The 57,671-nt window shown below is 44.5% G+C and carries 44 protein-coding genes and 2 pseudogenes (1 of these 46 only partly in view); 11 read left to right on the plus strand and 35 right to left on the minus strand.

The window, feature by feature from the left end; all coding sequences use genetic code 11:
* Positions 1-294: 294 nt before the first annotated feature.
* The 4 genes from ACJJIW_RS00525 (at position 295) to ACJJIW_RS00540 (ending at position 5,271) form a co-directional block, all read left to right on the plus strand.
* Positions 295-831: a hemerythrin domain-containing protein gene (locus tag ACJJIW_RS00525; protein ID WP_444936455.1), complete on the plus strand. Its 537-nt coding sequence runs from the start codon at positions 295-297 to the stop codon at positions 829-831.
* A gap of 499 nt (positions 832-1,330) precedes the next feature.
* A complete protein-coding gene (locus ACJJIW_RS00530) occupies positions 1,331-3,358 on the plus strand; it encodes an FAD-dependent oxidoreductase (RefSeq protein ID WP_444936456.1) in 2,028 nt (675 codons plus the stop codon).
* Positions 3,359-4,711 (plus strand): cytochrome c3 family protein, encoded by a 1,353-nt coding sequence (locus ACJJIW_RS00535; RefSeq protein ID WP_444936457.1) that lies wholly within the window; start codon positions 3,359-3,361, stop codon positions 4,709-4,711.
* Positions 4,712-4,722: 11 nt separating this feature from the next.
* Positions 4,723-5,271 (plus strand): Tll0287-like domain-containing protein, encoded by a 549-nt coding sequence (locus tag ACJJIW_RS00540; RefSeq protein WP_282933830.1) that lies wholly within the window; start codon positions 4,723-4,725, stop codon positions 5,269-5,271.
* A 368-nt stretch (positions 5,272-5,639) separates the two neighbouring features.
* Here the strand turns inward: ACJJIW_RS00540 and ACJJIW_RS00545 are convergent, their stop codons facing one another.
* Entirely contained in the window at positions 5,640-5,849 is a 210-nt protein-coding gene (locus ACJJIW_RS00545) for a DUF3820 family protein (RefSeq protein ID WP_282933831.1), read from the minus strand.
* Between the two features lie 148 nt (positions 5,850-5,997).
* Between ACJJIW_RS00545 and ACJJIW_RS00550 the strand changes: the two genes are divergently transcribed.
* Positions 5,998-6,267 (plus strand): YMGG-like glycine zipper-containing protein, encoded by a 270-nt coding sequence (locus tag ACJJIW_RS00550; protein WP_108734168.1) that lies wholly within the window; start codon positions 5,998-6,000, stop codon positions 6,265-6,267.
* A 122-nt stretch (positions 6,268-6,389) separates the two neighbouring features.
* Here the strand turns inward: ACJJIW_RS00550 and ACJJIW_RS00555 are convergent, their stop codons facing one another.
* The 19 genes from ACJJIW_RS00555 to ACJJIW_RS00645 form a co-directional block, all read right to left on the minus strand.
* The gene (locus tag ACJJIW_RS00555; RefSeq protein ID WP_282933832.1) at positions 6,390-6,575 is read right to left on the minus strand and encodes a hypothetical protein; all 186 of its coding nucleotides are present in this window, start codon (positions 6,573-6,575) and stop codon (positions 6,390-6,392) included.
* Between the two features lie 438 nt (positions 6,576-7,013).
* On the minus strand, positions 7,014-7,859 hold the full coding sequence (locus tag ACJJIW_RS00560; protein ID WP_282933833.1) for an IS3 family transposase: 846 nt from the start codon (positions 7,857-7,859) through the stop codon (positions 7,014-7,016).
* 8 nt (positions 7,860-7,867) lie between these two features.
* Positions 7,868-8,176 (minus strand): transposase, encoded by a 309-nt coding sequence (locus ACJJIW_RS00565; RefSeq protein WP_282933834.1) that lies wholly within the window; start codon positions 8,174-8,176, stop codon positions 7,868-7,870.
* A gap of 322 nt (positions 8,177-8,498) precedes the next feature.
* Entirely contained in the window at positions 8,499-9,191 is a 693-nt protein-coding gene (locus ACJJIW_RS00570) for a MaoC family dehydratase (protein WP_282933835.1), read from the minus strand.
* 67 nt (positions 9,192-9,258) lie between these two features.
* A complete protein-coding gene (locus tag ACJJIW_RS00575) occupies positions 9,259-9,972 on the minus strand; it encodes a 4'-phosphopantetheinyl transferase family protein (protein WP_172975418.1) in 714 nt (237 codons plus the stop codon).
* Between the two features lie 54 nt (positions 9,973-10,026).
* Entirely contained in the window at positions 10,027-11,214 is a 1,188-nt protein-coding gene (locus ACJJIW_RS00580; protein ID WP_152454482.1) for a hypothetical protein, read from the minus strand.
* Positions 11,215-11,218: 4 nt separating this feature from the next.
* Positions 11,219-12,016, minus strand: coding sequence for an outer membrane lipoprotein-sorting protein (locus ACJJIW_RS00585; RefSeq protein WP_152454483.1), 798 nt, complete (start codon positions 12,014-12,016; stop codon positions 11,219-11,221).
* A complete protein-coding gene (locus ACJJIW_RS00590) occupies positions 12,006-14,351 on the minus strand; it encodes an efflux RND transporter permease subunit (protein ID WP_152454484.1) in 2,346 nt (781 codons plus the stop codon). The genes ACJJIW_RS00585 and ACJJIW_RS00590 overlap by 11 nt, the downstream gene beginning before the upstream one ends.
* On the minus strand, positions 14,348-15,415 hold the full coding sequence (locus ACJJIW_RS00595) for a flavin-containing monooxygenase (protein ID WP_152454485.1): 1,068 nt from the start codon (positions 15,413-15,415) through the stop codon (positions 14,348-14,350). Before ACJJIW_RS00595 ends, ACJJIW_RS00590 begins: the two co-directional genes overlap by 4 nt.
* Positions 15,415-15,687 (minus strand): acyl carrier protein, encoded by a 273-nt coding sequence (locus ACJJIW_RS00600; RefSeq protein WP_216646255.1) that lies wholly within the window; start codon positions 15,685-15,687, stop codon positions 15,415-15,417. Before ACJJIW_RS00600 ends, ACJJIW_RS00595 begins: the two co-directional genes overlap by 1 nt.
* A gap of 21 nt (positions 15,688-15,708) precedes the next feature.
* Positions 15,709-17,418, minus strand: coding sequence for a fatty acyl-AMP ligase (locus ACJJIW_RS00605; protein WP_152454486.1), 1,710 nt, complete (start codon positions 17,416-17,418; stop codon positions 15,709-15,711).
* 12 nt (positions 17,419-17,430) lie between these two features.
* Positions 17,431-18,612, minus strand: a complete 1,182-nt coding sequence (locus ACJJIW_RS00610) for a cysteine desulfurase family protein (RefSeq protein ID WP_152454487.1) — start codon at positions 18,610-18,612, stop codon at positions 17,431-17,433.
* Positions 18,609-18,989 carry an iron-sulfur cluster assembly scaffold protein gene (locus ACJJIW_RS00615; RefSeq protein ID WP_152454488.1) on the minus strand — a complete coding sequence of 127 codons (381 nt, stop codon included), beginning with the start codon at positions 18,987-18,989 and terminating at the stop codon, positions 18,609-18,611. The genes ACJJIW_RS00610 and ACJJIW_RS00615 overlap by 4 nt, the downstream gene beginning before the upstream one ends.
* Before the next feature lie 28 nt (positions 18,990-19,017).
* A complete protein-coding gene (locus tag ACJJIW_RS00620; RefSeq protein WP_152454489.1) occupies positions 19,018-20,205 on the minus strand; it encodes a LuxE/PaaK family acyltransferase in 1,188 nt (395 codons plus the stop codon).
* 2,400 nt (positions 20,206-22,605) lie between these two features.
* Positions 22,606-23,223, minus strand: coding sequence for a cation efflux transmembrane domain-containing protein (locus tag ACJJIW_RS00625; protein WP_253868658.1), 618 nt, complete (start codon positions 23,221-23,223; stop codon positions 22,606-22,608).
* Positions 23,224-23,680: 457 nt separating this feature from the next.
* Positions 23,681-26,812 (minus strand): efflux RND transporter permease subunit, encoded by a 3,132-nt coding sequence (locus ACJJIW_RS00630; RefSeq protein WP_152454490.1) that lies wholly within the window; start codon positions 26,810-26,812, stop codon positions 23,681-23,683.
* A 13-nt stretch (positions 26,813-26,825) separates the two neighbouring features.
* A complete protein-coding gene (locus ACJJIW_RS00635) occupies positions 26,826-28,175 on the minus strand; it encodes an efflux RND transporter periplasmic adaptor subunit (RefSeq protein WP_152456399.1) in 1,350 nt (449 codons plus the stop codon).
* Positions 28,176-28,189: 14 nt separating this feature from the next.
* Entirely contained in the window at positions 28,190-29,521 is a 1,332-nt protein-coding gene (locus ACJJIW_RS00640) for a TolC family protein (protein ID WP_152454491.1), read from the minus strand.
* A gap of 75 nt (positions 29,522-29,596) precedes the next feature.
* Entirely contained in the window at positions 29,597-29,998 is a 402-nt protein-coding gene (locus ACJJIW_RS00645; protein WP_282933837.1) for a hypothetical protein, read from the minus strand.
* A 516-nt stretch (positions 29,999-30,514) separates the two neighbouring features.
* Here ACJJIW_RS00645 and ACJJIW_RS00650 point away from each other — a divergent pair.
* The gene (locus ACJJIW_RS00650) at positions 30,515-31,258 is read left to right on the plus strand and encodes a transglutaminase-like domain-containing protein (protein ID WP_152454492.1); all 744 of its coding nucleotides are present in this window, start codon (positions 30,515-30,517) and stop codon (positions 31,256-31,258) included.
* 57 nt (positions 31,259-31,315) lie between these two features.
* On the opposite strand, the pseudogene ACJJIW_RS00655 reads toward ACJJIW_RS00650, so the two are convergent.
* From ACJJIW_RS00655 to ACJJIW_RS00665, 3 genes and pseudogenes are all read right to left on the minus strand, one after another.
* A pseudogene (locus tag ACJJIW_RS00655) lies at positions 31,316-32,256 on the minus strand (IS1595 family transposase).
* A 102-nt stretch (positions 32,257-32,358) separates the two neighbouring features.
* A pseudogene (locus ACJJIW_RS00660) lies at positions 32,359-33,564 on the minus strand (IS256 family transposase).
* A gap of 447 nt (positions 33,565-34,011) precedes the next feature.
* Complete coding sequence (locus tag ACJJIW_RS00665) at positions 34,012-34,617, minus strand: 3'-5' exonuclease (RefSeq protein WP_216646256.1); 606 nt, start codon at positions 34,615-34,617, stop codon at positions 34,012-34,014.
* A 327-nt stretch (positions 34,618-34,944) separates the two neighbouring features.
* Between ACJJIW_RS00665 and ACJJIW_RS00670 the strand changes: the two genes are divergently transcribed.
* Positions 34,945-36,060 (plus strand): hypothetical protein, encoded by a 1,116-nt coding sequence (locus ACJJIW_RS00670; protein ID WP_152454493.1) that lies wholly within the window; start codon positions 34,945-34,947, stop codon positions 36,058-36,060.
* 9 nt (positions 36,061-36,069) lie between these two features.
* Here ACJJIW_RS00670 and ACJJIW_RS00675 read toward each other — a convergent pair whose 3' ends face one another.
* The 6 genes from ACJJIW_RS00675 to dcd form a co-directional block, all read right to left on the minus strand.
* Positions 36,070-37,485, minus strand: coding sequence for a TnsD family Tn7-like transposition protein (locus tag ACJJIW_RS00675; protein WP_152454494.1), 1,416 nt, complete (start codon positions 37,483-37,485; stop codon positions 36,070-36,072).
* Positions 37,486-37,507: 22 nt separating this feature from the next.
* Positions 37,508-38,902, minus strand: a complete 1,395-nt coding sequence (locus ACJJIW_RS00680) for an ATP-binding protein (protein WP_216646257.1) — start codon at positions 38,900-38,902, stop codon at positions 37,508-37,510.
* A 59-nt stretch (positions 38,903-38,961) separates the two neighbouring features.
* A complete protein-coding gene (locus ACJJIW_RS00685) occupies positions 38,962-41,046 on the minus strand; it encodes a TnsB C-terminal domain-containing protein (protein WP_216646258.1) in 2,085 nt (694 codons plus the stop codon).
* A gap of 62 nt (positions 41,047-41,108) precedes the next feature.
* Positions 41,109-41,915 (minus strand): TnsA endonuclease N-terminal domain-containing protein, encoded by an 807-nt coding sequence (locus ACJJIW_RS00690; RefSeq protein WP_152454496.1) that lies wholly within the window; start codon positions 41,913-41,915, stop codon positions 41,109-41,111.
* Positions 41,916-42,628: 713 nt separating this feature from the next.
* On the minus strand, positions 42,629-43,837 hold the full coding sequence (locus tag ACJJIW_RS00695; protein WP_444893054.1) for a BaiN/RdsA family NAD(P)/FAD-dependent oxidoreductase: 1,209 nt from the start codon (positions 43,835-43,837) through the stop codon (positions 42,629-42,631).
* 33 nt (positions 43,838-43,870) lie between these two features.
* Complete coding sequence (gene dcd / locus ACJJIW_RS00700) at positions 43,871-44,440, minus strand: dCTP deaminase (RefSeq protein WP_282933840.1); 570 nt, start codon at positions 44,438-44,440, stop codon at positions 43,871-43,873.
* Positions 44,441-44,646: 206 nt separating this feature from the next.
* On the opposite strand from dcd, the gene imuA reads away from it, so the two are divergent.
* From imuA to ACJJIW_RS00715, 3 genes are all read left to right on the plus strand, one after another.
* The gene (gene imuA, locus ACJJIW_RS00705) at positions 44,647-45,354 is read left to right on the plus strand and encodes a translesion DNA synthesis-associated protein ImuA (protein WP_444936458.1); all 708 of its coding nucleotides are present in this window, start codon (positions 44,647-44,649) and stop codon (positions 45,352-45,354) included.
* 21 nt (positions 45,355-45,375) lie between these two features.
* On the plus strand, positions 45,376-46,881 hold the full coding sequence (locus tag ACJJIW_RS00710) for a Y-family DNA polymerase (protein WP_444936459.1): 1,506 nt from the start codon (positions 45,376-45,378) through the stop codon (positions 46,879-46,881).
* A gap of 82 nt (positions 46,882-46,963) precedes the next feature.
* Positions 46,964-50,065: an error-prone DNA polymerase gene (locus tag ACJJIW_RS00715; protein WP_444936460.1), complete on the plus strand. Its 3,102-nt coding sequence runs from the start codon at positions 46,964-46,966 to the stop codon at positions 50,063-50,065.
* Between the two features lie 172 nt (positions 50,066-50,237).
* Here ACJJIW_RS00715 and ACJJIW_RS00720 read toward each other — a convergent pair whose 3' ends face one another.
* The 6 genes from ACJJIW_RS00720 to ACJJIW_RS00745 form a co-directional block, all read right to left on the minus strand.
* Positions 50,238-51,398 carry an MBOAT family O-acyltransferase gene (locus ACJJIW_RS00720; protein ID WP_282933845.1) on the minus strand — a complete coding sequence of 387 codons (1,161 nt, stop codon included), beginning with the start codon at positions 51,396-51,398 and terminating at the stop codon, positions 50,238-50,240.
* 2 nt (positions 51,399-51,400) lie between these two features.
* A complete protein-coding gene (locus ACJJIW_RS00725; protein WP_282933846.1) occupies positions 51,401-52,309 on the minus strand; it encodes a sulfotransferase family protein in 909 nt (302 codons plus the stop codon).
* The gene (locus tag ACJJIW_RS00730; RefSeq protein WP_444936461.1) at positions 52,309-54,180 is read right to left on the minus strand and encodes an AMP-binding protein; all 1,872 of its coding nucleotides are present in this window, start codon (positions 54,178-54,180) and stop codon (positions 52,309-52,311) included. The genes ACJJIW_RS00725 and ACJJIW_RS00730 overlap by 1 nt, the downstream gene beginning before the upstream one ends.
* Before the next feature lie 3 nt (positions 54,181-54,183).
* Positions 54,184-55,044 carry a hypothetical protein gene (locus ACJJIW_RS00735; protein WP_444936462.1) on the minus strand — a complete coding sequence of 287 codons (861 nt, stop codon included), beginning with the start codon at positions 55,042-55,044 and terminating at the stop codon, positions 54,184-54,186.
* A gap of 153 nt (positions 55,045-55,197) precedes the next feature.
* The gene (locus ACJJIW_RS00740) at positions 55,198-56,193 is read right to left on the minus strand and encodes a serine hydrolase domain-containing protein (RefSeq protein WP_444936463.1); all 996 of its coding nucleotides are present in this window, start codon (positions 56,191-56,193) and stop codon (positions 55,198-55,200) included.
* 265 nt (positions 56,194-56,458) lie between these two features.
* Complete coding sequence (locus tag ACJJIW_RS00745; RefSeq protein WP_444936464.1) at positions 56,459-56,956, minus strand: pilin; 498 nt, start codon at positions 56,954-56,956, stop codon at positions 56,459-56,461.
* 416 nt (positions 56,957-57,372) lie between these two features.
* On the opposite strand from ACJJIW_RS00745, the gene pilB reads away from it, so the two are divergent.
* On the plus strand, positions 57,373-57,671 hold the 5' portion of the coding sequence (pilB, locus tag ACJJIW_RS00750; protein ID WP_282933852.1) for a type IV-A pilus assembly ATPase PilB. It continues 1,414 nt past the right edge of the window; only the first 299 of its 1,713 coding nucleotides appear in the window; the start codon lies at positions 57,373-57,375; its stop codon lies off the right edge, out of view.

Genomic DNA, 57,671 nt, shown 5'->3' on the forward strand with positions numbered 1-57,671 from the left:
GCTACGCCGGGTTTTTTATTAGGCTGGCAGTAAAATTCCACCCAATTATTCTCAAGTTAATCAACTGCATTCCGGTAAAATTACAAAAGCAAATAGCTTAAGCGTGACACAAGTCTCACTTTGCAAATTTTACCCGCCTTTAACCCCCCATTGCGGTCAAACCCATTGTCATCCAATGTAAAATCCGCCACGCCCGCTGGGACCCAAATAGCTTTGCTTTCTTTAAGTTACCCCCAACTTCGCGGAGCGATCAGACCTCATAACAAACCTTTAAAAATTACTGGGACTAAATTCATGCTTAGTTTTATTTCTGGAATGTTCCGGAGTAACAAAACAGAAGATGCGGCGGATCTCGAAGAAAAATACACTCGCAGCTCCTATGCAGGAACTAAAGGTACCCGCACCATCTCTTATGACCCCAACTTAATCAAAGCACTCGAAGATGATCACCGTACCCTGATCAGTATTTTTCAGCGTATGTGGTCAGAAGGTTACGAGAAACAAAACTATCGCCAGCTATCGCAGCTGTTGACCCAATTTAAGTCTGGCTTTCAAGCTCACCTGATCAAGGAAAATGTACGCTTTTATGTTTATCTAGAGCAGGCCCTGGCTGGCGACGCCCACACCCTGCAGGTAGCTAAAGATTTCCGTACTGATATGAACGAGATTGCAAATGCTGTTGTGCAATTTTGTAAGCGCTACAACCATGAAGCCTTCACCTCGGAAATGGTTCGCGATTTCAAAATGGATTACCAGAAAATTGGGGAAGCTTTGACCCGTCGCACAGCCCTTGAAGAAAAAGAACTCTACGTCCTTTATCAACCCTCCTAAAAGCAACTATTAGTTTTTTTATCAGGAGTGGTGAGATATTTAACCTAGAAATGCCAGTAAGAAACAGTTCTTTACAATAGGCATACTATTTTTAAGTCCGCAGCCCACAAGGACGGGGCCGCATGCTTTTGAACTCCGAGCACCTAACCTTAGACCAAAGAGTCTCTCCTACCATCCCGCAATTTTTGCAGCTAAATAAAACTTAAAGCACCGCATTGGGGCAAAAGGCTTTCGGCCACCCCGAAAGGAAACCAAAGCTGCGCACTCAAGTTAAGTCCATTCAAATTTTCCGAACTAACCTCGCTTTACGTCCAATTCTCTATCGTCATCACTCAATCGGCACTAGACGTTTATTTAATTTTGTTTAAACATATAGGAATTAGAATTCAAAAAAACAATACAGAGTGGGATATTGGTCTAAGAAAGTTTGTAAGCTATCTGGCTAACAAGTTAAAAAATACAAAGACCGATAGAAAAACCAAAGCAGTCGGGGGGAGGTATGACTGAGCTAGACGGCACACTTGCCGAGCAACTACCAAGTGGTATTCATACCAGTGACAGTAGTTACCCAATTTATGTGATTATCGGTACGGGTCCAGTGGGTGTGCGCTGCGCACAAAAACTGCTGGAATTCTGTGACGAAGCTCAAATTGTTATCTATGGAGCGGAAACAGAATCTCCCTACAACCGAGTAAAACTTTCTCAGTATTTATCAAGCCATGTTGAGCTGGAGGAGCTTAATAACCCTATTCTCAGCCAAAGTGACCATCGGCTTGCCGAATATATTGATCGCAAAATCGTTTCGATCGATCGATCGCAAAAGACAGTTACTGATGCTGCAGGAAATGTACAGCCATATTCCAAGCTCATAATTGCTACCGGGTCAAACCCGATTATTCCAAATATTCAAGGCGCAGATCTGTCGGGTGTGTACCCTTTTCGAAGCTTGCGAAATACCAATGACCTGCTCACCTTAAGAGAGCAAAATGCTGATGTCTGTGTTATTGGTGCCGGTGCTCTGGGGCTTGAAGCTGCTACAGCATTGAAAACACCAAAAAATAATGTCACTTTGCAATCTAGAGGTCACTTACTCAGTGGCCTCTTAGGAGAGGAAGGTGAAGAGTTTCTTAAATCAGCACTCACCGCACTGGGTGTCGAGCTAAAGATATCAGACTCGCTAGAAACCATTGAGGAAAATGATAGCAAGCGCATACTCACTTTTGCCAGTGGAGAAAAACTTCCCGTTGACGCTATCGTATTGTGCACGGGAATTAAGCCGGAAATTAGCCTGGCCGAACAATGCGGTCTATCTACTGAGCGCGGAATCGTAGTCAATGAATGGATGCAAACTTCCGATCCAGATATTTATGCTGTAGGAGAGTGTGCTGAATTTGATCAAAAAGTTTACCAGCTTGTTCGGCCGGGATACGAGCAAGCAGAAAGTTGCTGTTCGCATATTCACCGCAATCACAATAGAAGCCTTTCGGCTCAACCTTACTCCGGAAGTTATACCGATATCCAGCTGAAAATTGCCCATATTCCCTGCGGAATTATGGGGGAAGTAACACCGGAGAATATCGATCAGTTAGAAGGCGTAAAAAGCTACATCTATCGGAATCGCTTCAAGGGAATTTATCGGCGTTTATTTATCAAGGGCGAATATGTTGTCGGGGCCATTTATATCGGCAGCTGGGACGAAGCCAATGAATTGCGCCAGACAGTAGCACAAGAACAAAAAATTTCTCTGCGCGCACTGAAAGACTTTGAAAGCGAAGGGCGAGTATTTGCCAAAAAATCCGGCAATAGCATCAAAGATTTTCCCGATAGTTATTTGGTTTGTCAGTGCAATTCTGTCACCAAAGGGGAATTATGCAAAGCTATTTCCGACGGTAAGCGCAATTTAAATGAGTTGCAGCAGGCAACAACTGCCGGGTCAGTTTGTGGTAGCTGCCGCCCTCTAATGGCGGAACTTTTAGATACTCCAGCCCCAAACTTGGTAATGCGTCATTCAAAGGGGATATTGATCACTTCAATACTCTCACTAATTCTGATTTCGCTCGCCTTCCTGATGCCACCAACTCCGGTTTCCTCCTCAGTGCAAACGGCACTTTTCTGGGAAAAACTCTGGTATGACAATTTTTGGAAGCAGATTACGGGCTATACCATTCTTGCTATGTGCCTGTTTACTGCCGCTCTCAGTATCAGAAAACGCTGGAAGAGGCTTAGCCTTGGGCATGTCGATCACTGGCGGTATGCACACAGCGTTACAGGGTTAATCGCTCTAATTGCACTCGCTGTACATTCTGGCTTCCGCCTTGGTGAAAATCTGAACTTGGCATTAATGCTGGTATTTCTAACTGCAACCGCAACTGGTTCTCTCGTCGGCGTTTTTATGGCGCGCAACCACCATTGGACTGACCTGAAACTTCGCGAACACCGAAAATGGTGGTCCCGAGTTCACTATGCCCTGCTCTGGGCCTTACCGGTCCTTCTCGCCTACCATATTTTTGCGGTTTATTACTTCTAGATGAAATCATATCAATTTAAATTCTGGCATTACGGTGTATTGCTAACGCTGGCTATCGGCTCTGCGGTGGCATACAACCTTAATGTTGACGATAAATCTCTATTTATCAGTGGAGATGCTACGCACGGTCACCACCAGATTGAGCTGGCTTGTACTTCCTGCCATACCGATGGCTTTGCTGGTGAGGATGCTGTTCAGCAAGCTTGCCTGAATTGCCATGCGGAAGAACTGGAGCTTGTAGACGACTCACACCCCCGGCAGAAATTTTTAGATCCACGCAATGCTGTACTTCTAGAAACTCTTGACGCCCGGCTATGTGTAAGTTGTCACACTGAGCACAAACCACAGATCACCGGAGAGATGGGCGTAACCCTGGCGGGCGACTTTTGCTTTCACTGCCACAGCGATATTGCCGAAGAGCGCAGTAGTCACAAAGACCTGGGATTTGAAACCTGCGCAAGTGCGGGCTGCCACAACTATCACGATAATGGCTCGCTCTATGAAGACTTCCTTATCGCCCATGTTGATCAACCTGATCTATTGGAAACTGCAAAACTTCCCGCTCGTACAGCAGTTCAGTCCTGGCTAAATGAGCATTCAGGTAAAGCCCCTTTGAAAGTTAGCGAGGCAGACATTAGCAGCTCTAGCCAGACTGCAGAAATCGCAACGGTCTGGGCACAGAGTATTCACGCACAAACAGAGGTGAACTGCAGCAGCTGTCACGTCGATGGGCAAATGCAATTCAGTAGCGTTGAGATTGTCGAGCAATGTGCTAGTTGCCACAGCGATCAAAAAGAGTCCTTCACTCAAGGAAAACATGGAATGCGCATGTCCAACAAGCTGGAAGAGGGCTTTATCCAGCAGGTCGGCGCCATCTCCCCGCAACAGGCCCGCCTTCCCATGAATAGCAGCGCAACGGATGAATTGAGCTGTGTCAGTTGTCACGGGCCCCATGAAGTAAATCTGCAATTTGCCGCTGTAGAGGCTTGCCTGGGTTGTCACAGTGACGAGCACAGTCTCTCTTACAAAGAGTCCCCTCATTTCGATACCTGGAATTCAAACCCAGAGGGTGGCGTAAGCTGTGCCAGCTGCCATTTACCACGGGAAACCCATGGCGAACAGGTTGTAGTTAACCATAATCAAAATCATAACCTTCGCCCCAATGAAAAAATGATGCCCGTTTGCCTGAGCTGTCATGGAGCCGAATTCTCCCTTGCTGCCCTGGCTGACAAAACTCTAATTAACAATAATTTCAAGCATAAACCCGCAGAGAAGCATGAAACCTTCGAGCTGATCCGCGAGCGTATTGCAAGGATTACCAAAAGCAAAAACAAGCAAAATCAATCCCAATAGGAGGGGAAAATATGCGTATTGCCGCTTGTATTATCGCTGGACTGGCACTGCTCACGGGCTGTGAGAAAAACCAGGGAGTTGCTCCGGAGCGAATGGCGGATGCCATCTTTGCCGTTATCGAGGCAGACAGGGCCAACTACACCAACAAAGTTGTAAACCGCCTGCAGAACGAGGAGAAAATCCTTGACGCTGATGAGCACTGGCAAGATAAGAAATTGCTACCACTTCCCGCGCAGATGATGCGTATGGGAGCTGAACGTGTTGCCGAAAATGAATCTGGCTTTAACTATGCCCTGCTCTCCCTGTGGCCAATCAACAAACAAAACAAACCGCGTACTGAGATGGAAAAAGAGGGCTTGCAGTACGTAATCGACAATCCAGGGAAAAACTTTTACGGCCGCGAAAAACTAGGTGATACCGAATACTTCACTGCAGTATATGCGGACGTAGGTGTTTCACCTGCTTGTGTGAGCTGTCACAACGATCACGTAGACAGCCCGCGCACTGACTTTGAGCTGGGCCACACTATGGGTGGTGTTGTTATCCGAATCCCGCTCTGATCAGTTAGTTAGTAAATAACTGCGTCCGACTTTCGGGTCGGGCAACTCTCTCACAAAATATTGCCGGCGGATATTAGTCGGTGAGAACTGAGTTTAGAATAATGTAAAAGAGTGGCGGCCGAATTCGTTTCGACCGCTCCCTCTTTTAAGCTGACTGGCTCTACTCCCGCTACTACCTCGCTGAAATCATTCAGACCAGTGGTTACCCGCTGTGGGCCTATTTCCGGGTCAGTCCAGTCTCCATTACGGCCCGCTTTTTCTTGGGCTTCGCTCCGCAAAGCACACCTAGGCATTACTATATTAATGTCAAAGTCCCGCAGAGCAAACCGACCAAGGTGATTGCAATACTGAGAAAACCTACTAAAAGGTCAGCGCAGAGGATCAATAAGCCCCTGCAACCCCTCTACTTTTATCTCTAAGGCTAATGCCATCAACTGTCCTAGACGCCCCTCTGGAAACCCCTTTTTTGCGAACCAAAGCAGGTACTCCTCAGGCAAATCTATTAAAACCCGGCCCGAGTATTTTCCAAATGGCATTTTGAGTCGAGCCAGTTCTACCAAGTCTTGTTTTTCGAACAACTTAACAACCACCTAAATATTGACAAAAAAAGGGAATGAAACTCCCAATTTGGATTTGTTGCCAGTTCATGCGGACTCTACACTGGCTCCGAAATAGTTGGCCTGCGCCGACTCTTTATACCTCAACCTTCCAGTAACAGAGGTGTCTATGCGTATCAAAGCTATCAAATATCTCAGCTTGGCCGCAGTATTGACTGCAAGCCTTGGAGGTACGGGCTGCGCCAATATGAGTGATACCGATCGCCGAATCGGCACCGGTGTCGGTATAGGCGCAGTAACAGGTGCCTTGATTAGTGGCGGGCGCCCCGGTGGCACTGCCGCAGGTGCGGTTATTGGTGCCGGTGCAGGCTACCTCTATGATAGGGAAAGAAAGCGCAGAGATTACTATCGTTATCGCGGTCGCTACTATCGTTATTAATTTACGGTTTATTTTCAGTAGCTAATTAATATAGTGCGAGTGCTATTTTATTTCAGTACTCGCACTACTGAACCAAGTAAGGAAGTCAGCTCCCACCAAAACTGATTTCTATAAGGCAGAATTTACACAAGCTTCGTTTTCGTTTTGCCGCACCGTTCACAGCAATATTCAGTAACCAACTTTCCCTGCTTTACGTCAAACTTGCGCTCGGTGACCACTTTCCATTTATGAAAACCTTCCCTGCACAGGGTGCTGCCCTTGTGCTTTTGCCAAGCGGTTTTTCTTTTAAAAGGAATAACATCTCCCATTTGTTCTCGCACAATAAAGTTTGAACACTAATTTTATTTTGGAACAATAAAGTTTGAACACTAATCACTTCAAGAGCCTAAATGTACCTTTGGGGTATCAAACAGGTGAGATAAATGAAGAGGTAAGTTGCTTCAAATTACACACACATACCGACAATTTTATCCTAAAAAAAGAAAAAATTAGATATAGCATACCAAAAAAATCTTTATTAAAAAAATTCTTTCTATTTATTTGCTTATTGGTTGGTTACAAATCTAGCGCTCATACCTCATCATTACAAGTGAACCACCCGATCTTTGATGGAATCCATCTAGATTTGTAGCAACGCAGCCACTAATCCTCGGCAATGGAGCGCTCAGTCAGAAAGGTCAGAAATAAAAGAGTTATCTAGGTGGTAAAGACACGTTGGTCTTGCCCACAAAAAGTAGACACTCTAACTATGCGTATTTTCGCTCATACTCTGCTGGACTTACATAGCCCAATGCAGAGTGCCTACGAACTCTATTGTAGAAAATCTCAATGTATTCAAACACCTCAGATTTTGCTTGCTCTTCGCTTTCGAATGTTCCGGCATAGACCAGCTCGACTTTTAGCCTGCTAAAGAATGATTCCATTGCCGCATTATCCCAACAGTTAGCCTGGCGACTCATACTCGGCTTGCACTTGCTTTCGGACAAGAGATCCTGGTATTTCTGCGATCGATATTGCACACCCCTGTCAGAGTGAACTAGCAGTCCAGGCTTTATTGGTCGTCGCTCTAGGGCCATTTTCAATGCTCGACGTGTCAATTCATCGGTCATCTGCGAGTCGAATGCCCAACCTACAATACGTCGAGAGTACAGATCCATAACTACCGCGAGGTATAGCCACCTATCCAGAACCCAGATATACGTAATGTCACTGGTCCAGCGGCAATTTGGTCGATCCACATCAAAGCAACGCTTAAGTAAGTTGGCGGAGACGTTAATGCTCCCCTCTACGGGCTGACTATATCGAAAGCCTTTGCCGTTTCTCGCTTTAATATGTTCCTGTTGCATAAGCTTAGCGACGTAGTTCCGCGAGCATGGCTCACCTAACTCTTGAAGCTCGCAAGCAATTCTAGGCGCGCCATAACGACCTTTAAACTCAACAAACGTCTCTCGGATTTTCTCGATTGTTCGTATCTCTCTAATCGTGCGAGCAGATGGCAATCGCCCCCGCCATCGATAATAACCCGATCTTGAGACTTCTAAACACCGACACATCAAGCTAACCGGGAATGACCCTACATGCTCTTGTATCAATGCGTACTTTACTCTTGGTGGTTCGCAAAGTACGCAGCTGCCTTTTTTAGAAACTCAACCTCCTGACGAGCTTCATGCAGCTCCTTCTTGAGTTTGCGAACTTCAGCGCTTTCCTGTTTGGAATAGTCGACACCGTCTAAACTATTGAACTGCTTATCAGACAGTCGATTAAATTGACGACGCCAGTTGTAGATCTGCTGTGCGCTGACGCCTAGCTCTCGCGCCACAGAAGCCGTTGTTGCTCCAGCCTTTTCCGCTCTCTTAACTGCTTCTCTGCGGAACTCCTCCGTATACGCCTGAGTTCTTTTCTTACCCATGATACACCTCCGTGTTAGGCCTAAACCTAACTATACAGGGTGTCTACTAAACGTGGGTAAGTCTTACGTCTAACGCCGCCCCCAGCTGCATTTCCCTACTTAACCAGGGAAATTAATAAACCCCAGCCCCCATAGCCTCTGAAATTCCCTATCAGATAGCAGGAATACACCTTTCGATAATCACAGATACTCAAGGTTCATATCTCTATCCAGAGATGGCTAATTCTGCGCTCTTGCAAGAGCGATCAATCGAGAATTACTCTCCTCCCAGTTTGCCTATGATAATTAGTAAGTGCCGGGAGGGTGCGCGTGCATTTTGAATTCAGAAGTAAAGTTTCAGCACACTATCCGCAACACAAACCAGGCGACCTGAACCTTCAACCTCTACCTCAATATGATTGATCATTTCCACACTACGCTTCGATGGCACCAGGGACTTTAAAGTCGTACGAGCTCGGATACGATTGCCAGTCTTAACTGGATAAGGAAAACGCACCTGTTCAAGGCCGCAGTTTATAATCATTCTAGCTTCAGGGTAAGGCGGTTTTTCCGGATTGACAGCATCGGTGAGCTCGGGAATTAGCGATAGGACCAAAAAGCCGTGGGCAATTGTGCCTCCAAACGGCGATTCAGCCCTTGCTCGTTCTGGATCAATATGAATCCACTGGCGGTCTCCAGTTACTTCGGCAAAACTGTCAATGCGCGACTGGTCAACTACAATCCAGCGCCCAATATATATCTGCTGACCAATACGTGCTTGCCAGTCTTGGTAGAAAGCGATGGCCTTAGGGTTCTTAATGACTTGTAATTCACGATTGGTAGCAGGATCAACAACCGGCCCAGCTTTCGAAGTCCATGAATTTTTAAGCAAGTTACTGATGTAATAGGACAACTGATGCAGGTGATTATCATGGGTGCTTTTGAGGTCCAAATTGTTAATCCGAGCCCTAAGCAACCTTTCCTTTTCCCTGATGTACTCGAGCACGTCCATCATCTCATCCTGTATTAATGACATTGAAGCAGCGTAACTGGACCTAAAATTAATTTTGTGCGGCAGCTACTTCCAACTCCACGTCTTGTTTCTAAAACGCCTTGCGGCTGAGTAGGTTAAAATGGTTTGTTTCCAATCGACCCAAAGGCGACAACGCCGGCGACTCCATCGCTACACAAAGCCAATAGCGTTGCGCCAACGTGCAAAGGTTAAACCAAAAGCTCCCCATTTCTCTTACCTTACACTCAAGCCACGTGGCTGGTTGCGAGTTAAGCAAAGATACAAGATCAAACTCGATCGTAGAAAAAGGCAGTCGAAGCCCCAAACCACACACTTTGGACACAGACTCTTTAATGCACCAAACCCTTGTTAACAATTCACAGTGAGCAGTGCTTGGGATAGTCATTACCTGGTCATATTGCTCTGGACTAAGTAAATGCCTGAAATTTAGACCTGAGCCCAGTTCACGAGCAAGGGGCTCCAGATCTATACCTGGATCAACGGTAGAGCTAAGCGCAATCGCGACCACACCACTAGCATGAGAAATACTAAATTTTATTGGGGCCACACTTTGGTTTAAAACTCTAGGCCTGCCTTGCTCATCAGGGAAAATTTCCCAATCTGCCGGCAAAATACTTACGCCACTTTTAGCGGATAAAACATAACGCAATAGGTAACGACCAAGCAGAAAATGTAGGCCCGCCGCTCGATTAACAATCCCACTATATCTTTTCTGCTCAGCCTCGCTAACTGTGGTGAAGACAGTTTGCGGATCATGCTCGATTAGAGTTTCAAACTCCTTCACGGTAGCAATCCAAAGACCTATATCCCTGTTAACTCCAGTCTTCATAGGGTCCGCTCAAAAAGAATAATGCAACTTAAACTCGATAAAATCCTCATCCCGTACTGGATACAGCCAAGTATCACTGCGGCCCACATTGAGGAATAAAAACGCCCGAGTTTCGATTCTAAAATAATCGCTCAGACGGTGTTCTAAGCCTAAGTCGAGGTAGTTGCCATGACTATCGAAGTCATAACTTATGACCCCTCGAAATTCGCTGTCACCGGTATCACCGAAGCTAGCTCTAAGGCCGACAAAGAGATCGTTCTGACCTAATGTTTCAGCTTGCTCATCCCTATCGTCGATTAGATATTCGGCGATCAAGGACAGATCTTGCATACTATCCGGTAGCGAATAAATCGGGTGCTCAAGGCCAACGTTTGCAGCAAAGAAACCTTGCTCCAGTTCGCGACCAGTTTTCGCTTCCAACTTCAAGGTCGTGTCGCCGAGGAGATAAAGTGTGTCCAGTAAAAAATTCTCGGTTTCGATGTAAAAGGGAGTCAACATCGTCGCTGAAGGGCTAGGCCTTACCAGTAGTGGCGCCCGCCTAGTGCCTCTGAAGTAACCGATCCCTGTTTCTAAATCACCAGCGTAAAAATGGCCTCGCAGAGCAACATCTCCACCTCTATTCGAGCTTTCAAAAAGTGCCCGGTCCGAAATCGGTAGTCCGAATGACGGGCGCTCTGGAAATTCTCGCTCACGAAAAGTTGGCAGATAGAATATCGATAGTTCGCCGTTATCAAAACGCAGACCTAAAGATGCGAAGGTCTGCCCCATCTTTTCCTTTCCGTCGATAGCTTGGCGCAAGTCAGCCTGATTAAGTACATTGACTATATTCAGAGATTCAGAAACGCCCCAAAAGAAAGTGCTAACACCAAGATTCAGCGATAACTGATCACGGCGCCAGTGAAGGCTGGCTTGGCGGATATCGGCATAACGACGCTCCCCATCCTGCTTATCCCAGCTACCAAACAACCGCAGCTTATAGCCAGTATCACCAATATCCCCCTCAGCATTTGCTTCAATTTCCAGCCCCGGTCCGAAGCGGTAGCTATCATCAATGGCCAGCGACTCCTCTTCTGCAAATATACGAGCCGTGGCCGCGATATCAACAGAATACTTGTCAACCTTGACCTCTGCGAGGACCGGCATAATGGTAAGGCTTAGACACAGCTGCACCCAAAACGCTAAACGCAAGACCCCCATACCCTTAATCCCGGAGTGTATTGCGATGGAAATTCGCAACTGAGAGACCGGTACCAAACTCGATGCGGCTATAGCTTAAGATCGTTACGTTTCCACTCTGCTGATTATGCATAACCACCTCCATGGGCCTCCAATAACGATCGTCGTAGAGGCGAAAATCCCTTGCGGAAAAAGTCTTGAGCAGCGTTTCCTTACGGTCGAAATAGTCTATACGGAAGATACGTCGAGCACTCTGATCAACCCAGACCCGCTGCCGGCTATATGCAGAGTGAGAGTCTTCTGGCACTCGGTCAATTACGTCACAAACCAGGGCACCATCTTCGCATGATTCCTCTCTCACGTAGGTATAGCGGAAATCGTCGACCGCCTTATCAGACAAGTCCTCGAACGAAAACTCACTACCGACGAACGCACCACTCTTATTGCGAGATGAGATCCTCTTAATACGGGAATAGGCAGGCAAATATAACCACTGCTTATCGGTATCCTCTAACTGCGGATGCGTTAGAAGCGCCGTGCCCCGGATATCGGCAGGAAAATTGAAGCGGATTAACGATTTGTCTCCACCCTCGTGACTCTCAAGTGAGCTGATCTGCAGTTCACGTCGAGTTTCATCTCCGGCCCTGTTGCGTAGAATCATCGTCAATTCGGCAACACTGTCGCCGTAACCAAGATCACGGTTATCCACTGCCACTGCGACCTCCCGCCCCTTTCTAACATCGCTAGCAGCGCCTTGAACCGGCAAACCGATTAGGCCACAAAGTATTGTCACTGGAAGGAGGAGACGGTAATCAGTTCGCATTATTTAGTTCCTTGTCGGTACGAAATTGCAGGTTCGACGTACGTGTCCTGCGCATAAAGGTTAGAACCAAGGCCGGTAGTAATATCAAGTCAAACACCAATGCCAACACAATAGACATCCCCGTGAGCATACCCATCTGGGCATTTTTCTCGAACGCCGAGGTCGACAATAGAAGGAAGCCTATCACTAGCAGCATTGAGCTAATCACGATCCCACCCATAGTCTTACTAATGGTTTCGCTTACGCTATCTTCAGGACTGAGCCCCCGCTTTAGACCGTTGACATACTGATAGAGGAAGTGAACTGTATCATCGACGATTATGCCGATCGCCATTGCCGACACCCCAGCCAGCCCCATTGAGATTTGACCATTAACGAGATACCAAAATCCAAATGCTGCCGCGACTGGAAGCAGGTTTGGAACCAAGCTCAATAGACCAATATCGAGTGAGCGGAATACCAGCATCAACGTCAATGAAATCACCACAAACGCTAGCGAGGCACCTTCAAGGAGACTTACAATATTTGATTGACCAATGTGGGAAAAAATCACTGCGGGACTGCTGTGATAGATATCAATGGAGCGAGGTTGGTTTTGCAATAACCACTCTTCGACCCGTTTTTCAAAAGCAATTAAGCCCACCGAGCTTAGATTCTTTAATCGTGCAGTCAGTTTCACCGAGGATTTATTCAAATTCACCTGATGGGTCACATCACGACCAAACGGCAACGACATCTCGTATAGCAGGAACTGCTGTGCAGCGGTAATTGTATCGCCAGGTAACCGGTAAGAGTCCTCATCACCACCATTCATCAAACGGTTAAGATCCTTGATTCGGTGCAGGGGGCTTGCAGTTGTAAAAACTTCTGGCTGCTCATGTAGCCAGTCATCGAATGTATCAAGAAACTGTAAAAACTCTGGCTGAAACATACCGTTCTGCTCTGGTACCGAGAGCGAGTAATCGATTGTATAAATACCAGAAAAGTGGCGATCGATACGTTCAGAATCAGCACGGAAGGGCTGCGACTCATCAAAATAGCGGATTAAATCATCGTTTAATTGATTCAATGGACTGAGTGCAGCGACGCATAGGGACAAAGGTAGCATTAGCCACAATATCCGCTGGCGGTAAGCGATAACCCAGCCTGACAACAAAGCCATGCGATTAATCAGTCGGTTGGCACCTGTTTCCCGCGTTGAAAAACGAATACGCAGCAGAAGCTGTGGTAGAACCGTCAACGACAAAAGTAGCGAGAAGAGCACACCTAAGGCAACTATATTGCCAAGATCTCGAAACGGCGGTGAGTCACTGAAATTCATCGCCAGAAAACCGATAATAGTAGTGACATGGCTCACCGCAATCGGCTTGAGATTGCGCCGGTAGGATTGCAAGACTGCTTCTTCACGAGAAACACCACTGCGTATCTGGCGCTGAATATAGCTGAGGATGTGGATGGCCGACGCTACTATCACCGTGAACATGATGATTGGAGCCGATACTGATGGCGCAGACAATTGAATACCGAGCCAACCAGCTAGACCCAAAGACCCTAGCAGTGCCAACACTACTACCGTCAAAATAGCGCCACCTGCAGCAGGTGATCCGAGAATTAGAGCAGCGCTGACCAGCACAAAAAGGATCATCAACGGTATCAGCGTGATGAAGTCTTTTTTTGCCGCCTGGAAAAAGGCACCGTTCATCTCCACCACACCGGTGACAAAAAAACGATGATCCGGATATTCCATCTTGAATGACTTAATCAATTCATCGACAGCACCGGTAACGGCTAGCACTTCGGCCTTATGGTCTAACCCTGGCAACCGAATGGTCGCATTGATCGCGGTAAATCGTCCGTTCTTACTAACCAAATTGCCAACCAAGTCCCTCTCACTACTAGCGGCAGTTTCAATAAAGGCGATCCTTTGCGGCGTCAATTCGTCAAGCTCGTAGACGAACTCCTCAATCAAAATATCATCGTCTTCAGCAGAGCTATAGGGGAAGTTCGTTAGCGAATCTACTCGAGAGACATGGGCCGTCCGCCACAACGCGCGTGTCATTTCATGTATAAGGCTCAGAGTACGCTGGTTGTAGATGTTGTCATCCACCGGTTCAATCATGATGAACACGTTATCAGTCGTGCTATAAGTATCTTGCATCTGCTCCAAGCGCAGTAGGTCACGATCGTTATCATCGAAGAAAACGCGATAATCACTGGCCAGCCCCATCCGTTTTAGGCCAACAGCCGACATCAATGTGAGCAACAGCACCAGCGCTAATAGCCACTTACTGGCGCCAGAGCGAATGATCCAATCGGTCTTTATATTTTTGTTCAAGGTATTTCTTTCCTTTCGGATAAAAAGGCTCGCAGCGGCACCATTACTCGCTCTACATCCTTCTCAACCCCCATTACCAGCTCCGACGCTCGACAACTAAGCCATTTACGTCCCACTAAGAAAAGCCCAGGCTCTGGAGTCCTTCCATAGTTTTCAATGAAGCCCCTCTCATCGACACAGTGCGGCAACTTTAGCCAGCTCGTTCGGTCGCAATAGCCTGTTGCCCAAATCACTGTATCTATGTCATGCCAACCGACGGAGTCGAAACGGATTTGACGGCCAGAGCACTCCAAAGCACGGCCAACAATCTTTACGCCTTTAGCCTTCAGCCGTCTATTGTTGTATTCACCACAGGGGACAGGGTTACGCTTTTTTAATATCTTCGCGATGAGGCTGTTCTTATCGGCGGAAAGGATACGCAAGCGATCAAGCCACCAAAAAATATCACGTCCGAACAAACGGTTGGGAGGCAGGCCACGTGGGGAACCCGTGGCCAAAAACACATTGCAACGTCCCGCTAGCCGGTCCACGATCTGACGCCCAGTAGCACCATCCCCAATAACGGCAACAGTGTGGCCATCAGAAATGACATCGGTTGAGGCGAGACTACCGTCTAGTTGCTGCACCTCTCCAGCAAGTTGGGAACTTATCGCCGGCACCTGGGGTATCTGATTAGCACCAGTTGCATTGACGATACTGGTGGCGAGCAGAGACGTGCCGTCGGCAAGGTCGACCTGAAAACTGCCGTTCGAAAGGCGATCGAGACCAACAACTTCACAGCCTTCTCGAACCTGAAGATCAAAGTGGCCTGCATAGCTGACCAAATAATCAGCTATTTCTACTGTAGTCGGGAAGCCCTCAGGATCGCCCGGAAAGGCTAGTCCTGGCAGGGCACAGAATTGACGTGAAGTGAATAGCTTCATACCTTCGAGCCGGTTACGCCAAACGTCGCCAATACTATCCCGTTCAAGCAGAAGGTAGTTGAGATCAGCCTGCTGCAGCATTCGTGCGGTGTGAAGACCGAACTGGCCTCCACCGATAACTATGCAATCAAGTCGCGACATCAACTGCGCTCCAAAGCTGTTCTTGAAAAATTCTTTTCGAGATGTGCCACAAGAGCGTTAATCGTTGGGTAGTCGAAGGCTAGCGTCGGATCGATGTCAACAGAGAGGTGGTCCTCCACCATAGTCGATAGCTGGACATGGTCTGCCGAGTCTAGACCTAGACTTGAGAAAGAGGTGTCACTGTGCTTATCAATCGAAAATTCTGGTGTCTTAGCAGCGATAAAATCTGTGATCTGTTCCACCAGGTTTTTCATTCTAAATTCATTCGTCATCTTATATTTCCTATCAACGGTTCATGCGAGCTGCGCCTCTTCGGCTGCAATCAGATCCCTGCAGGCAGTCCTACGAACTTTGCCGCTGGTGGTTTTCGGAATACCGCCAGGCTTGACCAGCAAAAGCTGGTCGAGGGCGACATCATGTGCCAACATCACTGCCTCACGCAGCTCCTGTCGGAGTTCATCGTGGTTTCGGTTAAGAAAGGCGTGGCGGCGAATCTCAACAATGGCTGCCAGTCGGTTTTGGCCATTGCTATCCACAGTGAAAACCGAGGCTCCGTTATTGCCTGCCGCATCAGGATGGTCACTACAGGTACGTTCAATATCGTATGGATAAAGGTTGCGGCCGCGCAGGATTAACATTTCCTTAATCCGCCCGGTGATATACAACTTATTGTCACGGACGAAGCCCATGTCCCCGGTTTTGAGGTAATAATGACCGTCGCAGGGCGATATACGAGCACCGAATTGCTGCTTACTAATCTCAAGGTTGTTAAGATAACCTTGTGCTATTGAGGCACCACTAATCCATATCTCACCAATACAACCCTCATCTGCTAGCCGGCCACTCTCCGGATCAACAACCTTCAAAATCATCCTTGGCGTGATACGACCGCAGCTAACCACTTGACGCCCCTCACCAGTAGATTGCAGTCGACCAGAGTCAAATGCTGCGGGATCGAAAGCCAGGGTTTCAATGCCTACGCCTTTCGGTCCTCCAGAGACAAACAAAGTGGTTTCAGCCATGCCGTAGCAGGGAAAGAAAGCAGTAGAGGAAAAACCGTAAGGCTGGAAACGTTCAGCAAATATCCTCATAGTGTCGGCGCTGACAGGCTCAGAGCCATTCAAAGCCACCTTCCAGCAACTCAGGTCTAATCCCGATAAGTCCTCTCGCTCACCTATGAACTTGATGCAGTGCTCATAGCCAAAATTAGGTGCAGCAGAGCTATGAATTCGATAGTGAGATATCAATTCTAACCACCGGCGTGGACGCTGAACGAACTTCATCGGTGGCATGAAGACGTAGGTACCACCAAGGAACAATGGCTGCAGCATATGGCCTATCAGTCCCATATCGTGGAACTGTGGCAGCCAGCCGCCAGCAATTACACCTTCGCGGTGGCCACACGCCTGCTGGATAGCCAATTGGTTATCGATAATGTTGGCGTGACTTACCATCACACCTTTGGGTAGATCAGTAGAGCCTGAGGTGTACTGAACAAACGCCAACTCATCTGGAGCCGGAAGAGGTAACTCTACATCTTTAGCAGCACCAACCTGCTGCTCATCAATCCAGGCCTGGTCGCCCAAATTAATCGCCGGTAATTCTGCTAATTGCTCAAATAGCTGTTCACGAGTCTCAGCGGTCGTCAGAATGGCTTTGGTCTTTGCATCACCAAGAATACGAACAGTGCGCTCTAATTGCTGAGCATTGCGACTCAGGTTCAGGGGTACAGCAATGACGCCAGCCGCGAGGCAGGCGAGGAAGTTGACCACAAAATCAAGACCAGCAGGGAAAAGCAGAGCAAGCGGCTGGCCTCTATATCCGCGCTCGACTAACAGTCGGGCCCGTTCCAGTACCTGCTGATTCAGTTCACCGTAACTCAGCGATAGAGCACTATCAGGCCCATGAGGCTGGAATACGCAGGCGGTACGGCTAGGCTCATTAACCACGTGTCGGGCGAACTGATCCATGAAGCGCTGAGCTGGAAAAATCTTATCCGTCATGAGCCCAACTCCTCACCCTTTAAAGCTCATGCTTTTGAGCTGTGCCACGCACCGCTGCAATGAATCAACAAAACGATCTATATCATCAAGGCTGGTAAAGCGGCCGAAGCTAATCCTGATCGCACTTTGTATTTCTTCATCACTTAGCCCCATTCCTTGTAATACAGGCGATAGTTGACGGGTCTTGTTGTTACTGCATGCAGAGCCAATCGACACCACAATCCCATCTTTCTTTTCCATTAACAGAGCAAGCGCCTCACCCCGAATGCCTGGAATCGATAGGTTTAAGGTATTGGAAATCGCCCCCTCATAATGACTAGCACCATTGATATGTGTTTCGATAGAGGATTTGCCAAGCTGTTCGATCAAGTGCTGTTTGCACTTCAGACAGTGATGATCCCAGTACTCAAGCTCCCTGCGACATTCGTCAGCAGCCTCACCGAGTCCGGCGATAGCGACCAAATTCTCGGTACCAGAGCGCATTGCCATCTCTTGTCCACCACCATGAATCAAGGGAGATATGCGATCTATATTCTGGATATATAGGCCGCCAATACCCTTGGGACCATAGAATTTGTGTGCGGAAAAAGAAACAAAATCAGCACCTAATGCCTCGACATCAAGAGGCCGCTTACCTACTGCTTGCACTGCGTCGACATGGAACGGAATGCCTCGGGAGCGGGTCAGCCTTGCCACCTGATCCACAGGTTGAATAACGCCGGTTTCATTGTTCGCATACATCATGGAAATCAATCTGGTGTCAGGCCGGATAGCTTCAGCGACAGCCTCAAAACTGACGGCGCCACTCGGTCCCGGCTTCAAGCAGGTGACTTCGAATCCGAATTGGTGGGCGCAGTATCGGATAGTTTCTAGAACTGAAGGGTGCTCAATCGCCGTGGTTAGGATATGGCCGGCCCTACCCAGGTCGTTCATCAGGCTTCCTTTAATAGCCCAGTTATTGGCTTCAGAACCGCCGGAGGTAAAGAAAACTTTTTCCGGCGCGGTACCCAGTAGGCTAGCGACATGGGTCTTTGCTCGCTGGATTAGCTCACGATTACTGGTCGAAGGAAGCGTACGCCCCGATGGATTAGCAAAGAGCCGAAGCGCAGAGGACATAGCCGTAGCTACAGCCTCCGACACCGGGGTTGTGGCGTTGTAGTCGAAGTAACCCTCAATCGAGTGAGCATTTGTCATGGCATCACCTCCCGACAATCTTTGCCAACTAAGCTCAGCAACCTATGATGAAGCTGCTGCAAAATCTCAACACAATGGTGTTGTGATGGCTCTAGTTCACCAAGCATGCCTTCTATTTCGCTACTTGTTCTCCCGGCAAGCTGTTCCGGTGCCAACCCCTCAAGCGAGGCACAGAAAATGTTGGCCGTCGCCACCGAAGTAGCGCAGCCCCAAGCTCTAAAGCGAGCACTGTCAATCAGTCCATTGGTGATGTTGATCTGAACGCGAATCCGATCTCCACATACTGGATTGCCAATTTCATATTCGTAATTGGGTTCGTTGATATCACCGACATGAGCCGGGTCGGAAAAGTTGTCAATGATGATGTCGTTGTACATGTTGTAGCTCCATCTTGGACAGCTGTAATTAGGCGACGACTGGACAACTGCCGCTAGCAGCCTGCTCTGCGTCCAAATCTTCAAGCCGCTTATCTAAATTAACCGCACAGCAACCAAATTCTTTTGACTCAGGTAGGCGCATTACATACTGCATGCGTTGACCACTTCTTCCCGAACGACTCGCTTCAGGCAACAGTCGCACCAAGTCCTCAGTAAGCATGAAACCAGGCGTCGAACGTGCGAGAGGGTCAAGAATTGCCAATTGGCCGGTCTGGCCCGGTTCGACCTCTCGATCTAGTTGTTTGGGGTCTCTTACCGAGAAATGAACGAAGGGGGAGACATGCTTGATTCCATACTCATCGTCAATAGCAATGACATTGGATTCAACCAAGGCGTAGATGTCACGGATCTGGCTCTCTTCAACGCCCAAGTACTCGATACATTCACTGTTGAATTCTGCACGTGACAACATCTGGCCTGAGAAGCGCTTCCACCCCCCAAGAGTGATGATGTAACTACTCTTATCGAGTTTAATTCGGGTGTTGGTAGCTTTGAGGTAGCTGATAAAACGATTGATCAGGAATGGAGGACCAATCAAATGGCGACTGAATTTATCATTCCAATCCTCAAGCTGTTCTAAGGCCTCTTCGGGCTTAAAAGATTCTTGCCGAACCATGAATCTATGAGTGTCCAGCAGACCTGCGAGCATATTGAGGGCCTTGATCATGCCCATTTCAGGAATTTCCTCGGTTGAGGGGCAAAGATAAAGGCCGGCACCTTTGGAGATCTTTAGGAATTCGCGATACATCGAGTAAATCCCCAGCACCGCATTGTCAACGGTGTCCGCGCAGCGGCGCGAAACGCTGGGAATACCAGAGGTACCTGTGCTTCGCATTTCTAGCTCTACATCACGTAGGCTGACTGAAAGTAACTTATGGCTATCGTTTGATTTAAAAAGCTCAATGGGAATCAGAGGTATTTTGATCAGGTCAGCTGGAGTTGAGATCATATCCGGTGTCACTCCTTTGCTATCGCAAGCGGAGCGGAAAAAAGCATTGTTCTCATAGTGATAAGCGAATGCCTCATGGATCAAGCCTGTCTTGAAATCCAGTAAGTTATCCTCTGTCATCGAATAGAGTTCCGCCACAGATGACAGTGCCACCTTTAAAGGGTCTAACCCGTTTTCCTTGAGTATGTTTTGTAACTGTATCGACATTTCAATCTCCATTTTTAAAGTCAAATAAGACACGGCCTCAATCGTCTATGCGGAGGCATTTAGGCTATTTTTTTACTGTTTTAATCAAGCTGATATATATCAAAAAACTTAACAAAAACCTCAAAGCTTGAATTAAGAATGGTTTAAACATCAGAGAATTTAGAACTCGACTGAAAGACCCATCCGGGAATCATGCCGGGTAAACCTGCCGGGTAAATCTGCCGGGTAAATCTGCCGGGTAAATCTGCCGGGTAAATCTTTGACCACCATCAAGAGTCTCTACTTATCGATTCTATTTATTATTTTCCGAGAGAAATATTAAACACATTAGAAATTTTAACAATCACTTCAAAGTAATTTTCTTTATTTTTTTATTTTTCTTGCCGCGTAGTATGGTTTTTTTTTTGCTACATGACCAGCCCCTCTCACTTACACCCACTTACAATCTTACCCCTTCAAATTACCTCTAAAAATTAGCCAGAACAATCGGTCCGCCAATCACATAAAAATCATCTTGCGATCATGAACTCACAACAAAACGAACAGGCTTTATACATATTTTTTTTACTATTGAAGCTTGCACTCACACCTGAACTCCGACTCCCAACGGGAAACCCAAGAAAGCACCTTGCCGCCAATTACAGCAAATTACAGCTTATATTTTGGTAACATATTGTGACCAGCCAATTAACAAATATAAACTATTTGATGACAAGCTTAATAGAATTAATTCAATCTTAGGGGTAGAGTAAATTCGCACAAATATTCAAGCTTACATTGTCGTTTTTCCTCAATCTTTAATCTCCCTGCTATTTTTCAGCAGAAAATTCGTATTTTTAAGTAAAGATTGATACATCACATTCATATAAACCACACCACAATTAACAACACGCCCCGCAACACCAAGTAATTTATTGGATATTTTTTTATTACAACGATCTACTTTAAGGAGAATAGTACCAAGTAAGGCGCAACTGTACTTCCACCTCCTTTTCTTTTACCTACACCAACTAAACGCCATTAATTCTCATGACTAAAATAGAAAACTCAGTCTCATTTATGACAACCATCCATAATAATCTATTTATTACTCTTTATTTTTTAACTATCAATAAAAAATTATCCACATTATCTTTGCGAGATTCCCTATTGCACAATTAAAACCACAGAAACAATGGCCATTTTCAACACACAAAAAACCAGAATACCGCTTTAGACATCCCTCAGAAATACCCAATCGTGCTTACACATTTTATTACCATGGGAAAATATCTATTCAGCAGGCACTTTAGAAGCATCCACCAAACTAAAAATGCTGAAAGCTGAGCACCAGGGATAGATTTACCTACATCCGCCGATGAACTGAAAAACATTATCTTTGCCGGCCAGCTTAAAGAAGCACTACAAAATCGGCTTCAATTATAAAGCGCATACCAAACCTCGTAGATGTGGCTGAAGATAAGATCTGATTTCTAGCTAACTTTAGGAGTACTTTGCAAAATGAGAGAGCATACGGCACACGCAATCTACGTAACATTTTCTTATTTCATCTAGCAATGGCGATATTTAGTATCAAAAGAAACAGAACACCTTCCTAGTACCTCCGAGCCACCTCCCAATTAAGCCCCATACTTCACCCTAACTTAGTGTTAAATTATTAAACTCAACTTTCCCACCAAAAGTATCCACTAGACCGGAAGTTATGAAGAGTATAAATTTTTACAGGCACAGAACCACACACTTAATTGAAAATCGTTATCATTACCAATATTACCTATAGAATATGAGCGACAGAGAACTTTCTGAAACATCTAACTCGATGAAACAGCTGCTCGACAATTATTTGCCATACGGCTTTAAGACTGAAGAGATATAGATCAAATCACCGATCTAAAGCATTGCACCATACTTTGCCATGAAGCTCACCTAGTAGACATTAATGTCGCGGCTCAATATTCTTTTCAACAGAAGGTACGTATCAATTTTTAGTTACAGTCGGCTAAAAATTTAGAGCTATAAAAAAAACACTTGAGGACTTCTTAGGCTTTTATGCCCCAATGAAAGATATTCAACACCTAACAATACTTCGACTAGATCCTTTGGAGGCTGTAAGGGAATATTCGGCAGCATATAATAATAAAATTTCTGCCTAGACCATCTAGGTCAAAGGTGAAAAAAGTGCGTCATGTCATAACGCATTAAAATGGATGCACAAAACTGCTCTATGAGAGAAAAGCACTCATAAGTTCGCCAACTCAAACCTTAAGGGATCATTGCATCTTTTGCTCTCAGAAATTAGTGACAAGCATCTTCAGGTAAGACTCCCATTGATCTACAAACTATTTTAGACAAGCCACTAAGAAGTTGATATTACTCATACTATTAAAACCTTAAGGTCACTTAGGATATTTTGGCTTTTCGAGTGGACTCCCTCGCCTCTTTAAGAATCAAAAAACCACCTCGAGTGACAACAGCCGAAATTATTAAGCCTATAGCAAGATCAGGAAAACGACTATCGATTACCGCCACTAGTAGTCCTGACACAATCACTCCTAAATTTGCGACAACATCATTGGCTGAAAAAATCCAAGCGGCTCTCATATGTACACCCCCTTCCCTATACTTTGATATTATTAGGAGGCAAACAACATTTGCTAACAAGGCAGAGGCCCCTATTGATATCATTAGTATACTTTCTGGCTCGCTTCCAAAAAGTGATCTCCTACAAACCTCATACAACACCCACAATCCCAATATAATTTGAATTATTCCACTGACATTAGCTGCCTTAGCTTGATATATAACCCCTCTACCTACAACAAATAAAGAGATCCCATACACAGCAGCATCAGCCAACATATCTAGAGAGTCAGCAATCAGTCCTGTTGACTGAGCAAACCATCCAAGAATTAATTCAAACACAAACATAATTGCGTTGATCACTAGCAGCACCATTAAAGTGCTTCTCTCTAATTTATCTGCTTGCTCTACACCGCAACCACATTCAGACATATTCATGCCCTCTCTAAACAGAACTCCACTTAGGGATATTTATGTTTTAAACATCAACAATTACTTACTTCAAATTCTCTCTCGAGGCTAGATCCTGTCTTTCTTTAAAAATTCAGATCATATTTATTAGTCAACCTCATGAGAAGTCAAATTACAATTCACTAAAATCAGAGATCAAGGGCACCAGCACTTCCGCCCACTCAATTTAGGACCTATAAAGGTTGGCATTGAACTAGAATAAAAATCTGCAAGCAGTAAACTCATACTAAACCTACACACTAAAAACCCGTCACTCCATTGAGGCAATAGAAACATCTATTATTTTCTATTTATCTTATATAAATATCAAGCGCATCCATTTCTTTCATGCTCAAAAATGAACCAACAAACACTTAAATATTTTCATTAAAATTTTGCTCACCCCTACCTAAATATAAGCAAAGGTGAGCATCATAAATTATGTTTATATTTTCAATATACCTTCTCTTCCATGCACTATCCGATAAAGCAATGGCAGTACAAACAAGGTTAGGAGAGTAGAAGAAATTATGCCTCCAATTACCACCGTAGCTAGTGGTCTTTGAACCTCTGCTCCAGTACCTACATTCAAAGCCATAGGAACAAAACCGAGACTTGCAACCAACGCAGTCATCAATACTGGACGCAGGCGGATCATAGCACCATCGATAATGGATGTGAGCAACTCACCACCTTGCTGACGAAGTTGTCGGATGAAGGAGAGCATTACCAAACCGTTTAACACCGCCACACCAGATAGTGCAATAAATCCTACTCCAGCAGAAATAGATAAAGGCATATCGCGCAACCATAGGGACAAGACACCTCCAGTAAGCGCCAGGGGTACTCCACTGAAAATAATTAAGGCATCCTTGAATGAACCAAAGGCCATCACCAGAAGTCCCAGAATTACCAATAGTGTCAGTGGAACCACTATTGAGAGGCGAGTACTGGCGGATTCCAATTGCTCGAAAGTGCCGCCGTATACTAGCCAGTAACCTGCAGGCAAAGAGACCTGCTGATCAATACGGCTCTTCGCCTCTTCAACAAAGGACCCCAAATCACGGTCGCGGACGTTGGCAGTTACCACAACACGGCGCTTACCATTTTCCCGGCTGATCTGGTTGGGGGCAGGGGTCATTTCCAAGTTAGCAACTTCTGACAAGGGCACATAGCTACCCAATGGGCTACCAGTAGGTAACGGAACAGGTAAATCCCCAAGGTTCTCATAGTCTCGTCGCAAGCCTTCCGGCAGACGCACTACCAGATGAAAACGGCGATCGCCTTCGTAAATCAATCCAGCCTCTTCACCTCCAATAGCCGCTGAAACCAAATCTTGCAAGGTTTGCAGATCTATTCCATAGCGGGCGAGTGCGATTCGATTCGGCACTATTGATAGAATCGGTAGACCCTCCACTTGTTCTACACGAGCATCAGCAACACCCTCAATTCCATTTAGCACACCGAGAATTTCATTTGAAGAAGCCACCAGCTGATCCAGATCATCACCGAATACTTTAATACCCAGGTCTGCACGTACGCCGGAAATTAGTTCATTAAAGCGCATTTGGATTGGTTGGGTGAACTCGTAGTTATTTCCCGGTAACTGACGCACAGCTTCTTCGATTTCAGCAACCAATTGTTCCTGGGGCAGTTTCGGATCGGGCCATTGGTCACGGGGCTTCAGGATCACAAAATTGTCGGCTACATTTGGCGGCATTGGGTCTGTTGCTACTTCTGGTGTACCAATTTTTGCGAATACTTTATCTACTTGAGGAAACTCCTTAATACGCTGCTCCAACAAGCTTTGCATTTCTACAGATTGCTCTAAACCGGTACCAGGAATACGCAGGGCGTGTAAAGCGATATCACCCTCATTGAGCTGAGGAATAAATTCAGAACCCAGTGTTGTTGCAAGCCAGCTGCAGAACAGTACTAATGCAAGAGCCCCAGAAAGTACTAACCAGCGCACTTTCATTGCAGCAATCAACAGTGGTTTATATAAAGATTTGGTCGCAACAATAACTTTGTTTTCATTTTCACTGATTTTACCTGTCAGGAAAACAGCAACTGCTGCAGGCACAACGGTCAATGAAAGCACCAGTGCAGCGAGTAAAGCCATCACTACAGTGGCAGCCATGGGGTGGAACATCTTCCCTTCCACACCTGTAAGCGAAAATAGAGGGATATACACCACGGTAATGATCAAAACACCAAACAAACTTGGGCGAATCACTTCGTTGGTAGCTTGGAATACTAGCTCCAAACGCTCTTGTAGGGGCAGCTTGCCTCCGTTGCGATGCTGGGCTTCGGCAAGTCGGCGAATCGCGTTCTCCACAATTATCACGGCCCCATCGACAATCAGGCCAAAGTCAAGGGCTCCGAGACTCATCAGATTGGCGGAAACACCCGTTTGCACCATGCCGAAAATGGTGGCAAGCATGGAAAGCGGGATTACCGCTGCAGTAATAAAGGCGGCTCGAATATTTCCCAGCAACAAGAACAATACCACGATAACCAGCAGCGCACCCTCAACAAGGTTTTTTTGCACTGTAGCGATAGCTTTATCTACCAGAGTGGTCCGATCATAAACCGCCTCTACCTTAATACCTTCAGGTACGGTTGATTTTATTCGCTTTAAGGCTTCCGCTACACTTCGAGCTACCTCCCGGGAGTTTTCCCCTACCAGCATCATAGCTGTGCCCAATACGGTCTCTTCACCATCGCGAGTGGCAGCACCGGTGCGAAGCTCTTTTCCAATAGCTACTTCGGCTACATCCGAAATTTTAACCGGCACCCCGGCGCGACTGGTAATTACCACATCCTCAATTTCGGCAATATTTCGCAACTGCCCTGGTGAACGCACCAGAAGTTGCCGTCCATTCCCCTCCAAGTAACCAGCGCCGCGACTTTCGTTATTGCGGCTCAGCGCTAGAGCGATATCTTCCATGGATACGCCAAAGTTAAGCATCTGTCGAGGTTCGGGTGTTACGTGATACTGCTTGTTATAGCCACCGATGGTATTAACTTCAGTAACTCCGGGGACTAAGGATAATTGCGGTTTTATAATCCAATCTTGAATTTCCCTCAGTGAAGTGGCGTCGTAAGGCTGCCCATTGGGCTGGGTGGCGCCAGGCAGAGCCTCCACTGTGTACATAAAAATCTCACCGAGTCCGGTAGCAATGGGACCCATTTCAGGCTCTAACTCCGGAGGCAAATGACTTTTAATACTACTGAGACGGCTATTAATTAAGTTCCGAGCAAAATAGAGATCTGTACCCTCTTTAAAAACAACAGTGACCTGGGACAAACCGTAGCGAGAGAGCGAACGGGTATATTCTAAATTAGGCAAGCCGGCGAGTGCCGCCTCCACAGTGTAAGTAATCCGCTGCTCCGCCTCTAAAGGTGAATAACCAGGAGCCTCGGTATTAATCTGTACCTGAACATTGGTGATATCGGGAACCGCATCAATTGGAAGTCTCTGATAACTCCAAACCCCCAGGCCCACCAATACAAAGATCAGGGACAGTACGAAGTAGCGCCGCTCAATTGAGAAGCGCAGTATACTTTCAATCATCTTCTGGCCTCATTTAATGGCTATGTGCAGCGCCGGACTTTTCAATATCCGCTTTGATCAGGTAGCTGTTCTCGGTGACATAGCGATCACCCTCATTGAGGCCACTCAGCACTTCGGTTACAGTGCCGTCGCTACGGCCGAGTTTTAGTGGACGAATTTCATAGGTTTCTCCCACTTTGATAAATACCACCGTCCAATCGCGGAAAGGTTGTAGTGCACGATTCTCGACCACTAAAGGCACAGATTTTTCATTGGTTACTACTTGGCCTTGGACCATTAGATCGGTAGTCCAGAGCTCATTGGGGTTTTCAATCACCGCTCTTGCAATCGCGAAGGGCTGACCATTACTGCTCGGAGCAAGGCTGCTGATAGTTGACTCAAAAGAACGCTCACCAGCTGTAATTGAAACCTGTTGCCCTAATTTGATCTGATCGCGACGCATCGGAAATACTTGCAACTCAGCCCACAGCTGGTCGTAGTTAGCTATGGTAAACAGCACCCGTTCGCCACTGAATTCACCTTGGCTGGCTTGCTTATCAATTATCTGACCGCTAATAGGAGCGACCAATGGATAAATTTGCAAGCTGTCATTGGATTCGATAGAAGCAAGCTCTTCCCCTTTCGCTACCAAATCGCCAAGCGTTTTTTTAACAGTGATTACGGTTCCTGGGTAACGTGCACGCACATGACTGAGGTTACGATGATCTATCGCAGTTTTACCATATAAGGTAACGCTTTCTTTAATTATACCTGGAGCAGCAATTGCAGTTTTAATGCCTGCCTTTTTTGCCATTTGTTCAGAGATCTGCACTCGACCTTCATGGGACTCATAATCCCAACTTGTGCGCTCGCCGTTGTAAAAAACAGAAACGGCAACATCAAAAGAGTGAGGTTCCTTTACTACGCCTTCACCGCGGTAATACCCAACACTATCCTCCCAGGCAAAGGGTATTTGATCCACTTTTCCACCAAGTCTTTCAAGCTCTACGGAAACACGAGCATTCTCTAAAGGTTTACCATTAAGAGAAATCCAGGCTCGAAACTCTGGCTTTACACCACTTTCATAAATAAGCAACTCGGCCGTTAGATCCCCCTCAGTCAGTAAACGGCCACCATTGGGGCCCTTTTCCTCCTGATGCTCATCATGTCCGCCATGGTTATCACTATGTCCATGACTAGAGAATTGTTTCCCTTCCTGTTCATCATGCTCATCATGGCTATCATTGGAGCCCAGCTCTTCATCTTGCTTAACATGTTCATCATGACCACCATTTGCATGACCCAGGCTTGCAATCCAAAATCCAGAGAAAATGAGGAGTATGGATAATATTGCCAGGCGAATTACTTTACTTAATCTGCTCATATCTAAATCCAAAATTATTTTCCGCTTCCTACACTCTCGGAACCTAAAGGCCCTGCTGTAAGCTGCTCAATCTCAGCGCCGAAAAGAAGTACAGACCGCGCTGCTTCGATTCGTGCACGTTCAGCATCGAGCAACTCTTCCCGAGCAACAATTAAGTCAAGATAAGAACTCCGGCCACGACGATAGGCACGATCTACTTCAGTCAATGCCTCGCGAAGCTTAGGGATTACAGAATCCTGCAAACTGGAGACAGTAGCCAGGGCCTGTTCGCGACCGGTTACGGCAAGAAATAGCTGAGGATAAAGTTGTAGTAATGCCGCCTCACGACGGAGCATAACCTCATCCAATTCAGTCATTGCTGTTAGCTCGGCACCACGATTGCGTTTTGCGGTAAAGAGTGGAACTTCGAAACCAGCTAAAGCTGTAGTTTCGTCAACAGCCCGATTCACGAGAAGACCTGCAAACCATCCAACATCAGGCTTTGAGTTGGACTGGGTGAGACGAAGCTGTGAAGCACTCAGTCGCTCTTCGGAAGCAAAGCGCGCTATAGCTGGGTTTTCCTGCGCACGCGCATAAAGTTCCTCAAAACTAGCGCCGGGCTCAAAACGATAGAGCTCACTGGAGTCTACTCGATAATCTATACTCGGCTGTCCCCACAGAGCCGATAGGGCATGCCTGTAGTACACTAGCATGCTCTCATCCGTCTGCTTAGCGAGGCTTGCTTTTGTCAGGGCGGACTCCGCTCGTAGGCGTTCAGAAACCGGGCTAGCAGCAGCGCTGACTCTGGCGCTGACAGCGCTTAGCGTTTCACGTGCGAGTAATACCTTCTCCCTAGCCAATACAGCTAATTCCTGGGCAGCAAGAACCTGAGCATAGCGACGGATAACTTCTGCCAGAAGATCTAGCGCCTTAGCTTGCTCATCCGCGATCAGTAAATTACGCTGGGCATTGACTACATCTATTCGAGCTCTACGTTTATCTCCTAGCTCAATTACGGAGGATAAAGTTACCGTCAACTCAAGCTCATTGTCGGCATCATCCTCGGGATCTGGCGCATTATTGGAGCCACCATCACCAAAGTTCTTGTATTGAGCCTCACCTCCTAGGCTTAACGCAGGCCGCAGTGCTGCAGTCTCTTCAGCACCATCTAGACCTCTTCTCTGTAATGGGAATACCGCAAGCTCCGGATTCTGTGCGAGCGTCAGCTCAATCGCATCTGGTAATGTCAGTAAATCCCCCTCCTGCGCGGATACTGATTGCGCAGCTAAATACATTATCGCCACCATCAACTGGAATATGGCACGACGACGAATCACACTCTCAGTGAGCGTGCAGTAAAAATCCATGGGTATCTCCCAAGTCAGTTTTTAATTGCGCAAGGGGGCCTTGTAGCTCTCCTTACTCGCGCGGCATTAGAGCAATCAGACTTGGGTTATAGGTGGGCGGAGTAGAGGGGTAAAATAACCACTGGGAACACGTGTATTGCCGAATTCTCGATAATTAACGATTCCGCTCAGAATAGAGAGTAATGATTGACCTACCAGGGCGGTAAAGGTACTTCCATGGCAATGACAGCAGTGATTACATAAATCCAGAAGAAACGAAGATTGATCAGCCTCATCCCCGCTGGAGGGGATCTGTAAGCTTAAATCAGAAGGGGAGCTGTCCGGTTGAAACGGTAAATTGCCGGGCAGATCTTCATCATGATGTAGAGACAGGTGATTCGTTACCTCCTGAACTTCTTCATGGCTATCATAGAATGCACCTGCGGTCTGAAAGACCATAAGCACAATTAATAGAAATGATAGTCGAACTACATTCATAAAAGTTACAAAGAGACCAGAATCTACTGAATGGGATTCTAGCAAGTAAATTCAGACACCTCAACTTAACTCACTGCCCTAAAGTTATCATTAACCCCAAAGTGGCTATTTGGTCACACCTTCTCTCCAAGTGAGGAGTCAGCCTCTAGAAGAGGTCAATTTACAGTTAACGACACTTACACTAGTAAGGAGTCTATCGGTCCCATAGTCCACGGAATTTGGGTTGGAAAGGTAGAGCTTTAAAAGGGCTATATTCTTCAAGTAATCGGGATGCGAGATCATAATACTAATGTTAAATTCATTAAGTAGATTAAAATTCTTTCAGGAACCGTTAACCTTGCATGAAAGTGGGGGATTAACTTTGAATAAGCAGCCCAAATAAAAGTCTATGCGACATTCATTTAGGAATGATTTTGATAAGAGAGCTTTCGTGAAGTCTTAGGAGGTTTATTCAATTATACGAGAGGGCAGAGTTTAAATAAGCCCACATTATAACTTACCTTGGAGAACAAATGAATGAAGACACTTACTCGTGAATACTTATCAGAAACCCCTATGCTTGACTTTGAGAATAAAACCATTCAGATGTTAATTGAAAATAAGAAATGGCGTAAGCTATCTCAGTATGACGCCATTGGTGCCATCTATAAGTTTGTTCGTGATGATATTTTATTTGGTTACAATAGTGATGATCGTATTCCGGCTAGCAGGGTACTGAAAGACGGGTACGGACAATGTAACACTAAAGGAACATTGCTAATGGCTTTGCTTCGCGCTGTTGGCATTCCTACACGCATTCATGGATTTACTATTTTTAAAGACCTTCAGAAAGGTGCCATACCTAGTTATCTATTCTATATCGTACCTGAACGAATTATCCACAGCTGGGTTGAAGTATATTCAAATGATAGGTGGATCAACCTTGAAGGATATATTATCGACCGCCCATACCTGAACAAAGTCCAAGAAGGGTTCCGTAATCAATGCTCTGAGTTTAAAGGCTATGGTATTGCCACAAAATGCCTACAAAACCCACCCATTGACTGGGAGGATAAAGATACATTTATACAGAAAGAAGGTATCGCAGACGATTTCGGAGTTTATACGCAACCTGATGATTTTTATCTGCTCTATGGAAGTAATTTAACTGGCATTAAGAAATTACTATTTCGCTTCGTGATCCGTCATTTAATAAATATCAATGTTAAACGGATTCGAGCAAAGGGCTTAGGTAAATGTAATACCTTAGAATTAAGCTGATAAAGTATAGCGATACCACCTCTAGCGAGGGTGTTCAAAACTCTGCCTAATTACCACCTATACTAAGCCAATTTTCAGCAGTCTTTCCGGCATTGGAGGTGTCCGAAGAGAGAAAAAAAAAGTCTTGGAATGAGTGCTGATAAGTCGAACCGTCGATTAAATCGATATTGAAATTCTGCCAAATATCGCTGCGCATATTTCGGCCTAATCGCATGGTAGGTACTACGCAGTGCACTTTTTAGATTGCCGAGTACCGTATTCACCCAATAGAACTCAGGCTCTTCAACAGAAGCTCGACCACCACCACAAACAATCTTGTCATGTACACAATTAGCCTCTGTGACAGCATTGAAGCATGCAAGGCCATCTGAGATAACCATGCTACCGCTGCAAAGATGCTTTTTGCTCCAGGTAGAAATCTCACTGCTCCTGAAGCCCTTGATAATAGAGAGCTTGATACGAGTAGGACGTCTATCTTTGGTAGTTTCAACGGCAGCCACAAAGGGAGTTTTACCCTTAGCTCCGCGCCCCGGCTTGCATCCAGTATGTTCACCACCGAGATAGGCATCATCCAATTCAATAAAACCGGATAGCTTGTACTGTTGGTCCCGCTCCATCATCACCTGCATGAGTTTCTGCTTCATACGCCAGGCAGCGTTGTAAGAGAGACCCAGATGACGAGCCAGCTCCATAGAGGAAATACCCTTCTTATCCTGGGTAATCAGAAAGATACCGAGAAACCAAGTAGTAAGGGGCAGTTTGGTGGAGTCAAATATCGTACGAGAAGTAATCGATGTCTGACGTCGACACCGGTTACATTGCTTGAGCTTGCGGTAAGCGAGGTTGCAATGTTTGTCATGTCCGCAGTGAGGGCAACAGAAGCCATTTGGCCAACGCCATTGACAGAGAGCATCGAAGCACTGCTCTTCTGTACCATAAGCTTTAAGGAATTGGGTCAAACTAATACCCTTCTGGAACTGTACCTTGTTGCGAGCCATGGTGTATTCCCTTACAGATCAACATGATAGCTGTATTTATATACAGTTACATGTGACTTAGCAAGGGTGGTAATTAGGAAACTCTGTGTCAGCCAAATAGCCTCATAGGCTGATGTATTTCTCCAGTCGATCTGGGAAGTGGATCGTCAGCTGTGATAGTGTCAGATTCCAATTTTGAATTGGGTGCGTCCAGCGTTCGGAGGCTTTTAGTATACCGGCATAGAGAAGCTTCAGTAAGCTATTCTCATTGGCGAAGCCGCCCTTGGTCTTGGTCAACTTGCGGAACTGCCTGTGTACAGCCTCCACCGCATTCGTAGTGTAGATCGGTGTGCGGACGTATTCCGGGTATTTAAAGTAGGCCGAGAGAGTCGGCCATTTACCCCGCCAGGACTTAATCACCATTGGATATTTGTCACCCCACTTGGTCTCCAGCTCGTCCAAAGCGTGCTCGGCGGCATTGAGCGTTGCCGCCTTGTAGATGCATTTGAGATCGGCCATAAAGGCCTATTGATTCTTTGAAGCTACATACTTTAGTGAGTTGCGGATCTGATGGATGATGCAGTGCTGGATCTCGGTCTTAGGGTAGATGCTCTCTATGGCCTCAGGGAAACCCTGCAGGCCATCAACACAAGCAATGAGGATATCTTTGACCCCACGGTTGTGGAGATCGGTCAGAACACTCAGCCAATGATGTGCGCCTTCTTGATCGGATAGGTAGAGCCCCAATAACTCCTTCTTGCCTTCGATATTGAGGCCAAGAATCGTGTAAATGGCCTTGCTGGCATAACGACCGTTTTCCTTGATTTTGTAATGGATAGCATCGAGCCAGACAATAGGATAGACAGCCTCCAGGTCGCGCTCACGCCAAGCTTGTAGTTCAGGCAGCAGCTTGTCAGTAACGGCATTGATGGTGCCGTTGGAAAGCTCCATTCCGTAGATATCGGCAATATGTGTGCGGATGTCCTGATAGCTGTTACCCAGGGCAAACAGGGCGGTAATCTTGCGTTCCAGTTCGTCGGTAAGCTGAGTTTGATGCTTCTTGACGATTTGAGGCTCGAAGGTGCCGGCACGATCCCGCGGCGCCTGCAGCTCGAAGCTGCCAGCGGGGCTTTTCATAGTTTTTGAGGTGGTGCCATTCTTGCGGTTGGGCTTATCCTCGCTGGCGAGGTGCTCTTCCAGCTCCGCTTTCATGGCAGCTTCAGTGAGTTGTTTGATCAGAGGGGTGAGGATGCCATCTTTGCCATTGAGGTCTTTACCCTCGCATAAGGCTTTGACGGCGGCATCCATATCGAAAGTAGGTTTGGTCATGGGTCATCTCTTTTTTGCTAATAGTAAAGAAATGACACAGAATTCTGAACACTACCCCTCTAGCTCTAGTCTGAGATCTAAATATGTAACTTAACTGCCACTATAGGAGATATGGTGGGTATCATTTCCTTTAGATACGATATCTATAATGAGTCCCAGAAAATATAAAACAATCTTTTTGAACAAACCCAGGATTACATAATCATATAAAATAATTTAACTTTCATATCAACAACCAATCAAAGCGGAGTATCTAAACAATATTAAATCGAGTACTCTTGATCTTCCCGCAATAAAAGATTAAGAGTCATAAAATACAATAGCCATCTATGAATAAATGAGACAAATTTCTATGACATGAAAGGCAGAGGTTAAGCCTCTCATACAATCAAAATTATATTTATAATAAGTACATCACCTATTCGCATCAAACCAACGATACATTTTTTAAATAGTCAAGTAAGGAAGTATTCTCGAAATATTACGTGCATCATCCACACCGCGATGCTGCTGACCTTCAAAGACAATACCGAGAGACTGTAGAGCAGATCCAAGTCCTGAACGACGCTTCTTACCTGTCTTTTCTTGCCATACTGCTTTCAGGTTGATATGCGGTTTAGCAAAAAAATCTGGCGCGCAACCGTGCCGTATCAGCTCTACTTTGATCTGCTTCCAATCGTATTCCCCCCAGCTAGCCCAGGCTTGATACTCATAATGAGATAACCATAAGTTAAGGAGACTCGTGCTTTCTCTGAAATCAGGCGCACTAGCCACCATGCTATTTTTGATACCTGTAAGTTCACTGCAAAACTTACTAAGTTTCGGATTAATCATTGGTCTAACAAATTGACTATGACTAGCTAAGATTTCACCATCCAAAGTAGTCAGTACAAGTCCGAATTCAATGACCTCCATTACCCCAACAGATAGTGGGCGATCATTCCAACAAGTTGCCTCAAGATCTACAATCAGCAGGTGCTTAATACCATTGAAGCAATTCTGAAAAACCATGCTAAACCCTATAGTATTTTTTAAAAATGAAAAAAATCCCATTAGTATACGAAAATTATAATATACATATAAACAGAGTGAGATATTTAGAACGAGCCCGTCATCAATTGACATGGCTCAATAGAGTATTGTAAATTTTTCAAGGGATATACTATATGGAAACAATAACATGTCCTTTAAGTACTTTTAATTATTAAATATTAGATTTCTTGGTATATCATTAGGTATTCATAAAAAATAATAAGCCATTTCAAAATATATGTGTGTATATTTATGAAGCTCTATAGCTCTCAGAACAAACTTATCAGCAAGCTAGATAGAGAAACTACAAACCACACAATATTTCTATCTTTACAATATGGTATAACTATGTTTAGAGCACTGCAACAGCCGGGTGAATCCATCCATTCCTTTATATTAAGAGTTTTTATAAAAGCTGGGTTTCGGAATATAAATAGCTTAATAGCTGGCGGGGGTGGATGGAGAGAGTACCCTTCAATTCCGGATACAGCCAAAAAATATTTCACTTTTTATCCCGAGAAAGTACTGATTGACATTTTTGACTCTACTTACTCTATCGGAACAGAGGACACTTTTAGCAGAAATAGATTTACACATTTTAAAGGCTTCCCGCAAATTCTTAACTACTCTCATGGACAATTTACTGGAAAACGAATACCTATTAAGTTTTGTAAAAGGTGTATTGAAGAAAAACTTGCAAATCAGGGCCATGCGTTTTTCGAAAGCAAGTGGTTATATATATCATATTGCGAAAAGCATAACTGTCCGTTATGGCAAATCAAAAGAACCCCTTCAGTAAAAAACAAAATTAAAAGCGTGATTTTAGGTGTTTTATCGGCTAACTGGGAGAAAGTATCCAGCTCAATAAAACATTTAACTTCAGAAGTTTACAATAATAAACATTATGAGGACCCCATAAGTAAGTGGAAACTTTACTTTTCTCCCTGTGCAAAACTAACCTACATAGAATATTTTGTTCAGACTTTATCCTATCAGAAAAATTACATTGGGAAATTTTCTGATAGGAGATCAGCAGAACCCACGAAGAGCGACCTGAACCTCTTAAGAGCAAGATTGAAGAGATATTGTCATATGAGTTTTTATGATGTGTACAGTAAAGAATTGCAATCAAACTATAAAATCATTAAAAACTTCGAAAAAGAAAATTTTGAAACTATAAAAGTTAAACGATGGGGAATGGAGTTCCCTATACTTAAAGATAAAAAGGGAGCCTGCGCATCTTGTTCCCGATGGAATATAGATTCTTTCACTGACTGTTCAATTTCTGGTGTTATAGCTAGCTCTCGTGAAAGCGATTATTCAAGAATGGAAATTAACAGCAATAATTATATTGACTTTACAAAAAGATGTGCTATTACTTGGCTAAACATACAGAGATATGAGTTTCGCAAGAAGTATGGTTATAAACATCCCTTAGGCCTTCCTGCACCTCTCAATCAATAAATATGTTCTCTATTTTTTAGGATACCTCCCCTTAGCCTTTAGAGGTTTAGGTAGAGCAACCTCTAGCCATTCACGATCATATAAATACAACCAATAAAAGGCTTTATTACAGTGTAACTTAATATCTTTACGAATTGCTTTAGGGTGGGATTTGTAATATTTAAGGATTTTTAGCCTATAGCGACGTCGCATTGACTCCATATGGCATCGTTTACGATAAGTTACTAGTTCAGGATGAGTTGAGATAACTTGTTCTACTGATCCTACACCAATTTTACAAATTGTAGCTATTCGATGCCGGTTCATTCTTGTATACCCAAGGTGAATAATTTCATCTCTACAAGCCTTAGATAATTTCTTTGGCTTAAGATTCAAGGGGATATCGTGGAGCGCTGCAAGTCTTTTCAGATAAGTTCTACTTTTCCCTGTAATTTTAGAGGTTTCATTAAGCGACCTGCTTCGTAGAATATCAATACATTTCCTCTCTTTCCTTTTCGTCCTCATAGCAAAATCCTTTTTACGGGTTTGGAATTCAAACTCTACACTATTATGATCCTCTAATAATTGCTGGAAGGTAGAAAAAAGCCAACTTGAGAAAAAAATGTGCTGGAAGGGATTATGGCTTGCTCCTTGAACTAAAAGTTGAGAAACATATCTGAAGTCTTCAGAAGATTTTGGGAGCGAGCTATTATAAAATGGCCGATACTGCTGTGAATATACATAAAAATTTTGCATTAATTTTAGACGCCTAATACGGCCACTATTCGTTACCAAGCCCATATTATTTAATTTAAGGCGATATTTTGAAGTAACATCTATTAACGGAATAGGCCATTTGATCTTTCTTAAAAAATCATATCCAAACTTACCTACCTTATATTCAACACTAGATGCTTCTTTAGCACAGCAGGTCACTGATGGTAACAATCCAAGGTTAATTCGTTGACGATTAAGTAAGTCAATTCTCTCTAAGAGTACTGGATGTATACCACAAGAAGAGACCCCAGGGATTTGATGCGACCTATGCCAATAAGCAACTCCATATTGATTTATATCGCTACAGGCGCACTCTTGACACCATTTCAAGCATAGCGAAGAACCTGCACCAAATGATGGGAGCTGACTTTCCCTTATTGATCTCGCGCTATCATTACTCAACATAAATTTTATTATGTTATTTGAATACTTAGGCAAATAAAATATATATATTGGAGCCAATGTCTGACCAAATAAAATTTCGTACGCTTCATCATCTGTCAGGGCTGAAAGTTTTTTTAGATTCGATGTCAAAAAGGGGTGTATGGAGGCCCTCTCCTCAGCAAGATATATTTTATTAAACTCTTTACCCTTTAATCCAGAAATAGTAGCAAAGCGAATAATTCGACTAAAGAAAAGTTCATCAGGAAAAGCTTTGGGCAGGAGCATATTGTCAAATATGGGGTGAAACTTACTTTGAGGATAGATGCTTGATCGGATTTTTAAATAAAATTTCCATTTTTTTTAACTCAGCTTCAGGATTCTCTGCAATAGATGCTCGCCTTATCAAGTCTGGATCTTTAATAAGTTCATTTAAGTCACCAATAGATTGCAAGTAAGATAGCTTCTGATGAAATTCATGGTGCTGGGGGCGATTTAAATCTCCGGGGATAATCATAACTTCTGATTTCGAAGTATCTATAGATTTAACGGAAATTTCACTAGTTTCGACCTTAGACCTATTATTACTCTTTTCCCTTCTGATACGCCGAAATTTTTCAAGCCTATTTATCCTTGCTTCATCTACAGATTTTTTGGAGAAATTTATAGCTTTTTTTGCTGCATACTCCAGGACATATTCTGTTATAGACTCGTTATCTGAACCAATTACTAAACGCTGAGACTCCCTATAAATTCTTACAGCCAGATCCATATTACCAATAGATAGATCATATAATTTGTCACTAAGAGATTTAGTTAAAGGAGTTTTTTCCTTTGTCCATTGCAACACCCAAAGTTCTTCAACAAACATGGTCCACTCCTCATCATTTTTCATCAAGTCCATAGTAAAAGAAGCTTGACTTTCTGCACGTCTTGCTGTCTTTAGAGTTTTCCCTAATAATTTGTCAAAAGGAGGGTTTGCACACAGAAGAATGGGAACTCCCAATTCATTCATAAGATTATGAAGAAACCCCAGAAATTTATCTTCGCCTCCAGCTTTTGCCAAATTTAAATGCTGCATTTCATCTATTATTATGACACCTAAAAAGCTAGACTTTATTTTAGCTTCAATTTGCTTAACAAGTAGATCACTCGTTTTTTCTGGCTTAGTCTCTTCTCCTCCAAGCTTTCTATCAATTTCCGATAAAATCTTAAGACAAAGGGCTCTGATACTTGAGTTTTCTGGGCAATCTACTTTAGCCCATACTACTTGCTTAATATATAAAGGCTCACCTTGGTATTTACGATGCTCAATAACTTCTGGAAAACAATTTAAAATCTGCTCTAGCATACAACTTTTTCCGACACCGCTTTCCCCAAGTAAAGTTATACCACTCCCGTTAGATTTGAAATAACCTGTTCTAGGAGCAACTTTAGATCGTTGGTCTACAGGGTAGTGTAAATAGTTCATGGTTGTCGGCGACAGGGGATTCTTGCTTGAATAACCTTTCTTAATCGCAATTTCAATTGCTCTAAAGCATTCTAGATATACTGGAAGAGGCTGCCTTAACTCTTCGATTCTTGTAAGGTATTCAATACGCTCGAAAGCACTCAACTTTCTCTCGTTTTCAGAAAATGAAGGATAGCTACTTAATTTTTCTACCAAATCCTCATCTTTCAATTTTTTTGGTAATGCTTCGATCAAGGGGTTCCCCCGATGCTCCGGGAGTATTGCAATGTTATACTCTGCATAATTTACACCTCTCACTGGTTCCGCCTCTTCCTTTTTATTAATGAGACAGCTTCATTTTTCCTTTTTGACTCTAAGTTCTCATCATCGGGATATAGTTCTGATTTCTCTTCTCTAATGGATTCACCGTATTCAATTCGTCTATCAAGAACCGCCTCTTTTCTTCGTGTTCTCATTCCCTTTATTCGCTCAGTCTTACTCTTATCTTGTACATCTTTTTTTGTTTCACTTTTTGCTACTTGGCTAACTAATTTACGTCTATTATGTCTTTCTATAGACTTTTTACCTGGTTTATTTTTACATTTTTCTTTCTTTTTCCAATCTTTAAAATACAATATATCAGCTTGATGCTTATCACTAAGGCTTGCAGAAAACTTCATCAAGTTGCATTTAGTGAACCCTTCGCGCTCCTTAAGGCGAACATATATGAATGAAGAGTTATCTTGATCGATACGAGCTTCCATTTTCCAGCACTTGGTAGACCTGGCAAGCACTTTCCATTCTTGAAATTCTTCCCGGTCACATTCATAGTACATATCCTCATTTAAGCGGATACCTTTACTCGTCATAGATACTTCTACCGCAGGTAGAAGTTTAGCCCTTACTTCGGACTCCTCTGATCTACTTAAAGCATGCCGATGCTTTTTTAGATGGATATTCCAATAATTAAGCGGTGTAGGGGGCAATCCATTTTGCACTAACAAGACGGATTGTGCAGCTAAACCGTCAAATAGAGAATTATTATGCTCCATAACCTCATCAATAAGTAATTTTGTTACTTCATCTAATGTATATGTTGCATCGAGACGTGGATCACGATCACCTCGAATATAATGATGTCCTCTAGTTGTCCCTAATAATTCATGGACTAGATTTTTATTCAATATTTCGAATCTTCGTTCCACAATGCCTTTAAGATCGGCGCGATAAGGTGGAGCTATACTCAGGTGACCGATTAATGGAACGGCTAATTTTTCAGCGCTCTTACATATAAACTCCCCTCGATCGCAAAGCAAACGCTGGGGGATATGATGGCAAGGCCATTCATGATCTTCGATTTCGATACCGAACCTAGAACAATAACTTTTCTTATCCGTAAAGCTATTGACAAGAGCTTGACGACCCGCACGCCAAGAAGCATATTCCATAGAAACGTGAAGCCCAACAATCATCCTGCTTTCTTTATCTACCACACAATAAACAGTAGGCCTACCTAGAACATGAGAGCGCCTAAATTCAGAGACAATATGAACATCCAGTACTGTTGAATCCAATTCAAAGCAACTTCCAGGAACTTCGGTATGATCTGTCGCAGCTCCTCTTAACCCACGCTTGTTTCTTTCAAAGTCACCCACTGTAGTTTGCTTTCGGATTATTTCATTTTTTGGGATTAATTTTTTAACCCAATATATAAAAGTACGATATGATGGAACATTCGGCGACCTAGATTCACTCTCTGCCAGTATTAGTTCTTGTGAGTATAGCTCCTTCAACATTTTTTCATAAACTTGACTAAATGGAACTCGACGCCCTTTCAAGCCATACTTCTTCATCGCTAAAATAAAATTATTCTTATCATTTTCCGAAGTGTTAACCCCTTGATGTATTTCCATGCTCGGTGTAAGCATTCTTATTGGAGCTCCACGTTTAAGACCTCCTGAGACCCTAACTCTTCCAGCTCCTCCAGAATTCTTGTAAGCAGGCAGGAGGGCATTTCTTTCTTGCCCACCCCTCCAATATTGATTTAATAACCTATATATTCTCTGAGCCCTTACCCCTTTACTTTTCGCCTGATTTACCAGAACTTTGCTTCTTTCTTCAGTAGAAATCTCAAGGAGAAAATCTGGATTTTCTATTAGCTCACTTATCAGCTCAATATTTCTATCACGTTTTTTAATATGAGCTTCAGGTATCAACCCCTCATCAGCTAGCTGATAGTAGGGAAGAGGACTAAAGTTTCTTTTCACAGCTCCTCCTTTAATCGCACACAAAAATCTGGAGCTATCAATCTTAATAGGCCTTCTTAAACCTCCAGATTCTTCAAGATTAAAAAGAACCAGAATATTTATATCATAAAAAAGTTCAAGAACACGATACACACCACTATCAACCCCATCAATATCAGTTATACTCCAAACACTGTTTCGTTCAACTCGCATGCTTACCTACCGATTGATGAAAGAATATTTGTTATATCTATAACTCCAGACTCTGCTATCGGTTTACTTAAGTCTACCTCAACTTTCTTAATAGCGATTAAATGCTTCAAAAGTACTAAAGCTTCATCGTTCTTAACATCTACATTTTTACAGAATCCATTGCATATATCTTCGATCAAATTGATCCCGACATGTAATGTCTTTATGGCTTGCTTTTCTATACTTTCCTTAAATCTACGTCCTTGTCTATATGCAGAGGTAAACCACTGAATATTTTTAGATTGAATAACCGATATTTCATTCATAGTATATATATGGAAATTTACCCCCAGAAGCTCCCACCAAATACGTTCAATTTCTAATTTTTCAGCTGTACGCTTTATTGATAGTTCTTGGGCTGATTTAACAGAGATAGCCTCATACCAAAAGTCGTGTTTATCTGTGCAAGTCAAAACAAAGTCTGTAGTCATGACATTGTATGATCCAGAACCAGGCACTTTTGGATGATTTATATCTAGATTCTTTGCAATCTTGATAGAAAAGTCTAGGGGGAGAAGGGGAAACTGTTCCCTTATATCGATTACTGAATCACAGTTTTCAACCAGATAGAAGAGACAGCTTTCGTTTTCTGAGAGGGTATGATGCTCTCTATTAACTTTAATACCCTGAATTTTTCCACTATTTCCCTTAGATTTAACATCCTGAACTCTCAGCCAGGGTTTGTATTCTTCTCCAGCTCCCAGCCCATACTTGTTTTTCAGAGCTCTTTGAAAATCAGTTAGCCTCTCTAACCTTCTGTGTCGCGCCAAAACTTTTCACCCCAATCTGATTTATGACTAAAGCATTAACATCTTAGGTCTGTAAGATTTATTAATCCGGTATCTATAGTATACATACTGAGGTCATATTTAAGTGGTTGTGTTCATCCTTATTCAAACATTATGAAATTTAGCAGATCTTACAAATTCGTAGGACCGCTACGCCTAAACCGTAGAGTGTTTCTACCTATTATAAATCTGATTTTTTTATGTTATATGATTTAAGGATTGTCTTGATAATTTCTTATAAAAAGAAAATATCTCATAAAATTTTCAGCCAAAGTAAATCTACTATGAGTCATAGAAATAGGCTCTATGACTCATTTAATGGGTATTTTGTGAGTCATAGAAATAGGCTCTATGACTCATTTAATGAGTATTTTGTGAGCCATATAAAGCCTTACACAACTTCTGAGCTTGGCTTAAAATACGGAAGGCCTTAAAAGGTGGCATTCAAATCAACAGTTTGCACTTAATATCTATATATAAGATTTGGTTTGTTATCGATTTTGAACTAGTAACGAAGGATATATTGTTATATTCATCCTCATTTATTCCTGCTGCATAGGCTGCACGACTACCTCTCCCGCTGAGTGCACTCGCAGATGTGGCAATATTCACACTTTATAATTAGTGTTCAAACTTTATTATTCAGTGTTCAAACTTTTTCTACAGTGTTCAAACTTTATTGTACCGGCACACCATTAAGCCACCTCTCCTGCGGCATGACCTGAAGCCCAAGCCCATTGGAAATTAAACCCGCCGAGCCAGCCGGTTACATCGAGAACCTCACCAATAAAATAAAGCCCCTGCCGGGTTTTACATTCCATAGTACGGGAAGAGACCTGTGCAGTATCGACTCCACCTAATGTTACCTCAGCAGTGCGATAACCCTCAGTGCCCGCCGGTACCAATTTCCAGCTTTGTAACTTTTCTCCAGCTTGCTGTAATTCCCCCTCCCCAAACTGTTTTAGGGGGCGGCTGACAATTTGCGCTCGCTGCAGGAAAAACTGTACTAACTTTTTGCTCCAAACCTCAGCCAAAACGCTGTGTAAGTGGCTATCCGGGCTCTGTTGTCGGCGCAACGGTAACCACTCTGCCAGATTTTTCTCTGGAGACAAGTCAAATACTACCGTTTGACCTTCTCGCCAGTGGCTGGAAACTTGCAAAACCGCTGGCCCACTCAGTCCCCTGTGAGTGAATAGCATCTGCTCCTGGAAACTACCTTCAGCGCAAGAAGCGGTCACTGAAAGAGAGGTTCCAGGCAGGGTACCCTGACGCTCTAATTGCCGTTTATGCTGGGTGAATGGCACTAGCGCTGCTCGAGTTGGAACTACATCAAGCCCAAACTGCTTAGCGATCTCATAGCCAAATCCGCTCGCCCCCATGGTGGGGATAGAAAGGCCTCCGGTAGCCACGACCAAGGATTCACAGGTAACCGTCCCCATACTGGTTTCGACCCTATACCCCTGCCCCAAAGCTCGAATTTGAGTAATGCTACAGCGCGTGCGGATCTGTGCCTTGGCCGTACGGCATTCCGCTAGTAACAAGTCGACAATATCCCTTGATTTATTGTCGCAAAAGAGCTGACCGAGAGTTTTCTCGTGATAGGCAACCCCATGCTTCTCCACCAGTGCAATAAAGTCCCACTGGCTATAGCGAGCCAAGGCGGACTTACAAAAATGGGGATTATTACTGTAGAAGTTCTCTGCACTGGTGTAGAGATTGGTAAAGTTGCAGCGGCCACCACCAGACATCAGGATTTTCTTTCCGACTTTGCTGGCGTGATCCAGGACCAACACGTTGCGCCCGCGCTGGCCCGCTGTAGCTGCGCACATTAGTCCAGCTGCCCCAGCGCCAATGACCAATACATCGACGCTTTCCGGTAGCTGGCTGGTAGAAACCTCTGTCATAGGTAGGAAATAGTACTGCAGTGAGTCCGGTGATCAGGTGCGAGGCAGGGTAACGCCGCGCTGGCCCTGGTATTTGCCACCACGATCGGCATAGGACACATCACAAACTTCATCGGATTCGAAGAACAGCATCTGTGCCACACCTTCGTTGGCATAGATCTTAGCAGGCAAGTTAGTGGTATTGGAGAACTCCAAAGTCACATGACCTTCCCACTCCGGCTCCAGTGGCGTCACATTGACGATAATACCGCAACGGGCATAAGTGGATTTACCCAGGCAAACCGTCAATACAGAGCGCGGGATGCGGAAATACTCCACTGTACGCGCCAGGGCAAAGGAGTTTGGCGGAATAATGCAGTGGTCGCCTTCAACATCCACAAAGCTGTTTTCATCGAAGGTCTTGGGGTCAACTGTCGCTGAGTGAACATTGGTGAAAATCTTAAATTCACGAGCACAGCGAACATCGTAGCCATAGCTGGAGGTGCCATAGGAGATGAGTCGATCGCCATTATCGTTATGACGCACCTGACCGGCCTCAAAAGGCTCAATCATACCGTGCTGCTCTGCCATGCGGCGAATCCACTTGTCGGACTTGATACTCACTCCGTCCCCCCTGAATAGAATAATTAGTGCTCAATTAAAGAGGCGGAATCATAGCCGGTTTAGGCTGTGCAAAAAAGTGCCTATCCAATGAATTCTCACTTGTTGCCACTGGATGGATACTGTATAAATTAACAGTATCACTGTATGCACATACAGATTAAAACGCAGATAGTGGCCAGATCGGACTAAAATTCAGTGGTGGAATCGTGGGCAGCGCAGAAAACTTCATAGAAAACAATCAGTTAGACAGCCAGGCAAAACACCAGAAACTGGCACAGCTACTCACCAGGGCCGATATCTGGCAGGCGGCAAATGAGCCAAGGCGGCAGCGAAACGGTATCGCCAGTGGTTATCCAAGCCTCGATATCCTCCTAGCGAACCACGGCTGGCCAAGAGGGGCCACTACTGAGCTACTCATGGACCAGATGGGTATCGGTGAACTCACCCTAATACTTCCGGCCCTGGCAGATCTCACTCAGAGGGGGCAAATGGTCGTACTGGTCAATCCACCCCATATCCCCTATGCGCCCTCATTAGCCAACAGCGGTATCCGCCTTGAGAACCTGCTGATGCTGCACCCCCGAGGCCCCAAGGATACTCTCTGGGCGATCGAGCAATCCCTACAATCCGGAAGCTGTGGTGCCTTACTCAGCTGGCAGGGGCGGCAATCCCTGAACCATAAAGATCTTCGTCGCCTGCAACTCGCTGCCCGGAATGGGGACTGTCTGCACTTCCACTTTCGCCCTCAGTGTGAATCAGCAAACCCCTCACCCGCGAGCTTGCGCCTACAGCTCACACCCAGGGAAGGAGAGCTGGCACTAAGGCTTTCAAAGCAATTGGGTGGAAATTCAGGCCAAAACCTCTATTTGGCAAGAGCAGCAAAACTGGTCCGACGGGACCAACCAATGCACTGAACGGTTTCGAGGGATAGCTCCATGCTCTGGCTTTGTATTCAATTCCCCAGGCTTCCGTTAGAGGTTCTGACCCGCGCTCAGCAACAAGGAGAAGAGGCTCTACCCCAAGTTGTGGTTGAAAAACAGTTGGTGATTGATAAAAACCCAGCGGCATCCCAATGCGGCGTTGAGACCGGGCTCAGTATTGCTACTGCGTCTGCTCTCTGTGCAGACTTACAGCTGCTACAACGCGATTCCCAGCGGGAACAACAAGAATTACAGCAACTGGCCCAGTGGGCATACAGCTTTACACCACTTGTATCACCTCAGTCCGCAGGGCCTATGAGCAATAGTGAGAGCACTCCCGCTCACCTCTACCTGGAACTGAGCGGCTGCCTAAAAGCCAGCGGTGGCTTCAAGGTGTTGATACAACAGCTGAGCGATGAGCTTGAGCAGATGGGAATCCACAGCCTGATGGGCCTCGGCCACAGCCCCAGTGCGGCTCATATGCTAAGCCAACTGACAGAACACCGGCACTGGCTTGCGCAATCAGATTCTCCGCCCAGCCCTCAGCAGTGGAGACAGTGGATTAGCTTTGCCCCATCCAAGCTCCTTAATTGCGATAACAAAACTATTTCCAAGCTCTACGCATGTGGTATCAAGCGAGTAAGCCAGCTGCTCGCTATTCCACTCTCTGAGGTAGGCTCTCGTTTTGGTCGTCCATTTGTGGACTACCTGGCACGCCTGAACGGAACTCGCCAAGATCCAGTCTGTAGTTATCAGCCTCCAGTACAATTCCGCAGCGAGCTATTTTTCCCCAGCCCCTTGGATAATAGCGAACAGCTGCTATTTCCTATCGGTCGCCTACTAAGGGAATTATGCTCCCAGTTGCAGCGACGCCAGCTCTACACACAACAATTAAATTGGCATATGGATTTCGGCCAAAATGAATCTCAGGAAATAACCGTAGAACTCTCCACTCCGCAGTTGGACCCTCAACGCCTAATAGCACTAACCAAGCTGCAAATGGAAAGAGTAACTCTTAATCAGCCAGTGCAGTCCATCAGCTTAAATTGTAAGCATTTACTCCCCTTGGAGCAGGGATCACTGGATGAAGATTTATTTGGTGAAGGCAGCCGACATAAACGCAGCCAACAGCTATTAGACAAATTAAAAGCCCGCCTCGGTCATCAAGCACTCTCGGGAATTGCCCTAAAAGAAAGCTACCTACCAGAGCAGGCCTGGCAAAATACAGATACCCTGATAATTAAAAGTAACGCTAAGGGACAGCAAATTAAGCCCATCCAAGCACCGCGCCCCAACTGGCTATTAGCTCATCCAACCAAACTGGAAAGTAGCGAACACAAATTATTTTATCAGGGAGAGCTTCAACTATTACAGGGGCCAGAGCGAATTGATGGCTATTGGTGGCAGCACGGGCGTCATGGGCGGGATTACTATATCGCAAAAAATAGAAGAGATGAGCTCTACTGGGTCTTTCAGGATCTTACAACCGAAGAGTGGTTTTTACATGGTGTTTATAGCTAAGCCTAAACCCCTTTCTTAATACTGATCTTCACCAAAACCCAAATCCCATCACAATCAACAGATAGACGCCGAGAGAATCAGCATGAGGTACGCCGAACTCTTTTGTCAAAGCAACTTTTCTTTTCTGCAGGGGGCATCGCATCCGCAGGAATTAGTCCAAACTGCTTACAACCTGCAATATACAGCCCTTGCTATCACCGATGAATGCTCCCTTTCCGGAGCCGTTAGAGCCTATAAAGAACTTGAAACCATCAAGTCTACAGACTCTAAAAATCCCGAGTTTAAACTAATTTTTGGCAGTTATTTCCGGCTCCATAACAACATAGAAATAGTTCTACTGGCTCCGGACAAAACTGCCTACAGCGAGCTATGCCAGTTAATTTCAAAATCACGCTTAAGAGCGGAAAAAGGAACCTACATTACTTATCAAAGTGACCTGGTAGAGTTATGCAAAAACCTAATTGCCATCTGGATTCCAAATTTTAATAAGATAGAAATACCTGAAGAAATCAAGAAAACCTTCAGCGAACGGCTTTACATTGCCATCAACAATCACCTACACGCAGAGGAAAGCCTTAAGTCCAATAGAATTAGTGAGCTTGCAAGAAGAGAGAATATTTCCTTGGTTGCAACCAATCATGTCTTGATGCACTGCTATAGCCGAAAGCCACTACAAGATGTACTCAACGCAAATTACCATAACTGTACCCTGGATAATCTAGGGTATCGTATTGAGCAAAATGCTGAACGTTATCTTCGCAGCTTAGGTGATATCCAGTCGTTACACTCCAAAGAGTCTATAGACAATACCAACCTCATTGCCAAACAGTGTACTTTTTGCTTGAGCGAACTCAGTTACGAATACCCATCAGAAGTTATCCCTCAAGAAAGTAATGCGAGTAGCTATTTAAAAAAGCTAGTACAAATAGGAAGGGCTGCTCGCTGGCCACAGGGTCCTGAAAAGAGAATTGATGAGATTATCAATAAAGAACTCGCAATAATAGCAGAACTGCACTATGAGCATTACTTTCTAACCATTTACGATATAGTCCAGTTTGCCCGCGAAAATCATATCTTGTACCAGGGCCGAGGCTCCGCAGCCAATTCAGTAGTTTGCTACTGCCTATTCATCACAGAAATAGATCCTCATAAAATTGGATTGCTATTTGAACGGTTTATCTCACGGGAACGCAATGAACCCCCAGATATTGATGTAGACTTTGAACACGAACGACGTGAAGAAGTTATTCAGTATATTTACACAAAATATAGCCGCGAAAGAGCTGGACTTACCGCTAGTAAGATCACCTACCGCTTTAAAAGTGCCGTAAGAGATATCGGCAAAGCCCTTGGTATCAACGCTGCCACAATAGAACAACTTATTGCTGAACGCGCCTGGTGGGACACTCTAGATAGTTTCCCCCAGCAGATGCAGAAAGTAGGAATAGATCCGAGCAGCGCAATAGGAAAAATATTCCCACAGTTACTGCAGCAAATATATGGTTTTCCAAGACATCTATCGCAACATGTAGGCGGTTTTGTTATTACGGAACAACCATTGCACCAGCTGGTTCCTATTGAAAATGCCGCTATGGAGGATCGCACCCTAATCCAATGGGACAAAGAGGATATTGAAGATTTAAAACTAATGAAGGTCGATGTGCTCGCCCTGGGAATGCTGACAGCACTGCGTAAATCCCTGAGTTATATCGCTCTATACGGCCCCAAATTGCGATTGCAGGATATTCCCGCTGAAGATCCACAGGTCTACGAAATGATGTGCAAGGCCGATACCGTTGGAGTCTTTCAAATTGAATCTCGCGCTCAAATGAGCATGCTACCAAGATTACAACCCCGAAATTTTTATGAGCTTACTATAGAAATCGCCATTGTCCGCCCCGGGCCAATTCAAGGCGGTATGGTACACCCCTACCTTAAGCGCAAGCAGGGGTTGGAGACCGTGCGCTACCCTCATAACAGCTTACGGCCAGTGCTTGAGCGCACTCTCGGTGTTCCTATATTTCAAGAACAAGTTATTCAACTGTCGATGGTCGCAGCAGGGTTTAGCGGCGGTGAAGCGGATGAGCTTCGCCGAGCCATGGCCAGCTGGGGAAAAAATGGAGACTTGTATAAATTCAGGGATAAGCTTGTGCGGGGAATGCAAAGTAATGGCTATAGGGAAAGTTTTGCTGAGCAGCTCTTCAACCAGATGAAGGGGTTCGGTTCCTATGGTTTCCCCGAATCTCACTCTGCAAGCTTTGCGCTTTTAGCCTATTTTTCCGCCTGGATTAAATTTCATCATCCAGCAGCCTTTTACTGTGGACTGCTCAATAGCCAACCGATGGGATTCTATGCGCCGGCACAGCTGGTTTATGATGCTCAACGCCACGGAGTTAAGGTTTTGCCTATTGATGTACTTTATAGCTATTGGGATCATACTTTAGAGCTTAAGACACCTAAAACTGAAACTAAGAATCATGCATCCAGGCTTAACAAAACGAACCATGGAAAAAAGTCTCACGACATAATTGTCGCACTTCGCATTGGCATGCGTTTAATTAAAGGAGTAAAACAATCAACATCAAAGCTAGTTGCTAATCTTAGACTGGAAAATCCAAAGTATAACTTAAGACAACTGTTTCAACGCCCAGAACTCAAAGAGCAAGTTAACTACTTAGCCCAGGCTGATGCACTTAAAAACTTAAATGGAGGGCGACGGAAGAATATCTGGAATTCTATTAATGTTTCAGAGGTAAATAGAGAACCCCCTCCATATTCCAGTTATTCCAGCATGGAAAACACCAATGATGATTACAGCATCACTAGCCTGAGCCTACGCGAGCACCCTATTGGCTTCCTTCGGAAACAAAGAAAATTTCATCACACAAAAAAAGCAATCGAAATCATAAATTGTAAAAATGACCAAAGAGTATCTGTGATCGGATTGGTAACTTGCAGGCAAAGGCCTCAAAGCGCTTCCGGGGTACTATTTCTTACTTTAGAAGATGAAAGCGGGTCAATAAACATCATCTTATGGAAATATACTCAAGAAGCATTTAAGAAAGAAATCATAAAGGGGCGCATATTACAAATAAACGGACGAATCCAAATATCCGCCTCACATAAGGGAAACGTGGCACAAACAACCTACCTGCAAGGGGAACATATTTTCCGCCTAGAGTAGAGCTACAACAGCCTTAAATTCGCCAGCCTACAACTCTCCATATTTGAACTCAACATCAAATGTAACAGAAAAGAAAAAGACACTGCATATCAGAAAACAAAACCAAACTGCCGTCAGTGATGTTGCGACCCAAGCGGGGCACCAAGTGGATAAAAACTGAAACAATCTCATACTACCGCCCCAAAAATAGTAAATTCAACACAGAAGACATATCAGAAAAAGTTACTTGGCCAACCAACAAGAAACCCAGCCACACAAAATGCACCGTTAACAGTACACAAAAGCCTTCCCACACTCTAACCCAAAAAACTGATCCTACCGAAGGCAATATAGGCTTCAGCCGTGTATACCCCTGCCAGCATAAAATGCCCAGCCAATGATATACTCCCCAAGCAAAGTATCTCAGAGATAACTCATGCCAAACACCAATAACCAGCAACGAAGCAAGCACGCTCGCACTGGCACTTCGAGTATTAGCCATAAAATACTTATAAATATACTCATTACTCCAACTAGTAAGTGAGATATGCCAACGACGCCAAAATTCTGATATATTCTTAGCGAGATAAGGCATAGCGAAATTCTCGCCAACCTTGTACCCCAAGGTATATGCCAAACCAATAGCAATATCAGAATAACCAGAGAAGAGCAAATATAGGTTAAGCCCACCCCTGACAAGCTCAAGATATTGCCAAAACTGTGATTGCTCACTGGTAATTTCAACCACCCAGTGAGGCCAGGCTAACTCCAGGAAAAAACCGGAAATAATTACTACTTTTACGTATCCGTAGATAATCCTCTCCAGCCCTTGCGAGAAAAGCTCATAATCCCATCTATGCCTACGGCGATCCCGTTCAAACTCGCTAAATCTATGTATCGGCCCCATCCAAATTGTTGGCAAGAAAAATAAATAAGGTATTAACGCAGATAGTGATACCTGACCCAAATTACCTCTTCCTCTCTCAAAGATAACATGCATGCACCTCAGGGAGTAAAAAGATAGACCTAAAGGGATTACACCTACAGTAAAGAAATCCGAATTCAGGCTTAATCCGGATCCGACCGCCTTATAAATAAGTAATGCTGCAATGATTAGTAAAACCGAAACGGTATTTCTAAACTGACTGACCTGACGCCCTCCAACAGCAATAAAACACAGTAGTGCCATTAAAACCAGGATAAGGCAAGAATATTTATCCACCCAAAAAAGAAACGAAAAAGTAACCAAGGAAACGATTTGGCTACGATATTTAACCGGCGAAAGCCAAAAAAGTACAATCCCAGAAACAGCCCAAACAACCCATTCAATGGAAACAAAAGTGAAATCATCCATTGCTATTTTTGACTCATTGAATGTACTAACAAACTATTCTGATATCGCCGACGAGCTACATCTATAGAAATGGGAGCTTCTACATCCAATAGATCATAACCGCAAACCTCTAATAGCGGATTAAGCTTTTCAGCCACTTGCGATATCAGAGGTGAGGGCAATCCCTTCCATTTTGAGAGACTCTCAGTATCGACAATTTTCCGCTGATAACTCTTATGATCACTAAAACCTATAACTTCTGACCCACTAAATCCATTCGACAAAATAGACTTATCAAAAGCCTCACCAAGAACTGAAAAGATTTGAGCAAGAACTTCCTCTGTATCTGTAACCAAATCTTCATATCGCACTATCAGGCAGTTGTCTTCTTGACGCTCCCCCAGAGACAGCAATGATTGTGTTGTTTCAATCCAGGAATTCACAAACGCTTCGATAGGCCTAGGGTATTCTTTAATGTAACTATGCATCACTTTGGGGTAAACCCCAGCGGCATCACAAAATTCAACTGAACTAACTGCCACATCCAGTGGGTGGCGTATAATACCCAAATAAAAAACCTGATCTTCAAGGATTCTTTCTATCGAATCCAAATAGAAAATATCAAATGCGGTTTTCTCCGCCCAACGTCTTTTTCCCTGACGCTCGGCAAACCTATTCAAGAAACCAAACGCAAACTCTCTCAACTCCTGTAGTACAACTTCATCATCAAAACCAGCAAAATTAAGCCCTGACAATACCCCCATATCAACGCCATCCGCGGTATGATCCCTGTCAATAAAGCGTGCACAGGCACTAAATAAATGTGTTTCAGGTGGGGATGCTATAGCCTCATGCAAATTAAGAAGCCGACGCAATAAAGTTGTACCAGAGCGAGGGTGCCCTAAAACTGTAATACCTTTACCAAATTTCATCACACCCCTACCGCCTCCACTTCTTTTTCCAGCAAGCAGACCAAATCACCTAAAGATCTTATTTTTAGTACATCAGATGCATCTAACTTTATCTGAAACTCGCTCTCAACTACCATTAGCAGCTCTAGAAAAGCCAGTGAATCCCACTCCCTTAAATTATCTGGACTTGTTTTCAATGAAAGAGTTTCTATAGATACGCGAAAGACTGATGCACCCAGCATAAGAACTTTATCGCATATATCGGATTCTTTTCCGGAGAATATATCAGATTTTCCCCCTATATCGCCCCCTACCTTTACCTTAAGCGTCGGCAAATCCACTTTTCCGGATGGCCCATATGGCAAGCCTTCAACTTGAATAATTTTATTCGGCAGCTTTTCCTTAGCCATCAAGTCCCGGCAATGTATGAAGATATCGTTTATAGGCAAAGGATTACAAGAATGAGAAACAACGCAAGCAATTACTTTTTCACCAAGCAACTGATCTGGCAGCCCAATAACTACTGCTTCATCAATCCCCGGAAACGCTTTCAAGATCCCAGACACCTCTTCCGGAATAATATTTATCCCACCCCGTATAATGATATTTTTTATTCGCCCAACAATATATACAAAACCGTCATCATCCAACCTTGCCAAGTCGCCAGTATAAAACCAACCATCCTTCAAAACTGCACTAGTGGCGCCAGGATCATCAAGATAACCCTGCATCATTGCTGCGGTACGAATACATAGCTCACCACTTTTTCCAGGTTCAACTTCACAACCCTTCGGGCTAACAATTTTTACATCACATTGAACGGGCTTGCCAACACTTCCCACTCGACGAGAGGTTTCATCTGGCCCGCAATAAATTGACTCACAAACAGTTTCAGTCAAGCCATAGCAGTTTACGATCCTAGCAGTAAAACGCTGCTCAAACCTCTCCCAAACCTCTTTATCCAGAGGCCCTGCTGTCGACTCCACAAACTGAAATTCAGGAGAGGAAAAGCTATCATCAAACTCTTCCGGCAGGCGCTCTATCATGCCAAGCACTGTAGGAACAGTAATAAAATGCGTTGCTCTTTCTCTATAGATTAAGTCCAGCACTTGACCAATATTTTGCATATCTGGGGACGGTGGAACCAACCATTGGCTTTTTACAACTAATGGCAGCAAGACCCCCTGGTTGAGACCATCTGTATGGTGGAGGGGAAGGTGATTGGCGATTACAGCTCCTTTAGAAAGACCAAAATGCTGTATAAAGGCTTCCATTTGAGCATATAAACTGGCATGGGTATGCACGACACCTTTTGGCTTTCCCGTTGTCCCCGAAGTAAACAGGACTAACCCCGCAGTATCTGAGGATAACTCCAGAAAATCTGAAGCCGCCGACTCAAAATCCAACATTGCAGGGTATCTTTTCTTTAAGGAATTCTTTTTTTCCTTACTGACAAACAGAGCTGGATATTTAGCCTTCTTAACAGCACAGTCAATCTCGACCACTTTTTCAGATTCAGCTCGCTGTAAACTATATACGCGAGAAAAAATCTGACTATCTATAAAAATAATAGCTGGGTCGCTTTTCTTCGTTAAAAGCTCTAACTCAGTACCTGAAGCATCGGGGTCCAATACTATCGCTGTAACCCCCTCCAAAAGAGAAGCAACATAAAGTACGGCAACAATATGCTTTTCTTTACTGACAATTAAGGCACGCTGACCTGATACCACACCAAGCCGCCGCAGTAAGCCTCGGGTATTACATATCAAGCTCCAAAACTCACTGTACTTTAAGGTTGCGTCCTTCCCCTTAAAAAAATATCCATCTCCATTGATACTTTGAAAACTCTCCTTAAATAGAGAAACTAACGGACTATAGATATCTTTAGACACAGGCTATCCTCCAACCTTTAGTTTTTTTTCCAGTTCAGCCGCCAACCAAGCTGTATATACATTCCTTCCTTTTGTATTCAGGTGTACGACATCACAATATTGGGAATCCGAGAAATTATATTCAGGACGAGCAGTATAAAAAACAGGCTCATCTTGCGGGATAGGAAATATAGAGCGTCCCTTTGGGGATACCGGAATCGAGACAACAAGCAAAGGGATCCCCAAGTGTCCTAACTCACTTAGAAAGTCGGTTACCGTCTGCGGCCGCTCCTGGATGCTACTGAAGTAAGCCCACTTTAAGAAAAAGTCACGTCGCTCTTCTGCAGTCTCAGATTTACGCATAACGCCGCATCCCATAGAAACTTGGAATTTTTCCTGATCAAATACAGTTTCCCCTTTTATTGACCCGAAATATTCTGACTCAATAAAACGGCGAGCATAATAGATTCGCGATTCCAAAGTCCGCTTTTTAGTCAACATTTCTTGCTGGATCACTATCAAATCTGGTTTTGCATCATAGATATCTGGGAACAATCCTCTAAAGTCTTTTAAGATTGCCATATCATGGGTAAGCCTAAGCACTTGTACGGGAACATGAAGCTGCTTAGATAGTATTACAGAAAAGTCTTCACTTAATGGGGTGGCATAGCGCAACCTGGAATCCCCCATCATCACAATCTTCACCACTTCGTTTCCAGAGTGAAATTGGTTCATTCTAGGCTGGTTGTATTCGGCAAACTCAGATAATGGAGGGATATCTGACAGCAGGCCGTAATAGAAGTAGCCTGCAGAAAGTGTTAAAAGAAAAAGTGAAAATAACCAAGTAGAGATAGGAATCGCAATTTTTTTATAAAGAAAAGACATTTTCAACTATAGAGGATCAAATATACTAAAGCTCACAATAAACCATTCAGGTTTAACTGCTATTGTAACTACTTATCAAAGTCCTGAGCTTCTATTTAGCTCTTTAGTTTACCCTTCAAACTTAAAATAACCCCCTAAACTTGCCTACCATAATCATTTCCCATAATAAGCAGAAAGTTTTTGATAAAGTACTTTATCCATACCAAAAGTCGATAATCTTTCAGGCTCACCATTCCCCAGGCGAACAGTGACACCTCCATACTCATCAATCAATAATGTCCCCGACATCCCGTAAAGTCGCCCCGGTTGCACGAACACCTTTAGCCCCCCTGCTGTGGAGCGATAAGTATATAAGCCAAAGCCATAACAGCGAATAGCTGTCTCCATATCACAAGTTCGACTACTAGTATCTGACAGGATGTTCATGGGCACTTGATCCAACATTGGCAGCACAGCACTAGCTAATGCCACAGCGCTTCCCGTTAGGCCTGCTGAGGATGCTAATGCATTAAAATCAAATTGGCTGGTGTACCCCTTACCATAAATAGGGCTATTGCGAAAATCGTATTCGACTTCATCAGGATAATAGCCTGAAGCTATAAACTTTATCCCGCGAGAATGCAGATCATAGTTTTGCAAAAGATACTCTTTATATGGCCGCTCATGAGTCTGCGCCAATACAGCCCCCAGAAGGCAATAACCTAAGTTTGAGTAACTCTGCCTTTGACCCGGTTCAAAATCGAGGCTTACCTCCCTAAACTTTGCCATTTTATACGGACACCAGGGTTCTTCACCTGGCACCACAACTGGGTCAGGTGTCAATTTTCGATCAAACCCCCCTGAATGCTCCAGAAGGTTCCTGACCGTAATTCTGTTAATTCGTGAATCAGCCACCTCGCCCGATATACTCAAGATATCCACAATCCGATCATTAAGGTCAATGTCTCCGGTATTAACGCCACGAAGAATACTATCAACCGTAAAAACCTTTGTAAGGCTTGCATACCGGAAACGGCTATCAACAGAAACCCTGGAAGAAAATAAAGTTGACCCCATCCAGCCACTTTCACAATGGTACAAATTACCCTCAGGAGAGATATAGGCCAATTGATTTGCTAGCGCTCCTCCAGATGAAATAGCGTACTCCAAAGCCTCAGGCATCCAATGAGGGGCAAAATTAGAGCAGCGTATAGAAGATTCAGCAGCGATAGCCTCAAAGGAATATAGGAGCCGTTTAATTCTGTAAGGGTTAGCTACCCATTGGTGAATAACAAATGCAGCCAAAATGCCCAGTGAAATGTAAGCAGCCAGTTTTTTTAGCACAAAATCCCCTTATATAAAAAAGGGCACCGTAGGTGCCCTTTATATCGCTGCTTTCACCGGAGTTAGCAAAAGAGGCAGTTTTTACTCGGCCTTAGTCAGCCGCTGCCGCTTCCTCTTCCTCTTCACAACCGGTAGGCAGATATTTAGAGTCTGCAGAAGAAGAGCAGCTCCACACGCCATCAGTATCACGAGCCCAAGTCAGATCTGCATTAGTTAGGGCCGCAGCTGCATTTTGGCCAAATGCCGCCACGATAGACGCTGAGCCATCAACTGCAAGCGTAACAGTCAGGCCGCCTTGGATGTCATCTTCTTCAGCAGCAGCACCAATCATCAGATCGCCAGCACCAGCAAATGCGGTAATCAGGTTACTCTCGGTCCAACCCAGCTCACAGTCAGCTGCATCGGTAATACCTTCCAGTAAACAGCTCTCAACAGCCGTTTTCAGGGAAGCAGTTTCCTGCATTACACGGCTCACCTGTGACTTAGCGACGTAAGTCTGGTACTGCGGGATCGCTACCGCTGCCAAAATACCGATGATCGCAACTACGATCATCAATTCAATAAGAGTAAAACCCTGTTGCTTTTTCATTGTAACCGTCTCCATACAGACTTTAGATAGTGAATCCCGCTAGGGAGCGCATCCCGTGAGGAAGTCGACAAGCAAGATACAAGGTTTATGCCAACTCTTGCAAGACATACGATGGTACGAGCTTTGTTAATGCGACTGGTAGCACAGTTCTATCGATTTGGCGGAAAAGCCAAATTTGAGATCGACAAAGCAAGATGATAACTGACAAAAAATGTCAGTTTTGGCCAAACCAAGACAATAAAGAAATAACAGATCCGGTCGTGAGCTCCACTATTTGGCTCTCGGCACCTTATTCGCTATATTGCCAACCCTATATTTAGTGGTACCCCTTGCAATATAAACATTCGATTGCAGCAATAGCCGGCTTCGCAGCAGTATCGATGATCAGCGGCTATTTTTACGAGTAATCTTTCGGTATGAGTAACATCCCTTTAAGTGGCCTCGCCAAGAAATTGGTAGCAGACAACATTCTTGACCAAGCAACAGCCCAGTCGGCCTTAAAGGCCGCCCAAAGAGCTGGCCAGGCTTTTGCTCAGCATGTGATAGAAGCAAAGCTAATCAAGAGCAAGGAACTCGCCAATATTGCCTCCCAAGCTTTTGGCTCTCCGCTACTCGATCTCAGCTGCTTTAATTTCGAGCAGCTGCCCAGGGGCATTGTGGATGAGAAGCTCATCAACAAACATTTTGCCCTCCCCCTATACCAGCGTGGTAACCG

The organism is Microbulbifer maximicatervae (SeqCode) (assembly GCF_052467815.1).

Bases quoted from the DNA above. Each gene is read 5' to 3' on its own strand.
- ACJJIW_RS00580 (WP_152454482.1), bottom strand. From the start codon at position 11,214: ATGGGGGTCTTGCGTTTAGCGTTTTGGGTGCAGCTGTGTCTAAGCCTT.
- ACJJIW_RS00540 (WP_282933830.1), top strand. From the start codon at position 4,723: ATGCGTATTGCCGCTTGTATTATCGCTGGACTGGCACTGCTCACGGGC.
- ACJJIW_RS00650 (WP_152454492.1), top strand. From the start codon at position 30,515: ATGAAGACACTTACTCGTGAATACTTATCAGAAACCCCTATGCTTGAC.
- ACJJIW_RS00735 (WP_444936462.1), bottom strand. From the start codon at position 55,044: ATGTCTTTTCTTTATAAAAAAATTGCGATTCCTATCTCTACTTGGTTA.
- ACJJIW_RS00715 (WP_444936460.1), top strand. From the start codon at position 46,964: ATGAGGTACGCCGAACTCTTTTGTCAAAGCAACTTTTCTTTTCTGCAG.
- ACJJIW_RS00610 (WP_152454487.1), bottom strand. From the start codon at position 18,612: ATGACAAATGCTCACTCGATTGAGGGTTACTTCGACTACAACGCCACA.
- ACJJIW_RS00675 (WP_152454494.1), bottom strand. From the start codon at position 37,485: ATGCTCCTGCCCAAAGCTTTTCCTGATGAACTTTTCTTTAGTCGAATT.
- ACJJIW_RS00640 (WP_152454491.1), bottom strand. From the start codon at position 29,521: ATGGATTTTTACTGCACGCTCACTGAGAGTGTGATTCGTCGTCGTGCC.
- ACJJIW_RS00745 (WP_444936464.1), bottom strand. From the start codon at position 56,956: ATGAAAAAGCAACAGGGTTTTACTCTTATTGAATTGATGATCGTAGTT.
- ACJJIW_RS00725 (WP_282933846.1), bottom strand. From the start codon at position 52,309: ATGAAATTTGGTAAAGGTATTACAGTTTTAGGGCACCCTCGCTCTGGT.
- ACJJIW_RS00555 (WP_282933832.1), bottom strand. From the start codon at position 6,575: ATGGGAGATGTTATTCCTTTTAAAAGAAAAACCGCTTGGCAAAAGCAC.
- ACJJIW_RS00620 (WP_152454489.1), bottom strand. From the start codon at position 20,205: ATGTCGATACAGTTACAAAACATACTCAAGGAAAACGGGTTAGACCCT.
- ACJJIW_RS00605 (WP_152454486.1), bottom strand. From the start codon at position 17,418: ATGACGGATAAGATTTTTCCAGCTCAGCGCTTCATGGATCAGTTCGCC.
- ACJJIW_RS00600 (WP_216646255.1), bottom strand. From the start codon at position 15,687: ATGACGAATGAATTTAGAATGAAAAACCTGGTGGAACAGATCACAGAT.
- ACJJIW_RS00525 (WP_444936455.1), top strand. From the start codon at position 295: ATGCTTAGTTTTATTTCTGGAATGTTCCGGAGTAACAAAACAGAAGAT.
- ACJJIW_RS00550 (WP_108734168.1), top strand. From the start codon at position 5,998: ATGCGTATCAAAGCTATCAAATATCTCAGCTTGGCCGCAGTATTGACT.
- ACJJIW_RS00695 (WP_444893054.1), bottom strand. From the start codon at position 43,837: ATGACAGAGGTTTCTACCAGCCAGCTACCGGAAAGCGTCGATGTATTG.
- ACJJIW_RS00670 (WP_152454493.1), top strand. From the start codon at position 34,945: ATGTTTAGAGCACTGCAACAGCCGGGTGAATCCATCCATTCCTTTATA.
- ACJJIW_RS00645 (WP_282933837.1), bottom strand. From the start codon at position 29,998: ATGAATGTAGTTCGACTATCATTTCTATTAATTGTGCTTATGGTCTTT.
- ACJJIW_RS00635 (WP_152456399.1), bottom strand. From the start codon at position 28,175: ATGAGCAGATTAAGTAAAGTAATTCGCCTGGCAATATTATCCATACTC.
- ACJJIW_RS00630 (WP_152454490.1), bottom strand. From the start codon at position 26,812: ATGATTGAAAGTATACTGCGCTTCTCAATTGAGCGGCGCTACTTCGTA.
- ACJJIW_RS00720 (WP_282933845.1), bottom strand. From the start codon at position 51,398: ATGGATGATTTCACTTTTGTTTCCATTGAATGGGTTGTTTGGGCTGTT.
- ACJJIW_RS00615 (WP_152454488.1), bottom strand. From the start codon at position 18,989: ATGTACAACGACATCATCATTGACAACTTTTCCGACCCGGCTCATGTC.
- ACJJIW_RS00535 (WP_444936457.1), top strand. From the start codon at position 3,359: ATGAAATCATATCAATTTAAATTCTGGCATTACGGTGTATTGCTAACG.
- ACJJIW_RS00710 (WP_444936459.1), top strand. From the start codon at position 45,376: ATGCTCTGGCTTTGTATTCAATTCCCCAGGCTTCCGTTAGAGGTTCTG.
- ACJJIW_RS00530 (WP_444936456.1), top strand. From the start codon at position 1,331: ATGACTGAGCTAGACGGCACACTTGCCGAGCAACTACCAAGTGGTATT.
- ACJJIW_RS00570 (WP_282933835.1), bottom strand. From the start codon at position 9,191: ATGTCATTAATACAGGATGAGATGATGGACGTGCTCGAGTACATCAGG.
- ACJJIW_RS00595 (WP_152454485.1), bottom strand. From the start codon at position 15,415: ATGTCGCGACTTGATTGCATAGTTATCGGTGGAGGCCAGTTCGGTCTT.
- ACJJIW_RS00665 (WP_216646256.1), bottom strand. From the start codon at position 34,617: ATGGGATTTTTTTCATTTTTAAAAAATACTATAGGGTTTAGCATGGTT.
- ACJJIW_RS00585 (WP_152454483.1), bottom strand. From the start codon at position 12,016: ATGCGAACTGATTACCGTCTCCTCCTTCCAGTGACAATACTTTGTGGC.
- ACJJIW_RS00625 (WP_253868658.1), bottom strand. From the start codon at position 23,223: ATGAATATGTCTGAATGTGGTTGCGGTGTAGAGCAAGCAGATAAATTA.
- ACJJIW_RS00565 (WP_282933834.1), bottom strand. From the start codon at position 8,176: ATGGGTAAGAAAAGAACTCAGGCGTATACGGAGGAGTTCCGCAGAGAA.